The organism is Sphingobacterium hotanense, from assembly GCF_008274825.1.
Taxonomy (GTDB): domain Bacteria; phylum Bacteroidota; class Bacteroidia; order Sphingobacteriales; family Sphingobacteriaceae; genus Sphingobacterium; species Sphingobacterium hotanense.
This window is the reverse complement of the sequence record NZ_CP030848.1, coordinates 4,323,291-4,380,961: the sequence shown is the minus strand read 5'-3', so window position 1 is coordinate 4,380,961 and position 57,671 is coordinate 4,323,291. Positions and strand designations below refer to the sequence as shown.

Below are 57,671 nucleotides of genomic sequence, written 5' to 3'. Positions count from 1 at the left end.
CCAGAAGGGATTCCACATAGGTTTCTGTCCATCCGGCTACAATATCATCATAAGCTTCGTCAGGGATGTTGACATGGTTGACTTCGAAGGAAGTGCCTTTTTTATGCTCATGTAGTTTTAGGGTCACTATGGATGGCTCCTCCTGTTCTCCAAAATACCATTGCTGTACGATTTTACTGGATGGTTCTAAAGCGATGAACTTTCCTTCGATAGCGCCGTCCCATAAAGAGAATTCTCCGCCTACTGTTGGATCGATTGTGACAAGGTCTCCGGTCCATAATCGTATGGTTATTTCGGTCGTCAAGGCACGATAGATCTCCTCAGGGCTAGCCGGGATAATATAATATTTCTTAAAATCTTTCATTGTTGTTTTGAAAAAAGACAATTTCCGTAAATTTACGCAGATTTATTAGCAAAGCATGAGTAATTTCCTCCCAAATTCACTGATACAACGACTTGGGGTCAATCCGACCTTTGACAAAGACGCTTTTATTGCTGCCCACGAAGATGGAAACCAAATAACTTCCATCCGATTAAATCCATTCAAACCTACTGAATTGGATTTTTATCTTTCTGAGCAGGTCAAATGGTGTGATAGAGGATATTATTTGGCGAATAGGCCACAGTTCACTTTAGATCCGCTCTTCCATGCCGGCGCATATTATGTGCAGGAAGCTTCTTCGATGTTTATTGCACATTTTATTCAAACTTTGGGTTTAGATAAGGATGCCCTGTTTGCTGCGGATGTCTGTGCGGCCCCCGGAGGGAAGTCCACCTTGCTCAATTCTTATTTGCACCCAGATAGCTTGCTCCTATCGAACGAAATCATAAAAAGCCGATCAATTATACTGCAGGAAAATTTAACGCGCTGGGGAGCTTCAAATGTTGTTGTTAGTAATAATGATCCTGCAGCATTTAGACGTTTGCCTGGCTTTTTTGATCTCTTGCTTGTGGACGCGCCTTGTTCGGGTTCTGGCATGTTCAGAAAAGACGAGGATGCTATTGATGAATGGTCTGAAGCGAATGTCAAGCTATGTAGCGAGCGTCAGCAGCGCATTCTATCTGAAGTGCTGACAGCGCTTAAAACCAATGGCTATCTGATTTATTCTACTTGTTCCTATTCGGAAGAGGAAAATGAACATATTCTCGATTGGCTGATGGATGAATTTGAAATGGAAACGGTAGACGTGGAATTGAAAGAGGAATGGGGAATCGTAAAGTCCAACTCACCGAAGCATCAAGCTACAGGCTTTCGGTTTTACCCACATCGCGTGAAAGGAGAGGGTTTTTTTGTTGCTGTGCTGCGCATGAAGCGAGTTCAGCCTTCATTTTCCCTCAAGAAATTGAAAGTGGAGAAGTCACCTCTACCAAAAGATGCGTTAAAGGGCTGGGTAAAAGATTATGCGGGCTTCGCAACACTAGTTCATCATGATACGATCCATATATTTGCTAAGGAACATGAATTAGCCATCAAAGCTTTCCAGCAAGTTCTTTATTTAAAGAATGCCGGCACAGCGGTAGGGAAATGGTTGGGAAAAGAGTTGGTACCTAATCATGATTTAGCCTTGAGCATACATCTTGATGAGGCGATAAATTCTATCGATCTTACTTTAGATTTAGCACAGGACTATCTGAGAAAAGAAGCGATGCCTCAGGAGCTTTTTGAGGGGGTGAAGAAAGGCTGGTGCATAGTAAAGTATAAGAACTTACCGATTGGTTGGATCAAAGTCTTAGGAAATAGGGTGAATAACTACTATCCAAAGGAAGTTCGGATAGCCAATTTATAGGCGAAGGGCCTATTTGAGCTCTCGGATGACTAGGTTGCAGATATCTGTTGCAACTTCATCCTTGGATTTCAGTTCGAAACTTTCGATATCGCCATTACGGCTTATTACTGTTACTTTATTGGTGTCGTGGGCAAAACCAGCACCCTTATCTTGCATAGAATTTAATACAATAAAGTCTAGATTTTTACGCTGTAGCTTATCTTTCGCATGCTCGATTTCATTATTAGTTTCGAGTGCAAATCCGATCAGTAGTTGATTCTCTTTCTTAGAACCGCCAAGTGTGGCAAGAATATCGGTCGTTTTTGTCAATGGAATAGAGAAGTGATCCTCTTTCTTCTTGATTTTTTGCGTGGCTACTTCTTCAGGCGTGTAGTCGGCCACGGCTGCACTCATTACTGTAATATCCGCCGCAGGAAAATAGCGCTCGCAAGCGTCTAGCATTTGTTTCGCAGAGGTGACATCCACTCGTTGTACTCCCTGAGGCGTAGATAAAGCCGTAGGTCCACTTACTAATGTAACTTCGGCACCTAGCTCCTGTAGTCTTTTAGCAATCGCATAACCCATCTTACCACTAGAATGATTTCCGATAAATCGTACCGGATCTATGGCTTCATAAGTAGGACCGGCAGATACTAATGCTTTCTTCCCGGATAGCGGTTTAGGCAGTTCAAGATTTTGCTGGATAAAAAGTAAGATGTCTTCCGGTTCAGCTAAACGTCCTTCTCCAATTAGCCCACTCGCCAGTTCTCCATTTCCTGGAGGAATAATCAGATGACCATATTGTTTCAAAAGTGAAATATTTTGCTGAACAGCAGGATGCTTCCACATATCAAGATCCATCGCAGGTGCGAAATATACAGGACCCTTAGCTGATAAGTAGGTGGCAAGGAGAATATTATCGCATAACCCTAGGGCACACTTAGATAAAGTATTCGCCGAAGCTGGGGCGATTAAGATCAGGTCTGCCGACTCGGCAATATGGACATGGTTATTCCATTCCCCGCTGTTTTCGTCGTAATAGTCGACCAAAACGGGGTTATTGGATAAAGTGGAAAGCGTGAGCGGAGTAATAAATGAGGTCGCTTCTTCGGTCATCATGACTTGTACAGAAGCGTTTGCCTTGCGAAGCAATCGTACTAAAGTTGCAATCTTGTAAGCGGCAATACTGCCGCTTACACCAATTACAATATGTTTTCCTTGCAAGGACATGAGATAAACCTATTCTTGCTCTTTAGAAGGGTTTCTAAAGTATACTTTATCGTGTAAGAATTCATCAATTGCTACCAGTGTAGGCTTAGGCATACGCTCGTAGTGTTTTGAGATTTCAATTTGCTCACGGTTTTCAAATACTTCCTCCAAATTGTCATTGCTGCTAGCAAATTCTGATAGCTTTTGGTTCAATTCTTCTTTAATATCAACCGCAATTTGATTTGCACGCTTGCTGATTACCACGATTGACTCGTATAGGTTGTCAGTACCTTTATCCAAATCTCTTAAATCGCGTGTTACCGTACTATTTGGAACTGAATTTTTATTTTGGCTCATATTTAAAATGATATTATGTACAAAGATGATTAATTGTTTGCTTTACTTTCTTCAGATTCGGTTTCTCCAGTTGTAGATGTAGAAATACCTAACTCTTCCTCTTGTTGTTTTCTTAGCTTTTTATCTGCTTCAACGCGCTTAATAGCAATGGCTATCTTACGTTCTGCACTAGATCTTAAACCTTTAAGCTCGTTGCCATACTTACTCTCCGGGAAGTGCTCTGCAAATGTTTCATAATAGTCCAACATTTGGTTGAAACGTTCTTCCTGGCGATGCGGATAGCTGTTGTCGGCAAATAGATACTGCGACTTGATTAGAAGATATTCTACGTCTTCTGCATGTTTTGTATCTGGATATTGTCTCAATACGTTCTCCAAGGCGATTACAGCAGCGCGGTAATCATCAGGAAGCCCCATATTGTAATATAACTTGGCATTGTCGAATGCTTTTTTCTCGAGTTTGTCGCGCAGATTCTGGATAAGATCCGAAGCCTCTTTTGCTCGCTCTGACTCTGGATAAAGATTCACGAATAATTGTAACTCTTCGATTGCCTTACGTGTGTTCTCTTGATCTAAATTCGATCTAGGCGAGTCGAGGTAGAAACAATAAGCCGACATGAATCGACATTCTTCGGCACGCTGACTATTCGGATAATTTAATGCAAACTGTTTGAAGTGGTATCGAGCGGAGATATAATCCTTTAGTCGATAACTTGCATAGGCAGTATAGTAAGCAAGGTCTTCTGCATCAGAAGTACCTCGATAACGAGTTAACAGGTCTTCAAATAAAGTCAGCGCTTTTGAATACTTCTCATTTTCGTAGTATTTGATAGCTTCCTGATACTTCATTTGTATATTATTGCTGGCGCGTAATTTCTCGAACTTGCTTTTGCAACTACCAAAAACAAATAATAAAGAAGCACCGACAATTAGGCTAAATACATGATTCTTTAAAAACATCCCACAAAGATACGTCAATTAAAACTAATTTTCAATTATATTTCCGCGCTAAAATACTCGAATTCGGTGTAGAAGATGCTTTGTTTTCACGGTTTTAACAATCTTTAACTAAGAATATGCTTAAGTCAGTTAAATGTTGAAATCTCGTGCTTCACCGGTCTTTTGTGGAAAAAATACCTATATTTACTAATAAATTTTATTAGCTATTTAAAAATGACCTTATTAGAGAGAGTAGAGCAGGCTTTGGATTCAATCAGACCGTATTTGGAAACTGATGGAGGAAACGTTTCTATAGAGGAAATTACACCAGACAATGTAGTGAAGTTGAAGCTTCTTGGAACTTGCGCAAACTGTTCCATGAGCATCATGACCTTTAAAGCAGGGTTAGAACAAGCTATAAAGAAGGCTGTTCCTGAAATCGTATCTGTGGAGGCTATCAACCTAACAGACATTAATGATCCAAACGCCATTACTCCAAACCAATTGTAATTAAAATGATAGAAGCAGTTAACACAATTTAACAGCGTCTTTTTCTCATTTTCGTTAGTTTTGTGAGTAAATGAAAGTATATCTGAAAATTTTAAGCATATGTATTCTTCTGTGTGTTAGTCTGTCGACTTTTGCGCAGCAGAAACGTATTGTACAATTTTCAGGAATTATTACTGCCGCCAATACCGACGTCGCAGTTCCATACGTAACATTACGTAATACTTCTTATGCAAATGAAACCTTCACGGCGAACCATGAGGGGTATTTTACTTTTGTAGCCCATGTTGGCGATGAGATCGAACTCTCTTCCATTGGATATGCCAATATAAAGATTACCATTCCGCAAGTTGCTAGCGACAAATACACATTAAATATCGAGATGACCCCATTGGTGAAGGAATTGCCGGTCGTAACGATTGGTAGACCGCTGCCTTGGGCGAGTATTGAGGAGTTTAATAGAGAGTTTCTAGCGATGAATGTTGGAAATGATGATATTCTTTCGGCACAGCGGAATCTTTCTCCGCAGGCATTAGCTGCATTATCGAAAGTAGTGCCTAGAAGCGCTGAAGAGATCCAGGCTTTTAATAACTTCCAGCGACATATCAATATGTCTAATAAAGCAATCAATCAGAATTTTGCTAATCCATTGTTGAACCCATTTGCTTGGGGTCAGCTAATCAATCAAATTAAAAGGGGAGACTTTAGTCGCGAGCGCCTGAAATACTAATTTGAGTCTAATTCCTCAACTTTCTTAAATCCTTTGATACTTAATTTTGATGCCACATAGGAAACTATGATGGAAACTAATAGGACCGTTAGGAAGATGATCAAGATGTCAGAATAGCGTATATCTACGGGGTAGGCATCGAATAAGGATCCTTCGTTCGTTTGTACAAAGCCGTACTTTTCCTGCAATACGCAGAATCCCAAACCTAATGCACCGCCCACTATACTCCCGATAAGAGCAATCAATACACCCTGATAAAAGAAGATATTCTGTATAAGACTTTTGTTGGCTCCTAGGCTGTTCAATACCACCATATCCTGCTTCTTATCGATAACCAACATCGTTAGTGACCCAATGATATTGAAAATAGCGATTATCCCTATAATCGTCACGATAAAAAAGACGATCCATTTTTCAGAACGAACAGTTTTATAGAGCGTTGGATTTTGCTGCTCACGATTTTTTACAATATAGTCTGAACCCACTAATTCCTGGATTTCCTTTTGTAAGGCTGTTGAATTATCGTTCGCACCATAGAGTTCTATGGCAGAAATATGTTCGTATTCGTTCAAGAGATCCTTTGCAAAGTCAATGGGCACTAAAATAAGATCATCGAAACCTGGTTGGAACTTCAATATGGCACTGGAGGGGATATTTCTAGTGCGGATATCATCCAATGGATTAATACTGCTCGCGGAGGCATGCTTATCAGGTATATGGAGGCTTAATAGGTTGTCATATCCTTGAAGTGGCACTTGCAGATTGGCTTGCACCTGCGCTCCTAAAATAGCGTAATCGGCGCTATCAATTCTAACATCGAGTTTTCCTGCAAAGAGCATGTCTTGGGAGGCATGGCTGTGGATGCTTTCAGGCTCAATGCCTTTGATACGACCGATAAACTGCTGGTGATTATATTCTGCGAGAATTTTGTCTTCCAGTACTTCGGTATAGGAATTGATTTTCGGGTTAGTTCGTAGGGTTTTGAACGCCTCGCTTTTCGTTGAGAATACTTTGCCCTTTGCCGGTTCGATACGCAGCTCAGGAGAAAAGATACTATATTGTGAGAGGATAAACTTTTCTAATCCATTGTAGAAGGATAGCACGATAACCAACGCCGCTGTACTCACTAAAACTCCGATAACACTAATCGACGAGATAATGTTAATCGCATTAACGGATTTTTTAGAAAACAGATAACGTTTGGCGAAGAATAGTGCTAATCTCATGAATTTATCCTCTAATAAATGGATTACTTTGCTTCTCTTCCTTAATAGTCGTCGTCGGACCGTGGCCAGGATAAACTACGGTGTCTTCTGGTAGGGTATAGATATTCGTAGCGATACTGTTTAGAAGCTGTTGGTGATTTCCACCTGGTAAGTCCGTACGGCCGATACTTCCTTTAAACAATACATCGCCTCCGATTAGGAAGTTGTTGCTCTCGCTGTACAAGCAAAGATGTGCAGGGGAATGTCCTGGAGCTAATATTAGGCGTATAGTCTCGTCACCAATTGTAATCGTATCATTCTCTGTAAGAAAGGTCGCCGGAATAGGAGATGGCTCATAACGAATGCCCATCTGTGGAGCATAATTTTGAACCTGTATAACCAGAGGCAGCTCCCCTTCATGAAATTGAGGGGTTAATCCATAAGTGTCAGCAACATATTTGTTTCCTAAAACATGGTCAATATGGCCATGGGTATTGATTAAATAAATAGGTTTTAAATTGTGTTCTGCTATATAATCCGAAAACTGCTTCTCTTCAATATAATTATGCATACCTGGATCAACGATAATACAATTCTTGTTTTCATCAATGATGAGGTATGTGTTCTCCTGGTAGGGATTAAATACAAAGGTTTTGATTTGCAACATGGTCAAAAATAGAAATTATTTCCATTTTACGCTATGTATTAAATGTTTTATATCAGACTTGATGAACTCAAGAACGGGTTGAATGGAGTCTAGGTGCGGTTTTTCGTTAAAATATAATGCACCCCGAAGATAATGCTCTGTGCTATCTGAAACAAAAAATTGATAGTTAGATGCTGTGTTTCCACCTATTAAATATTGAATCCCATAAACTTCATGTTCTGGGATACTTATACGCGATTGGTCTATTGCAGTCGCTTTTGTAGTATGTTTAAATGCGAAAGTTCGCGCATCCTCCGTTAGTTGTTGAAAGCTTGTGGATTTATTTATCGGGAAATAACTGAGATGTAAAGTCGCGTTGAATTGTGGGAAATAGAGATTTTTCCAACATTCTTTGGCGTCTTCATTTGGGTCATCCAGCATTTGGGAGTATGAGGGTATTTCTAAGATAAAGGGACAACCAGTTTGTGCTTCCTGATAAGACTTAGTAGGAAAGTCAATCCGGAAAAAGCCTCGTGGCTTAGGGCTATAATCTTGCTGTTGACATCCGACGATAGCGAGAAGAAGGATTATGGCAAATACATACCTCATCGGTTCCAGATTTTCCAGTTTTCCTCAGCCTGTAGAATGAGCATTTCTAAGCCGTTTTTTATTGCGGCCCCACGTTCTCTACCTTTCTTTAGAAAAAGTGTTTCGGTAGGATTGTAAATGAGATCATATAGCAAATGGGTATTGCCAATACCTTCATAGGGAATATCCGGACACTGCTCGATATTCGGAGCAGTTCCTACCGGAGAACAGTTAATAATCAGCTTATGAGCCCGAATCAGATCAGTGTTTAAGTCTTCGTATGTGATATTCTTTTCCGACTTTGAACGGCTAACAATTTGATAAGCGATGCCCAGTTTCTCCAATGCATAGCATACAGCCTTTGTTGCCCCTCCATTTCCGAGGATTAAAGCATGTTTGTGATCTTCAGTCAGCAATGGCGCTAAGGAGTTCATGAATCCAATAACGTCTGTATTATGACCGATCAAATAAGGCGCTTCACCTGGCGTTTGAATAATCTGAATACAATTTACAGCTCCGATTGCCTTTGCTTCTGGAGAGAGCTCATCCAAATAAGGTATAACGGCCTGTTTATAGGGAATCGTAACATTGACACCATAAAACGCGGAGTCAGTAGTATATAATTCAGGGAATTCTTCAATAGTAGAAATAGGGTATAGATCGTAATCTATACCCTGTATATTTTCATTCTTGAATTTTTCTAAATAATATTTCTTGGAAAAGGAATGTCCGAGTGGATATCCTATTAATCCTAGTTTCTTCATTATTTTTCAGTGAATTTCTTAATGATATCTAAGATTACTTTATTTCCTTGCAGCTGCGGAAGATACTCGAACAAGATATGATGTTTATCCGGATTGCTGTCTAAGGCTAGCTCTAGAAAATTTAAAGCTTCGTTGTATTGTCCCGCCGCAAATAGATAGGCAACAAGTCGATAATACAATAATGCTTCATCGGGGTTGCATTTAATAGCTTCGGAAATGACCTCGATGGCTTCATTTAGCTTTGACTGCTCATACAAAAGCGACGAGTAATCCAACCAAGCCTCGATGTCAGTGCTATTCAACTCCACAACTTTAGAATAAGCCTCTATCGATTCATCAAACTGCTTTAATTTATAGCGCGCATCTGCGATCGCAAACCAATAATCAGGATTCTCATCATCGATTTCTAAAGCTTTCTTATAGAAATGCAAAGATTCAAAGTATCGCTCTTCAAAATCTAAAGTAACTCCAATTCCAAACCATGCATCGCTTTGATTCGCATCTAGCTTTACGGCCTTTTTGTAATATTGGCGTGCTTCATCCATACGTTCAAGCTTTTCGTAGCATTCTCCGATTGCACAATAAGTGTCTGCGGTAGGAGGTTCATACTCAAAAGTTTGCTTGTACACATCGATTGCTTCATGATATCGATCCAAATTTACTAGGGCATTCCCTTTATTAAAATAGGCTGATGAGAAATTATCCTTAATCAAAATAGAATAATCGTATGCATCGATAGCTGCATCGAATTGCTCTAACTTGTGGTAAGCATTTCCCAAGTTATACCACGCTGTAAATGAATAGGGATCTGAGTCGATGTACTTGTTGTAAAACGCAACGCTCTCTTCCTGTTTCTCTAAGACATCATAACAAAATGCGATTTCGTATAATGCATCTTGGTTTTCATGATTTAATGCTAGACATTTTTGAAGGTAATCAATAGCCTTTTGGTAAGACCCTTGCATTTGGTATAAACCAGCAATTTGATAATAGATCTCATCAGGACTATCGCTTAATTCTAGCGCTTTAAAAAAATTCTCTTCAGCAAGACTATGATCTTGTAAAGATGACAGAATCGTGCCTCTAATTAAATAGATGTCTGATTCTGATGGTTCCAACAATTCTGCCTTTGATAGTGCTTCCAATGCCGGTTCGAACTGCATCGTACTGGCAAGAAGTTGCGCCTTTTTCAATAAGAACATCGTTTCGAATGGATGTTGTGCAGCGGCAAATTCTACTACCTGTAGGGCTTTTATTGGATCATTTTTAGTGATATAATAGTCGATGATGCTTTCAAATGCTTTTGCGTCGAAAAAATATTGGTCCTCATTCCGCAGCATTTCTTCATAACGATCAACAGAGATCTTTTGTTCTTCTGGTGATCCAAATTCAAAATCTTCTTCCATTATACTCCTCTCTTTATATTATTCAACCAATTACCACTAATCTATGATGAAAATAATGTTTTTTAACATCAATGGTTTAAATTATTTTCAACATATCCACACACATTGGACCTAATTAGCTAGCAAAGGTAATCTTATAATTGTTAAATGTGTGTAAAATAGAAAAGCCGATCCAAAAGGATCGGCTTTCTTTATCGTCTAATAACTGTTATTAACAATTATTTTTTGATCTCAACACGACGGTTTTGAACACGACCTTCTTCAGTATCATTTGATGCTACTGGGTTAGACTCGCCATTACCGTTAGCTGTGATGCTTGATGCAGATACTCCAGCGTTAACTAAGTATTGTTTTACTGCATTAGCACGGTCTTTAGATAAATTTAAGTTGTAAGCTTCAGTACCTTCTGCAGACGCATAACCGTCTAAAGTTACAGATGCGTTGTTGTCACGCAATTCTTTAGCTAATTTATCTAAAGTTGAGTAAGATTCAGTTTTCAATACTGAGCTATCAAATTCGAATTGAATTGGAGCGTAGTAACCTGAACCAGTCTCAGTTAATTGTTGTGCTTCTGGGAATTTGATTGGACATCCTGAACCGTCAACTACAGTACCTGCAGGAGTTCCTGGACATTTGTCAAATTTATCAGATACACCGTCACCATCAGAGTCTTTGCTTAATTGATCAACAGTACCTTCTAAAGTAGATACGCGTTGTTTCAATGCTTCAACTTCGTTACGTAATGAAGGATCTTTTAACTCATCATATAAAGTAGCAACTGGGTTTGTGAAAGTTAAGCTTTCTTTATCACGTGAACCTAGAGTGAACTCTAAACCACCGTATACGTTAGAGAATTTTTGTTTTCCGTCGTAACGAACTGGACCGTATAATAAGTTATCGTCAGTGAAGTTCATTGTGTAACCTAAGTTCAAGGCAACAACTTCAGATAATTTAAATTTAACACCTACACCAACTGGAATAAATCCTGTTAAGCGGTTGTCACGGTCACCTGTAGCCTCGCGATCTCCGAAAACTTCTTCACCCCAATTTCCTTTGTTGTTGTAAACTTCGTTACCTGTGAAGTCGTTGTTAGCGAATTGAACCGGGTTGTGAGCCATAACACCTAAACCAACTTTAGCGTAGAAGTTAACAGCGTTTTCTCTTCTCATGAAGTCGATAGTACCTAATTGGAATACACCATTTAAGCTAGCAGCCCAGTTTACTGAAGTTTCAGCTGACTTAGCTCCTAATGAATTTTCAACACCACCGTTAGCAGCTAATTCATGGTTGTAAGTTTTGATACGACCACGGTTACCTTCTAATTCTAATCCGAATAAGTGAGAGAATTGTTTACGGATAGTTAAACCGTAGTACTCACCAACTTTATTTTGGAAGTAACCAACTTTTTGACCGAAACCGTTTTGTCCACCTAAGATTGTGTTAGGAGTAGTGATACCACCTTGAACACCGATTGACCAAGTTCTGTATTGTGATCTACCACCAAATACAGTTGGGGTTTGTGCTTGTGCAGTCTCTGCGAAACCTAAAGCGGCTACTAAAGAAGCTGCAACAGCTGTTTTTTTAATTGTAGAATAGTTCATACTCTTTTTTTTAAGGTTATTAAAATTTTTAATTGTTTCTAGTTGTAAAATCAATTTAACAAAACTTAACAATAACGATGCCAAAAAATGTTAACTGGTAAAACCCTGATTTTATACACTTAAAACCTCAGTTTTGACGCGTAAAAATACTTATAAACTATATAGCACGCAAATTTTTTGTTAAATCTTTATTATTTAACAATAAAACGGGTGGTGCTGTAGGTAATTTGCTACAGAATATAATGGATAACAGCTAATGTCAGGCCACCAAGCACCGCGCTGACAGGTATCGTCAAAATCCAAGCCCATAGTAAACTGATGGTTACTCCCCAACGAACAGCCGATACACGCTTCACTACACCCACCCCGATAATCGATCCTGTAATTGTGTGTGTTGTCGATGCTGGAATACCAAAATGTTCGGTGATACCCAAAGTAATCGCACCTGCAGTCTCCGCACTTACACCCTCTAAAGGCGTCACTTTCGTAATTTTAGTACCCATGGTCTTAACGATTTTCCAACCGCCGCTCATCGTACCTGCTGCAATCGCTACGTAACATGCTAGTGGAACCCATTCAGGCATCGCCTCAAAGTTCGGGATTACATTCTCTGCGATCAACGCAGTCGCGATAATACCCATTACCTTTTGCGCGTCATTACCACCATGTGCGAAACTTAATCCTGCAGAAGATATCAACTGTAAGATCTTGAACCATTTTTCAGCAATGCTTGGACGTGACTTCTTACAGATGTTGATAATAATCAACGTGATGATAATCGCGATGGTCATACCAATGATCGGCGCAAGAACGATAAAAGATAAAATCTTTAATGTCGCATTGATGTTAATTGCATCAATCGGATTTGTACCCATAAATAAAGCGTATGCCATACCGGAACCTGCGAAACCACCAATTAATGTGTGACTTGAACTAGAAGGGATACCATAATACCAGGTAAATAAATTCCAAGAAATTGCGGCGACTAACCCCGCAAAGATGACCTCGAGGGTTATGTATTCTTCAATGACCGTTTTTGCAATCGTGTTGGCGACTTTATGGTCAGTGAAAACGAAATATGCTACGAAGTTGAACAAGGCTGCCCATAAAACGGCCATAAATGGCGTTAATACTTTCGTAGATACGATTGTTGCAATTGAGTTGGCGGCATCGTGGAATCCATTGATATAATCAAAGGCAATTGCCAAAACAACAACAACAATCAATAATGTTGAAATTGAATCCATATGTTATAATATGTGTTGGAAGAATCGCGATTATGCGTTCTTAACTAATATACTTTCCAATACGTTCGCAACATCCTCACATTTGTCCGTTGCATCTTCCATGGCAGATAAAACCTCTTTGTATTTAATAAGGTTGATCGCATCCTTTTCAAACTCGAATAATTCTGCAACCGCTTTATCGAAAATATAATCAGCTTTGTTTTCTACACTATTAATCCGTACACAGGAGTCCGTAATATTACGAATGTTTTTAAGATCTTTAAGCTCGTACAATGCTTTAGCAACATGTTCCGTAGCTTCTAGAATTAAACTAGAGATCTCCTTCATAGGTTCGCTAGTTTCAATGACTTTGTACAGTTCCATACGGTTTGAAGCACCGTGGATGAAATCAGCAACATCGTCTAATGAGCTGGCTAATGCGTGAATATCCTCTCTATCAAAAGGAGTGATGAAATTTTTCCCTAGTTCTAGGTGTATTTGGTGAGTTAGGTTGTCGCCTTTATGTTCCAAATCTTCCAACAATTTTGAATTGTTCTTTCTCAATTGTAAATCAGATGTATGAACACTTTCCTTCAAGAGCTTGGCCATCTCTATTAAATTTGAGCCAGCTTGCTCAAATAAAGGAAAGAATTTTTTGTCCTTAGGGACAAAATACTGAAAAATGCTGTTCAAAGACATATACTTTTAATTTTAGTAGCGCAAAAATATGGACTTAATGTTAAGTTAATGTTAAGTTTTCTGCAGCAGCTCTTTCTTAGGCTTTCTCTAAGGTAAATGAAAACGTCGTTCCGATCCCTTCCGTGCTTCGCACATGGACGTTTTGTTGGTGGGCTTCTATAATATGTTTAACAATTGCAAGTCCTAAACCAGAACCCCCGATATCGCGTGATCGGCTTTTGTCGGTACGGAAAAACCGCTCAAATACGCGCGGAAGGTTCTTTTCTTCGATGCCTTGACCGTTATCGGTTATTTCGATAAGAATCTGGTCAATTAAAGGGATGGTGCTAATTTGTGTTTCGCCTCCTTTATTGCCATACTTTATCGAGTTATCAATTAAATTTACTAAAACTTGCTGAATTTTTTTTCGATCCGCCTTCACCAGTATCGGATTGTTGTTCTTCGGCTGGAACTTTAAGGCGATATTGTTCTCCAGCGCTTTATCCTCCAAGTAATCAATTGTTTCGCGAACCAAAGTCTGAATGTCGAACTTTTCTTTGCTTACGATCACTTGTCCAGACTCCAGTTTTGCAATTTCATCCAGATCGTGAATCAAATAGCTCAACCGATCTAAGTTCCGAGCCGCTTTGTTTAGAAAAGACACCGCCATCTCTGGATTGTCATCGATCATACCGTCTTGAAGAGTCTCAATATAGCCTTGAATAGCAAATAGGGGAGTCTTAAATTCATGGGAGATATTCGATAAAAATTCCTTCCTGAACTTTTCTTGTGCTTTAAGCTGATTGATCTCGAAAGTTTTTTGTTTCGCCCAATCGCGAACTTCCTTCTCCGCGTCCCCAATTGGGTCGTCAGATTTATGATCGCCGAGCGCATCTTTCAGCTCTTTCCCAAGTTTTAGGTTATGTATTAATTTATATACAGCTTTGATCCGCTCATATACAAATTTCTGGAATACATAGTTTAGGAGAGAAAAGGAAAGAACAAAACTGATGATAGCGATAAAGGCGAACGTTGGTAAATGACGTTCATAATAATAATTCATCCCTGCTAACAATAGCGAGAATATTAAACTTATAATCAGTATCAGGGTGCGGAAATTCATAAGGAGCGCACGAATAAATGTTGAATGCTTATTTTAAATTTTTGCAAGAACCGACTTGCCGGAAATTACTTGGTCGCCTTTCTTTGCCATTAACAGCGCCGAAGCAGGTAAAATTACATCCACGCGACAACCGAACTTAACAGAGCCAAGTTCTTGACCTTGTTGGATTTCTTCCTTCTCCCCTTTATCATAAAAAACTGGGCCAGCGAAAATTCCACCATGTTGCCACAGCGTAACTTCAGCCCCTTCTTTGTTTTGGATGGATAGGCCGTTTCCCTGCTGACCAATTCCATGAGAAGAAGATGTCGTCTGACTCGCATTGATTAATCTTCCTTTTCCGGATATCGGAGCTTTAGTCGATCGGATATTTAAAGGAGATACAGTTATGGACAATTTAACTCTTCTTTCTTCGCCGGATCCCATTTGATTTGTTTCTTCAATCTGATTAATCGTCCCATCAACCGGTGAGTAGACTTGAGAGCTGTCGGGCGTTATTACGCGAGAGGGGCTACGAAAGAAAAACAGTACAAATAATAGTAATAAGCCAGATACACAATAGATCAAGCCTTTAACAAAAGCACTTGCATCATAATAGTGTGCAAAGGCACTCAAAACGAAAAAGAACAAAACGACTATTGCTAAACTCGTATACCCTTCTTTATGAAATCTCATATATATGTATTTACGCAAATATATAATCTGGAAATCAAGTCTCCTAAACTCAATCAGATTAATTCTATTTCTTTAACTCATTCTCTCGATCAATGGTCAGCGAATGAAATCCAAGCGTTTTATCTTCAGCAATCGCGATTTTACCATTTATCGTTAATTTATCGGCAATATATTCACCATCCTTAAAAGATGCCGGATAATATGCTAAAGAAGAAACGACTTCTTCAAAAGCTTTGGCCATTTCCGTATTCGAAAGGAATGGATTCTCGATAACCAAGCTCTTCTTCTTCACACCATCATGCGTCAAATCGACCTCGTAGCTAAAATTCAATTCTTCTGACGCCGAAAATTGAATATTAGCAAATGAGTTATTGAAATAATCAATAAGATAAATAAGGAAACCAGAGAAATCATCATAATTACATTGCTTGGAAACGATGGCTTCCGCTCGCGTGAATTGTACGATTGGAATAATAGGAAACCGTTGAACAGCATAACGTTCGCCGGTAAAATAATCTTCAGCACGCACCAGTCGATTGTTGTGATATTCTTCAACTGCCGCTAACTCGCTATTCTTCTCGTTTTCATAAATAATGCTCCACAATCCATTCGGAATACCTGCTTTAAATTTCCCTTTAAAACGAATGAACGGGAAACCGTAGGGGTTGTATCCAGGATAGGGGACACGAAAGTTATAACTTCCATCACCGTCTTTCACACGCTGCACACCCCGCTGGTCATAGTAATGAACCATTTTTGAGCCGGCGCTGCTATAATTAACAGTCATCAAAGGCTTGCCATCAGGATAATAATATTCCCAATCCCCTTGAGGCGTATTATTAACAAAGGTCGCACGCCACTTAATCTGCATATTCGGATGATACGCTGTAAACACGCCCTCTTTGCTACCATCTTGATAGGAACCCTCCAACATACGATGGCCATTAGGATAGTAATCTACAAACTTACCGACGAATTTACTTGTTCGCGCATCAAATGCCGCAACACGTTCGATGCTCTTAAATTCACAATTCTTATCAACAAGATAATAGTTCATATCGTAGTAAAAACGAATCAGACTATCATTACTGCGTTCAAAATATACGGGCTTAGTGTCTGTCTCTTGCGCAGCGACCAGTAAGCCCTGAATTGTAAAGAATAAAACAAGCAAATACCTCATGAATATCAATTAGTGCGCTTCTAGCCAGTTATTTCCCTGACCAATTTCAATTTCAATAGGAACGTTTAATTTCATTGCATTTTTCATTCTATTAGCAATAATTTCTTTAAACTGTCCAACCTCATGCTCAGGAACGTCAAAAACAAGCTCATCATGAACCTGCATGATCATCTTTCCTTCTAAGTCTTGCGCTTCTATATCCTTCTGGATATTGATCATCGCAATCTTGATCAAATCAGCGGCAGAACCCTGTATTGGCGCATTAATCGCATTTCGCTCCGCAAATCCTCGAACGGTCATATTCGCTGAATTGATATCTCGTAAGTAACGTCGGCGTTTCAATAAAGTTTCCACATAGCCACGCTCCTTGGCAAAATCAATAATGTCGCCCATATACTTACGGATTCCCGTGTACTGCGCAAAATATTGATCGATAATAGCTGCAGCCTCTTTTCGAGGGATTCCTAAACTTTGAGAAAGACCAAATGCCGATTGACCATAGATAATCCCAAAATTAACAGCCTTCGCATTTCTACGCATATCTGATGTGACTTCTTCGAGTTCCACGCCATAAACTCTTGCTGCTGTAGCGCGGTGAATATCTAAACCCTTTTGGAAAGCATCCAACATGTTCTCATCCTGACTTAACTCGGCAATCAAACGTAATTCGATCTGGGAATAATCGGCAGATAGTAAGGTCCATCCCGCTTGGCGCGGAATAAAGGCCTTGCGCACCTCGCGGCCTCGCTCTGTACGAATAGGAATGTTCTGCAAGTTCGGATTCGTCGAACTCAGACGACCCGTTGCTGCAACAGCCTGATTATAGGATGTGTGGATTAATCCTGTAGCAGGATTTACCAAGCTCGGAAGTGCATCGACATAGGTCGATTTCAACTTCTGCAACTGTCTGTAATCTAAAATATCTTTAACGATATCTGATTTATTAGCCAATGCCAACAAAACATCCTCGCCGGTCTTATATTGACCCGTTTTTGTCTTTTTCGCTTTAGGATCTAATTGCAGTTTATCAAAAAGAACTTCCCCCAGTTGTTTTGGCGAGGCGATATTGAACACTACACCTGCTTTTTCATAAATCGTCGACTCCAGCTTCGAAACCTCCGCTTCAATATCAACAGAAAACTGTCGCAAAGTCTGTTCATCAATCTTTACCCCATTCTTCTCAATCTCTGCCAATACATAAACTAACGGAAATTCTACCTCTTCAGCAAGCTTTAAAGTCTCCGTAGAACTTAATAAAGGCTGAAAAACTTGTTTCAGTTGTAAGGTAATATCCGCGTCTTCACCCGCATACTCCTTTATTTTCTCCAACTCCACATCACGCATATTTCCTTGGTTCTTACCCTTGGCGCCAATCAGCTCCGTGATAGAAACGGGTGTATATTTTAAATAGGTCTCCGCAAGGATATCCATATTATGACGTGTATCAGGATCAATCAGATAATGCGCAAGCATCGTATCGAACAAGGGGCCTGCAACCTTAACCCCATAACGCGCTAAGATCAATAAATCGTACTTCAGATTCTGCCCAATCTTTTGCACAGAAGTGTTTTCTAATGCCGGCTTAAACAGATCGACTGTAACTTGGGCCTCCTCGCGAATGGCTGAAACAGGGACATAGTAAGCTTCAAAGGGGCTAATAGAAAAGGACAAACCCACTAATTCGGCAGTCATGGCATCTAATCCTGTAGATTCGGTGTCAAAACAAAAAGACTCGGCTTGATTGAGTTTCTCAACCAGTTGTTTTTGTTGTTCAATCTGATCGACTAATATATATTGATGCTGAACGGTAGAAATCGTATTCAATGTCGTTGGAACTTCCTCAACCGTAGCCTGCCCTGGAGAAAGCTCATTCTCCGGAAGTGGGGCAAATAAATCCATCTGTGCTGATTTGGATACCGGCGATTCACCAATTGAGAAATCATCGCCAAATACACGCTTGCCTAGTGTTCTAAACTCCAATTCGGCAAATAAAGATTCCAAAATCTCACGGTTCGGATCTTCTAGCTCTAGCGCCTTCTCGTCTAAATCAACTGGCACATCCAATAAAATCGTTGCAAGCTTCTTAGAGATTAAGCCCTGCTCGGCAAAATTCTCCACGTTTTCTTTTAGCTTCCCTTTGAGTTTGTCGGTGCTCTGGATTAGATTTTCTATGGAACCAAATTCCTGGACAAGTTTCTTCGCTGTCTTTTCACCAACACCAGGGATACCAGGGATATTATCCACCGCGTCGCCCCAAAGGCCTAAAATGTCGATAACCTCATGCACATTGTTGATTTCCCATTTTTCTAGAATCTCCGGGACACCTAAGACCTCCGCACCGTTGCCCATGCGCGCAGGTTTGTATATGAAGATATTATCCGATACTAATTGTCCGAAATCCTTGTCTGGGGTCATGCAATAGACTGTGAAGCCCTCTTTCTCTCCTTTTTTTGCAAGGGTACCGATGATGTCGTCGGCCTCAAATCCATCCATCGTGATGATGGGAATGTTGAACCCTTCGATCAGTCGATTGATATAGGGGATGGAAGCGGCTAAGTCTTCAGGCATCTGCTCCCGCTGTGCCTTATAGCTCTCAAATTCTAAATGTCGGTTGGTGGGAGCTGCTGTATCAAAAACAACAGCGATATGCGTGGGCTTTTGGTTTTTTAAAACATCCAATAAGGTATTCGTAAATCCCATTATAGCACCTGTATTCAATCCATATGACGTTAATCGCGGTGTTTTGCTCAACGCAAAATACGCACGGTATATTAATGCCATTCCATCTAAAAGGAATAATTTCTTCAAAATCGTTTTTTATTTATGCTCTAACAACAAAGTTAACAAATTCAAATAGACGTAAAGATTAATAAATTTTTTCCATTTTTGCGTAGAATAATGACAGATTTAATAGGAAAGAGGGATTTTGTATGCGCGGTTTAGTAACTAAATCTACAGGCAGTTGGTATCAGGTTCTAGGACCCGATAATGTACGTTATGAATGTAGAATTAAAGGTAAGTTTAGAACACATGGTATAAAAAGTACCAATCCTGTTGCCGTGGGCGATTGGGTAGAATTTGAATTGGAACCTGGACAACAAAACGGCGTAATCAACGAATTAGAACCGCGAAAAAATTATATCATTCGAAAATCTGTCAATTTATCCAAACAGACACAAATAATCGGTGCAAACCTTGATCAGGCAATTCTCGTTGTTACATTGGCCTCGCCAGCAACCTCGACAGGATTTATTGATCGCTTCTTGGTTACTGCGGAAGCTTATAGCATCCCGGCTGTTCTGATATTTAATAAACTCGATCTATTTAGTGAGGAAGGATTAGAGCTGCTGGCCGAATTTATGGCACTCTATAAAGACCTTGGATATCCTTGTTATGCCGTTTCGGCTCTAGAGGGCGAACATATTGAGGAAGTAAGAGCCTTATTAAAAGATAAGACAACCTTAGTTTCCGGCCACTCGGGTGTAGGAAAATCAACTTTAGTGAATGCTGTAGTTCCTGATGCAGATTTGAAAACGGGAGAAATATCAGACTGGTCAGACAAAGGCAAACATACCACGACCTTTGCCGAAATGATCGATCTTCCTTTCGGAGGCAAGTTGATTGATACCCCTGGTATACGAGAACTTGGAATAGTCGATATAGAACCCCAGGAATTGTCGCATTTCTTCCCCGAAATGCGCGCCCTTTTGAATCAGTGTAAGTTCCACAACTGTAGACATATAAACGAACCTGGATGTGCCGTGCTGCAGGCCGTGGAAGAGGGAGAAATTGAACCATCGCGTTACGATAGCTATATCAGTATCTATAACAACGAAAATAATCGCAATTAACTAAACATATTTACTATATTATTGTTTCTGCTTAAGGATATTATGGCAAAAACCGTATAGAGAAATATGAAACCTGTTTGGAAATGGATTATTGGAGTGTTGCTTGCGCTGATACTGATAGTATTGGGCGTGGCTTGGTATTATAGCAGAAATTGGAAACCTATCGTTGAAACTAAACTCAAGGAAACTGTAAAAAATGCGACAAATGGTTTGTATTCATTACGGTACGATGACTTGGACTTGAATGTCGCGTTAGGAAATGTAACGCTCAAAAATGCGGAACTGATCCCCGATTCCGGTGTCTATAGGCAGATGGTTGCCAATAAACTCGCACCCAATAGTCGCTACCATATCAAGCTGGCCGCTTTAAAAGTTAGAAGCTTCAACCTTTGGGATGTCATAAAAAATAGAACCCTCTTTATCAAGACCATCAACTTTGAGTCGCCGGATATTCATATGATCCAGGAATATCACGCTTACAATGATACCATTGTCGACCAAAAATCAAAAACATTATACGATAATATTAAAGATGTTTTTAGCGCTGTCAATGTAAGAGATATTAAGATCGAAAACGTCAAGTTTAAATTTTCTAAAATCGAAGAAGGAAAATCAAGTGACATCGTACTGGATAGTATCGGTATTAATGTTCATGACGTATTAGTCGATGAAACCTCCATCGATGACTCTACGCGCTTGTTCTATACCAAAATGGTGGAAATTGATGTACCTGGATTTACCTACGATTTGTCGAACGGAATCTACAAAGCGAAGTTCGATCGGTTAAAGATCAATACGCGGGAAGAGAATGTCCTCTTGACGAAAGTGGAATATTCTCCAAAGATGAGCAAAGCAGCATATTTTAAAACAAGGGGGCAAAATGTGACCATGGCAGTCATGAAATTTGATACGCTTCGTTTTGAAAAGCTCAATTTCAAACAGCTCATTGATGATCAGCAGACCATCGCCGAGCATGTGCAGATCAAAAACGGATCCGTATCCCTGTATAATGATAAGCGATATCCGAAGAAGACCGTATCCAAGGTCGGAAGCTCGCCCCATCAGCAACTGATGAAAGTGCAAAAGCTCATTCGTATTGATACGGTATTTGTTGATAATATCGACGTCCTTTACGGTGAACATAGTGCAAAATTTAATAGAGAAGGGGTGATTACGTTCAACAACGCTAAAGGTACGATCACCAACTTGACCAATGACAGCTTACATTTACAGCAACAAAAGCAAATGAAGGCGAATCTTTCGGCGAAAATCATGAATGCCGGTAATCTGAATGTACAATTTGGGTTTGATATGCTAAGCAAGGATGGTGCGCATACTTACAAAGGGACATTAGGACCTATGCAAGCCACTTCTTTCAATAAAATTTTAAAACCACTATTAAATGTGGAAATCGCTTCGGGCAATATCCGGAAGGTTAGCTTCAATATGTCGGCAAATGATCACCGTAACTGGGGTGATTTTAGATTCGATTACGACCATCTAAAAATTAGCCTGCTCAATGCGCCGGGTTCGGATAACGAGAAAAAAGGTATCGCGTCATTCTTAGTCAACCAAATTCTGATCAACGACAGTAATCCGGATGCCAACGAAAAGTATCATATAGGAAAAATAAACTACCGTCGTGTACCTGAGCATACTTTCTTTAAAACACTTTGGCAGAGTTTGCTAGAAGGTATAAAACAGTGTGCCGGAATTAGCAAAGAAAGAGAAGCCAAATTGATGGGGACAGCCGAGGGAGCGAAGAATATCGTGGATGAATCCAAAAACGTCATTAAGAAAACAGGAAATTTCTTTAAGAGTATCTTCAAGAAAAAAGATAAGGACGAGAAAAAAGAGAAGTAGTTTCACGTGAAAAGGAAGCGTGTATTTCAATGCTTATTCCTAAGTTTGTAGCGAATGGATTCTATTTTTAGTTTTCTTAGATTCGTATTTAGGTACCACAACAAAGCGGTAGATCAAGTCTTGTTCTACGTGAGTTTGATCTGCGCTATTACTATGGTGGTTCACGTAGGATACATAACCGATCCTGCGATCGCGGAAATCACCAAAGAGGTTGTCGTATTCATGTATTATGGTCTGTTTCTATTCGAAACCATTCGAACCGTATCTTCCATATTGGTAACGCGTAAGATCAATGTTTCCCATTATTCCGGCGTTGTCATCACGGCCTATTTTCTTGTCGTCACCATTTCCCGGCACTCAGGAGGCCTGATTAGCACCTTCGCTAAAGACGAATGGCTATATATGGGTATTGCTATCATGTTTCTTTCGGAACTCTCCAGAAGTAGCCTCTTCTTCGATAATTTCTACTTCAACCCAACAATTCTATTCGTTGTCAGTTTCTTAGGCCTTATTATTCTAGGAGCCGTATTGCTGATGCTGCCGCGAACAACAATCGAAGCGCCATTGAGCTTTATCGACGCTTTCTTTATGGCGACAAGCGCTGTCTGTATTACCGGGCTATCCGTGACAGATATTTCTACTAATTTCTCGCTATTTGGACAGGGCGTTATTCTAGCACTGATCCAGGTCGGTGGACTGGGGATTATGACCTTTACCGGCTTCTTCGGATACTTTTTCTCCGGTGGTTTTTCCTTTAAAAACCAATTGATGTTCGGTGAAATACTGGGTGAAAACAAGTTGAATTCGGTTATATCGACGTTGATTACCATTATTCTTATTACATTCCTCTTCGAGTTTATTGGGGGGCTACTCATCTTCTTCTCCCTAGATCCAAAACTCTTCGAAAGCTTCGGAGAACGCGTTTTCTTTGCCGCTTTCCATGCGATATCCGGGTTTTGTAACTCTGGCTTCACCATTATCAAGGAAGGAGTAAACAATGAGAACTATCGTTTCAACTATAACTTCCAGCTCGCGGTATCATCCATGTTTATCATCGGAAGCCTTGGTTTCGGAACAATATTCAACTTCTATACGCTGATCAAAACGCGCATAGATGCGCTGATCTGCAAATATATCCTACAAAGAAACTACAGGCATAAACCTCAAGTGTTCTCTTTCAACTCACGGTTTATCGTTCTCTGTAACCTTGTCGTTATCGTGCTTGGAACAGTATCTTATTTTTTATTGGAAAAAAACCACAGCCTTATAGATGATAAAACAGTCTATGGAGATTGGGTCACTTCGCTCTTTATGGCGAATTCAGCGAGATCTGCCGGCTTCAATAGCGTCGATCTAAACTTTATCAATATCCCAACGCTCATTATGATCGTTACATTAATGTGGATAGGGGTGTCCCCAGGATCCACAGGGGGAGGTGTGAAAGTAACGACGGTCGCTATTGCACTGATGAATATCGTTGCCCTCGCTAGAGGAAAAGAATCTATCGAAATTTTTAAAAGAAAGATTGCTTCCGAGTCGGTCAGTAAGTCCTTCGCAATTATCTTACTATCGGTATTAACGATCATGCTGAGCTTTGTTTTGCTGAACTTCTCCGATCCAAATCAGCAGATGGTACCGCTTTTGTTCGAAACCATATCAGCCTATACAACTTGTGGTCTATCATTGGGAATTACAGCTTCCTTATCATCAACAAGTAAGATTATCCTCATGCTGACCATGTTTGTTGGACGCGTGGGGATGTTAACTTTGCTAGTGGCCTTCATTAAGAATACAAAGAACAAGAGTTATATTTATCCAACTGAAAAAATTCTGTTTTAATCATGAAATACATCGTACTGGGACTTGGACATTTTGGAAGATCATTGGCTATTCACCTCACCGAATTAGGCCATGAAGTGATTGCTGCAGACAAGAATTTAAGTATTGTAGAGCAAACAAAAGACAAGATAACCCATACGGTCTGTTTAGATTCAACCGATAAAGAAGCCGTTAGCTCGCTGCCATTGCGCGATAGCAATGCTGTTATTGTGGCCATCGGCGAGGAAGAAGGAGCCAGTTTACTGACGGTCGCACTATTGAAGCAACTCAAAGTAAAGCGTATCATCGGGCGTGTAGTCTCTGACTTGCAGAAAACGGTATTGGAGGCCATGAATATCGATGAATACATCATGCCCGAGGAAGAAGCCGCAGAGCGTTTAGCGATGCGCTTAGACAATATTGACATTGTCGACTCTTTCAAGATTTCCGATAAATATTCCATTATCGAAACAAAAGTTCCCGCAAAATATGTCGGTATGACCCTAAAAGATGCCGATCTGACCAATAAATATAAAGTTATCGTACTAACGACCGTTCAGGTCGAAACCGGTACCACCGCCGAAGGCTCCACAAAACTATTAAAGGAAGCATCCGGAATCGCAAAATCCGATACCGTACTGCGCGAAAACGACCTACTAGTCCTCTTCGGCGAACTTTCCAATATTAAGAATTTGATACAAAAGGGTTAGTCCTGGGATTGGACCTTAGATAAAAGATACCGGTGTTTTGTCTGCTATCACCCATCTATTCTTAACGTTTGACGTACATCGTGAGTTTACCTACAAGAGTTTCTGGTAAACTTCCTGCTTACTTAACAAATGTAAAGCGGGATAATCGCGCTACGGTATGGCCCACTGTCTATCCTATAAAACCTAATGCAATCTTATACCAAAATTAGTTCTCAATAATTGAAATCAATTCTATATTTTTGGGGCTATATCAATAATCCTATACATTAAATGAAAAATTGGTTTAAGGAAAACGCGAATCACCTATCTGTCATAGGGATCTTCCTTCTGTTGGTTGTATTCTACTTTACACCGGTGTGGCAAGGGAAAACGTTGTTGCAGCATGATGTGATGCAAGCTAGAGGCAGCCAGAAAGAAATCTTCGATTACAAAGAAAAGGATGGGAAGACACCGTTGTGGACGAATTCTATGTTCGGCGGTATGCCGACTTACCAGATATGGTATGATCATGCGAATAACCTGACAACCCATATCGGACCGGCTATTCGTGCGGTTTTTCCTCCTCCATCGGATGTGTTATTGCTCTTTTTACTGGGGGGATATTTCCTATTTAGTGTTTTGAAGATACGGCCTTGGCTCGCCGCCTTAGGTGCCATAGCCATTGCCTTTTCGTCTTATAATATTATTTATGTCGAAGCGGGGCACCTCAGTAGGGCCTATGCTATCGCTTATATGGCGCCTATCATAGCGTCCGTAATTTTATGTTACCGCGGGAGCCGCTTTTGGGGACCATCGCTCTTAGCCTTATTCTTGGCATTGGAGCTTCGCGCTAATCACGTGCAAATTACATACTACCTGTTCCTTTGTATTTTAGTGTTAGTAGGCTTTGAGCTGTACTATGCTATTCGCGATAAGAAATTGAACAAATTTGTACAGGCATCGGTATTGCAGTTGATCGGTGTTGTGCTGGCGGTATTGGTTAATGCGTCGGTATTATTTCCGACATACGAGTATGCGAAAGAAACCATCCGTGGTAAATCGAACTTAACGAAAACCGATGATTCAGGAAATGCTGGATCCGGATTAGATAAAGAATACGCTTATGCGTGGAGTCAGGGAATCGGAGAGAACATCACTTTCCTAATCCCGAATGCCTATGGCGGTCGTTCATCTGGTGTATTGGATGAGAAATCAAATGTGGTTAAAGCGTTGACGAAAGTTGGCGCGCCACAAGCGGAAGCCGTTCAGATGGCAAGAAGTTATTTCCCGACCTATTGGGGCGAAAAATCCTTTACCTCAGGACCTTGGTATTTCGGTGCAGGTATTGTATTCCTAGCAATCTTAGGTTTGTTTATCGTTAAAAACCGCTTAAAATGGTGGATATTAACAGCTACAGTTTTAGCGATATTACTATCCTTTGGTAGACATTTCCCATTGATCTCCGACTTGTTTTTCGATTATTTCCCGATGTACAATAAGTTTAGAGCAGTAGAATCGATCTTGGTGATCCCAGCAGTGTTGATTCCGATACTAGCAGTATTGACAATCAACGAACTGATTGTTCGTGGAAATGAGATCCCGAAACTAGATAAAACTATTCTTTACACTGGTGGGGCTGTTGCTGCGGTTTGTTTAATCGTGGCGTTGATGCCTAGTATCCTAGATTTACGTACATCGCAGCATCAGCAATACGTTGCGCAACTGCAGCAGATGGTGCAAGACCAAAATATTGCAAACGAATTGTCGAATGCCTTATTGAAAGACCGTGCGGACTTAGCGTCGAAAGATGCTTGGCGTTCACTCCTAATCGTTGCTTTAACGATTGGTTTAGTTTGGGCATTCGTGAAGAAAAAACTTTCAGCAAGCATCTTAATTGCGGCAATCACAGTTATTACCTTGGTTGACTTATGGACGGTAGATAAGCGTTATTTAAATAACGATGCTTTTGTTGACAAGAGCATTTACGACAAGCCTATTCCAGAGCGTGAAGTAGATCAATTGATCCACATGGATAAGGATTTGTCATACCGTGTATTCGATTTGACGACTAGCCCATTTCAGGATGCGAGTGCGTCTTACTTCCATAAAAGTATTGGTGGATACCATGCAGCGAAATTGATGCGTTTCCAAGAATTGATTGAAAATCAATTTAATAATACGCTCAACGAGGATGTTTTGGATATGTTGAACGTTCGTTATGTAATTACAAAAGACCCTTCTAATAATTCAGATCGTATTCAACGCCGTAGTTCTGCGTTAGGCAATGCTTGGTTCGTAGATAAGGTAACTTTCGTGAAGAGCAATAATGAGGAAATGAGCACTTTAGGAAACATCGATCCTCGTAAAGAGGCGGTGGTGAATGAAGGATTCAAAAACCAGTTTAATGACAAGGGAATTGCGAATTCGCCAAATGCGCAAATCAACTTGGTGTCCTACCATCCGGATACGTTGAAATATGAGTACAGTACACCTACAGAAGGATTCGCGGTATTTTCGGAAATCTTCTATGATAAAGGTTGGAAAGCTTATATCGATGGAGAAGAAGCTCCTATCATTCGTGCGGATTATGTTTTACGCGGATTAAAACTTCCGGGCGGAAATCATAAAGTAGAATTTGTATTTGCGCCGGAATCTATGCGTATCTCGAACATCATCTCTTTAATCGCGTCGATTATTTTGGTGATCGGTTTAGGATTTGCGGCATGGATGGGCTATAATCACAACAAAAAGAAGCCTGCCGTTAAAGCAAGCTAAGTAATATCAAAAGATTTTTCATTAAACCTTCAGAATAAGGCCAATTGCGGATCCGAAACTCTGAAGGTTTTTCTATGGTGTGGAGTTAACCCTAGGCGAATTACTGCTTCTCGATGCTTCACGGTTGGATATCCTTTGTTCTGCAGCCAATCGTAGTCCGGGAAATCATTGGCTAGATTTTCCATGTATTCATCGCGGTAGGTTTTCGCTAATATAGAAGCAGCGGCAATAGAAAGGTATTTTCCATCACCCTTGACGATACAGCTGTGTGGAAGTTTAGGGTATGGAATAAACTTATTCCCATCGATGATCAGGTATTGGGGTTTTAACGTTAATAAGTCTATCGCTTTATGCATTGCTAAGTAGGATGCTTTGTGGATATTGATCTTGTCAATCTCCGCCGCCGATACCGAAGCAACCGCGAAGGCAAGCGCCTCCTGCTCTATAATAGGCCGCAAGGCCATGCGCTTCTTCTCTGATAATTTCTTCGAATCGTTTAATACCGCATTGTGATAATCCGGCGGAAAGATCACCGCCGCCGCAAATACTGGACCGGCAAGACATCCTCGTCCAGCCTCATCGCATCCAGCCTCAATGAAATCCCGCTGAAAGGTCGACAATAAGCATGAAGCATTTTCCATGGGGTAAAGATAATCATATTCCATTGAGATATTTCGCTAGTAAATTCGGATTGAACGGTTAAAGTCTCAGTCTGAGTGATGATACTGCACTCAGAAGGCCGCGGGCGATAGATTTGCGCGCGGAGCACTTATCTTTTCATAGCTCTTCAGGGAGATATTCTGGTCCCCCAAAAAGTTTCGTATATTTGTATTTATAATAGTGTGATCCCCAAACCCAAGGGGAAAGTGTAACTGCCAGCCTCCTTATAGGCTGGCACTTGCTTTTAATCATGGACGTTGTGCGCTTCATCTATCGCGTTGATTTGCAAAGCCTGCGAATGTAACTTCTCTGTTATCCTTGGCTGTTTACATTTATTTACATTTCTTATATTTTTCTTTGCATTGAGATATAGGTAGAGTAAACTATTTTGAGTATTCTAATGTCAAAAAGCTTACAAAATAGACTCATGAAAAGAACGATTATTTGTACCCTGTTAGTTTTCTTAAGTGCGAGCGTTTTTGCCCAGAAGAAGAAAAATGATGAATACCGCTTAGTGCCTACATTTCCGGTCACCGTAGATGCTGATTTGCTGGAATGGGCTGATAAATTGGCACCGATGGATCAAGACTCTAGTTGGAGCTTTGCGGTCAGTAATGATACAGATTTTATTTATGCGGCGATCAAGGTGAAAAACGAGATGCTGCAATATGAGGCCGTACGGAACGGCTTTATTATCAATATTAATAAGAACGGGAAGAAGAAAGACGGAGCGGCGTTAATTTTTCCGATACCTGATAGTGAATCTCGTCGCGCGATGCGTCAAGATGACAATTTTGAAAATATGAATGTCCGCGAGGAATTGATCAAACGTAGCCGTGGCTACGGGGTCAAGGGATTTCAACGTATCGTTGATGGTCTTTTGTCTTTCGAGAACACGTACGGCGTGCAGGCAATTGCGAAATTGACCGCGGAAAATGAACTGATTTATGAGGCGAAGATACCTATTGATGCGATTGGCTTGAAAGATCCGAAGCAGACCGTAGCGATTCAAGTGCAGCTGAATAATCAATATGCCATATTGCAGAGGGCATTGCGCAATAGACCCCAACAGAATCGGGGTATCTATGGTGCACCTTCAACACCAACGGTTCGAATTCCTTATTCCGCAAAAACGGAGATTTGGATTGTCGGACCACTAAATTAGAATTAGAAAAACAACATATATGTATAGAATTGTAAGGGTATTGTTATCTGTTTGTTTGCTTGTTGTGGGCGCCACAGGCTATGCGCAAACGAAAAGGGTTGTTCAGGGAATGTTGCTCGACACCGAGTCGAGACCTATTTCCGGTGCATCAGTAAGATTGATCGCAGATGGTGATTCAATGGGGACGAGTTCCTCTCAGGCGGGGTTTTATACCTTCGAAAATGTTAAAGCGCAAAAATTTAAGATACGCGTAAGCAGTCTTGGATTTGATGTTTCCGAGAAAGAGGTGGACTTCCCGGAAGGACAGACTGAGGTTCGCGTTCCGACCTTCATGTTGAAAGTGAATTCGAATATGATTGAGGAAGTTGTTGTACAAGGTGTGTTGACCGTGCAAGTAAAGGGAGATACAGTAGAGTACTCTACAAAAGATTTAAAACTTCGCGAGGGATCTGTTGCGGAAGATGCTTTGAAGAAATTACAAGGAGTAGAGGTTGATAAAGATGGAAACGTAACGGCTCAGGGCGAGCAGGTGACGAAAGTTCGTATCAATGGAAAAGACTTTTTTGGAGGGGATGTAAAAACTGCAACGCAGAATCTTCCAGCCAATATTATTGAGAAAATCCAAGTGGTAGACGATTATGGTGATATGGCAAATATCACGGGTAATAAATCGGGTGATTCGGAGAAGATTATCAATATTCAAATTGACCCTAAATATAATAAAGGTTATATGACGACTCTACGCGCAGGTTATGGTACGGAAGATCGTTATCAGGCTACCGGAATGTGGATGGGCATGACCGACAAGTCACAGGTTTCTGTTTTAGGGAACTTAAATAATATCAATGCACCACTATTTGATTTCAACACCATGGGTGGCGGTGCTCGCCGTCGTATGGGCGGTGGGGGTGGCCGCGGTGGCGGGATGTTTGGTGGCGCTTCGGGACTTACCAATGCAGGGTCCATTGGGGTCAACATTCGTCACGACTTCTCGGATAAGCTGAAAGTATATGGTAGCTACTCATACGGTCGCGATGATAACGACCTTTTGACAAATAGCTTGACGCAATATTTTGTAGAAAACGGAACGCAGGATCAATATTCTGATTCTACGGCGAACAACATTCTTTCGAGCCATCGTTTCGAAGGTAACTTGGAATGGAATATCTCGGACAAGGATTATGTGAAGATTACACCACAATTCGGGTTTAACGGCACAGATGCCAACTCTTCTTCTTTTGGTAGATTTTTCGATGAAAATAGCGTTTTGGATAACTCTGATACGCGCACGGAAGGCTCGCTCAGCGATGCACCGCGCTTTGGTATCAGTGGATTGTACAATCGTAAATTAAGCGATAAAGGGCGCAACTTGTTCATGAACTTTAACTACGATAATGCATCGACGACGAAAGACTATCAAGGTATACTTGAGCGTTTGATCAACGATCCGAATGAACAGGGCTCGACACTTGGCGAGATCTATGAGCGCACGGTTCAGGAATTGAAAAACAAAAGCTGGAATGCTGGGGCTAGTCTATCTTACCTAGAGCCCGTTTCGGAGCATGGTAAAATCGAGCTTTCTTACGATTTTAACAAGAACAATTACGATAATAAACAATATCAAGATGCTTTTGATGCGGCTGACAATGTATTGCCAAACACGGCGGAGCGCATGTTGAACTATCACTACGATCAGGATTACTCCTTTACAACCCACCGTTTTGGCGCAAGCTATGCCTACGAGAATGATAAGATCAAATATTCCGTGGGTGCTGCAGTCCAGCCTTCCAAAATGTTGGGCGATGCTTCCAGTGATGATGCTAATGCTGTAATCGATCGTACCAACTTGAATTGGATGCCGATTGCGAGATTCGAATATAAATTCTCCCGTCAAAAAAATATCAGCATCAATTATTCAGGACAATCAAATGAGCCTACTTTAAACCAAATTCTACCGTATGCTGTTGGGAATAGCTCCACGAATATTACCTATGGTAATCCGAACTTGAATCCGGAGTTCAGACACCGTGTCATGATGCGATACCGTTCTGGCGACTTCCAAAAAGGGAATACCTTCTTTGCCATGATGAATGGTAATTTGACGACAGATCGTATCGTCTCTTATGTGAAAAGGCAACGTGTTGAAAATGTGGGTATGGTTTCACAGACGCAGTATTTGAATGAATCAGATCCTGTTTACAACCTGAGTTCCTTCTACCACTATGGAAAATCCTTGAAAGAAAAGACCTATAACATTATGTTGATGGGGGGTGTTTCGTATAATAAGAACATCTCTTATATCTCGCAGGATTTGGAGGAAACTACAGGAATGAAAAATGTCGCCAATAACTGGGTGTTTAATCAAGGTTTGATGTTCCGTTATAACCCTTCTGAAAATCTGGAGATTAATCCTGGAGTTCGTTATGCCTTCAACCATACTAGAAATAGCATGGGTACTAATAACAGTAATGTATCTACCTGGACGCCTACCCTTATCGGATCGGTTAATCTTACGCCGACGACGATTTTCGGAGCAGACTTTTCGAAGTCTTTCAACTCGGGCTATGGTCCACTAACAAGTGCAAATCCTTTCATCATCAATACGTATATCGAGCAGAAGTTATTGAAAGGGCAACGCGGAACGGTTCGCTTGCAAGCATTTGACTTATTAAATGAGCAAACAAACCTATCAAGAACTGTTCAAGAGAGCATGTTATTGGATAGACAAACGAACCGCTTAGGTCGCTACTTTATGCTGACCTTCACCTTTAAATTGCAGAAGTTCTCGGGAGTAGCACCAGTCGAAGACAATATGGGTCACGGTGGTATGCGTAGACCTAGAATGTAAAAATATCAATCACCTATGATAGCATGCGGCTTCCCGAGTAAATTGGGGGCCGTTTTTTTAGTTGGAATCGTCCTACTCGAAGCGTCAAGTTATTCTGCCTTCCCCGAGTCTTACCATCCGTTCGGCATCAATCCTCTTATACCTCGAATATAAGGTGTAATTCCTACCTTTGCACTAACTATGGATCATAAAATTTTCCAGCTTGATAATGGTTTGCGGATACTACTTCATCCGCAAGTTTCAACAATTACGCATGCATGTCTGATTGTGGATGTCGGGTCTAGGCATGAGCAGATAGGGAAGTTCGGTACCGCCCATTTTATTGAACACCTTTTATTTAAGCGGACGGAACGTCGTTCGACAAGTCAGATATTAAATCGTTTGGAGGCAGTTGGGGGGGACCTGAACGCTTACACGACGAAAGAATATACTTGTATTCAGGCGTCCTTTTTGAATCCGTATTTGGATAGGGCCTTAGATTTATTTGAGGATATTATTTTTCATTCGCTTTTCCCGGAGGAAGAGATGGAGAAGGAGAAAGGGGTGATCTTGGATGAGATGGCTTCTTATCTGGATAGTCCGGAGGAATCGATTATGGATGATTTCGAAGACCAGATTTTTAAGGGGTCTGGCTTAGGACATAATATTTTGGGGGTTGAGGAAGATCTGAAGGGTATTGTACAGGATGATATCAAGACCTTTATCGCGCAGCATTATGCGACTTCGAAAATGGTTATCGCCATTGCGGGGGATTATGATGAAAAGAAGGTTTTAAAGTTGGCGAACAAGCTTTTTGGTCAAGTGCAGGTATATGAGTGGGATCATGCCAGGGAGGATCTTTCTTTTGCCAAAGCGACGAAAGTAGAGTTGGCAAGGCCGATCAACCAAGTGCACTGTGTTTTGGGGAGCACTGCTTACAGCATATACGATAATCGGAAGACGGGTCTCCTTTTACTAAATAGTCTCTTAGGTGGCTTTGGAATGACGTCTATCCTGAACCTTAATATTCGTGAGAAGTACGGTATCGCTTATACTATTGAGTCAAACTATAGCTTATACAGTGATACGGGCCTTTTTAGTATTTATTTCGGGACGGACGAGGAAAAGGCAGAGCGAGCATTGAAGTTGGTTCACAAAGAATTGAATACACTTAGAGAGCAGCCTTTGAGCGCCAGTTTCCTCGATCGGGCTAAGACAAAATTCAAAGGACAAATTGCCTTGGCGGAAGAGAATAGAATGAGCATGATTATCGCTGAAGCGAAAAATCTCTTGGATTACGATCGTGTTATCTCGCTTCAAGAGGTATTTGCTAAGATTGATGCGGTCACTGTGGAAGAGATTCATGGCATTTCGCAAGACCTATTGGCGGAAGATAAATTATCCTCCTTGACTTTTGTGCCCGAAGATTAACTTATTTTTATATTTGCTAAATAAAGAATTCCATATGAAGACAGCTTATATTTTCCCAGGACAGGGAGCTCAGTTTGTTGGCATGGGCCAGGACTTGTACAATTTAAATGAAGAAACGAAAGCCTTGTTCGAAAGAGCTAATGATATTTTAGGTTTCCGCATTACGGATATCATGTTCAATGGAACAGAAGAAGACCTTAAACAAACCAAAGTGACGCAACCTGCTATTTTCTTGCACTCGGTTATCTTAGCAAAAGCATTGGGTGCAGATTTTCAACCAGCCATGGTAGCTGGACACTCCTTAGGAGAGTTTTCGGCGTTGGTTGCTGCTGGTGCGTTAACTTTTGAGGATGGCCTGCGTTTGGTTGCAAAGCGTGCTAATGCGATGCAAAAGGCTACGGAAGCTGAGCCCGGCACGATGGCAGCGATCTTAGGGTTAGAAGATATTATCGTTGAGGAAAAATGTGCAGAGGTCGACGATATCGTAGTTCCTGCTAATTATAACTGCCCAGGCCAATTGGTGATCTCGGGTTCTGTATCCGGTGTTGATAAGGCTTGCGAACTGCTATTGGAGGCAGGTGCGAAACGCGCGCTTAAGTTGAATGTAGGTGGAGCATTCCACTCTCCATTGATGGAATTAGCGAAAAAAGAATTACAGGATGCTATTCTTGACGTTGAGATTCAAGTTCCGGTTTGTCCGATCTATCAAAATGTGGATGCGCTTCCATATCAAGATCCGGTTGCTATTAAAGAAAACTTAATTGCACAATTGACAGGCGCAGTACGTTGGACTCAAACTATTCAGACGATGCTGGCCGATGGTGCCGAAAGCTTTGTAGAAGTTGGACCTGGTGCTGTTTTACAGGGTTTAGTAAAGAAAGTTGATCGCCAGATTCCTACAGCGTCAGCGAAGATTGGAGAATAGAAATTTCTATATAAATAAGAAAGGCTGCATACATGTGCAGCCTTTCTTATTTATTGTTGAGCTTCTTTTAGATGCCAAAAGCTGCTTTTACTTTATCAACATAATCTAACTTCTCCCAAGTGAACAACTCAACTTCCATCGTTTTGGATTCACCACTGGAGTTTTCGAAAGTTTTCGTTACGGTTTTTGGAGTTCTTCCCATATGTCCATAAGCAGCCGTTTCCGCGTAGATAGGGTTTCTTAATCCTAATCTCGTTTCAATGCCGTATGGTGTCATGTCAAATAACTGAGCGATTACCTCCGCAATTTCGCCATCCGTTTTGTTTATTTTAGATGTACCATATGTATTGACATAAATACCCATTGGGTCTTTCACGCCAATCGCGTAGGAAATCTGCACTAATATTTCATCTGCAACACCGGCAGCCACTAAGTTCTTAGCGATATGACGGGTAGCATAAGCTGCGGAGCGGTCTACTTTTGAAGGGTCTTTTCCGGAGAATGCTCCACCACCGTGCGCACCTTTACCACCGTAGGTATCAACGATGATTTTTCTACCAGTCAAACCTGTATCGCCATGGGGACCACCGATTACAAACTTGCCCGTTGGGTTGATATGGTATTTGATCTCTGCATTGAATAAAGCTTGAAGTTCTGGTTTCAATTGTGCTTTAACACGTGGGATCAAGATATTAATGATATCTGTTTTGATTTTTTCCTGCATTTCCGATTCCGAAGCGAAGTCATCATGTTGTGTAGAGATAACAATCGTGTCGATTCGGATAGGTTGGTGGTTGTCATCGTATTCCAAAGTAACTTGAGACTTCGCATCGGGACGTAAGTAGGTAATTTCTCTGTTTTCACGACGTAGCGCTGCAAGTTCGTACAACAGTCGGTGCGAGATATCTAATGCTAAAGGCATATAATTCTCTGTTTCATTGTTCGCATAACCGAACATGATACCTTGGTCGCCTGCGCCTTGCTCTTGTTTACTGATGCGGTCTACTCCTTGGTTAATATCTGCCGATTGCTCATGAATCGCTGACAGCACGCCGCAGGAGTTCGCTTCGAACATATATTCTGACTTGGTATAGCCGATCTTTTCGATGACTTGTCTCGTGATCTTTTGTACATCTAAATAGATTTTTGATTTTACCTCACCAGCTAAAACTACCTGTCCCGTAGTTACAAGGGTTTCAATTGCTACACGAGAATCTTCATCCCATGCTAAAAAGTTGTCGATTAGAGCGTCCGAAATTTGGTCTGCGATTTTATCTGGATGTCCTTCAGATACAGATTCGGAAGTAAATAAATATGCCATAAATATTCAAACGAATTGGGGGAAAAAGACTTTACAGCGAGTGGAAAAACACGGATTAAAATAGTTTTAGCACTTTTTTACTGTGGTTGCAATCTCCCATTTACATTATAATAATGCAAAATGCAAATCAGTCCACATTTTGTGTGGCACAAAGCTACGATACTTTGCAATATTTAAAAAGTATTTCGTTCAAATTATTATCTTTAGCGGAATTTAGATATTGAAATGACAAAAAAACGCATTCTGTTTGTAGTGAACCCAGTATCAGGAGGTAAGAAGAAAACAGCGTTCAATAAACAGGTTTTAGAGGTGCTAGATCTCTCCCGATTCGAGCCTACTTTTAAAACCACCAATCATGTAAATCACGCCTATGAACTAGCTATTCAAGCCATAGAAGAAAAGTACGATGCAGTGATTGCGGTGGGAGGAGACGGAACGATAAACGAGATAGGTTCTGCCTTGGCTGGCACAGCCACGCCACTGGGGATTATTCCGGAGGGATCGGGAAATGGATTGGCTTTGTATTTAGGTATTCCTATGAATGAATCGGCTGCATTACGTCGTTTGAATCGCTTTGATTCGGTTGCGGTTGATTGCGCGAAAGTGGGGGATGATCGTTTTTTCAATATCGCTGGTTTAGGATTTGATGCTTCTGTCAGCGATAAATTTGCGAATGAGACCTTCCGTGGACCGGTTGGTTACTTAAGAACGGCAATCAATGTGTTAAGTAATTATAAACCGAAAAAATATAAACTGAAGATTGATGGCAAAGAATATGAGCGCGAAGCGTTTATGATTTCAGTTGCCAATTCGCCGCAATATGGCAATAACGCGTATATCGCGCCTAACGCTTCGATTACCGATGGTTTGTTGGATGTCTGTATTGTGCATAAGTTTCCACTCTATACTTTGCCGATGATGATTTTTCATCTTTTCAATAAAACTGCAGACCAGTCGGAATATGTGGAAATCATACCCGGGAAGCATATTATTATCGAGCAGGAGGGTAAAGATCCGGTGCATTTAGATGGAGAGCCAAAAGAATTAGGGCAGCGGATTGAAATAGAAGTGATGGAACGAGCGTTAAATATAATATGTTAAGAGATGAGTAAGCAGAAAAAGCAGCGTTTTGAGGGAATAGTATATTCTACATCGGATGATTTCTCCTACGTCGAGTCGGATAATCAAGAGGAGGGGGAGACTTTGCCGAATGGGAAGCAAAAATTGAAGGTGGGCTTAGATCGTAAAGCGCGTAAGGGAAAAGTCGTTACTTTAATTACGGGATTTATCGGTACGCAGGATGATTTAGACGTTTTAGCGAAGGTTTTGAAGCAGAAATGTGGCGTTGGGGGTAGTTCGAAAGACGGTGAGATATTGATACAAGGTGAATTTAAGGATAAAATAATCCAATATTTGCAGGCGGAGGGATATCAAGTAAAGGGTTTTGGTGGCTAAGGGAATGAATCTGCGCTAAATGACTAAAAAACAAAGAAATAGTTTTCATTTCTGTCGTGATGACAATGATTTGACACTGGCTCTTTGTGAGTGAATGCTCACTTAATTTTAACATTTAACGATTTGATAATTTGCATATCAAAAAAAAAATGGTTTTCATTGTAAAAAATATGACAGGAATATTCAACCGTTATGTAATACAAAAGAGTAGGCATTGATTGGAGACTGCTGAAGCATATCAATGAAAACATAACAGACCCCAAAAAGGTGTACAATCAGATATCTTCAAATTAATTTTGTTTTTAACATAAAATGCTATATTTGTTTTGAATTAATGTAATATAACGGCATTTGGATTGCATTAAATTGAATTTAACTTAATAATTAAACAACAGTAAAAAATCTAAAAATTAGTAAAAATGGCAAACGCACCAAAAACTACAACAGCCCCAGCTAAACAAGACAGTGGCAATGCGGGTAATTTATTTGCGAGTTTAGCAATTATCATTTGTTTAATCATTGGTTTCTTGGTTTACAAGTTTGTAATGGGTGATCCTAACAACTTTATCGACAACAACCCAGAGAACCAACCAAAACCAGGTAACTATTTCGGTATGGTTTACCACGCTGGATACGTAGTACCAGTGCTTCTTGGATTATTCTTAATGGTATGGGTGTTTTCAATCGAGCGCTTCATCGTTATCGGTAAAGCTTCTGGAACTGGAAATGTAGGAAACTTTGTAAGAAAAGTACAAGGTTTATTAAGAGCTGGTAACATTGATACAGCTATTCAAGAGTGTGACAAACAAAAAGGTTCTGTTGCAAACGTAATCAAAGCTGGTTTATTAAAATACAAAGATGTTGAAGCACATCCAGGATTAGATACTGAAAAATCAGTATTAGCAATCCAAAAAGAAATCGAAGAGGCTACAACATTAGAGATGCCTATGTTAGAGAAAAACTTAACAGTTATCGCAACATTAGTATCTATCGGTACATTAACAGGTCTATTAGGAACAGTAACAGGTATGATCAAGGCCTTCTCGGCATTGGCAACAGGTGGTGCTCCAGATTCAGCTAAATTAGCAAACGGTATCTCTGAGGCCCTAATCAATACGGCAACAGGTATCGGTACATCAACTATCGCTATTATTTTCTACAACATCTTAACTTCTAAGATCGATACATTAACTTACTCTATCGACGAGGCTGGTTTCTCAATCGTACAAACATACGCTGCGAACCACAAATAAGATGATTTAAAAAAGTTGAAAATTTTTTATGGAATGTTCAACTTCTAATCATCATTATAATAGAACGAAATAGAGTATTCATTTAAAGAAGTAAAGAAATGGGAAAAGCAAAAGTAAAAAGAGCCAGTACCACCATCGACATGACGGCGATGTGTGACGTGTCTTTCTTACTTCTTACTTTCTTCGTATTGACTGCAACTGCGCGTCAGCCAGAAGTAATGCCAGTAGATACGCCCGCGTCGACTACACTGGACAAATTACCAGATGATAACTTGTCGGTAATTACAGTGGGTAACAAAGGAAAAGTGTTCTTTGGGGTGAAGAACCCAGAAGTTAGAAAAATAACTTTGAAGAACATGTCTGCGAAATATGGCATCGGTTTCTCGGAAGAAGATTATGAGAAGTTTAAAGGATTAGACGAGTTCGGTGTTCCTATCAAGAATTTGCGTGCCCTACTTTCGCTAGAGAATGACAAACGTACGGAAGATATCCAACCAGGTATTCCTGTGGATAGTACAGAAGCGAATTCAAACGAGTTGTACCAATGGGTACAGCAAGCTCGGCTAGCAACAGTAGAATTCAATCGTGACCAAGAGTCTAAGGTTAAAAACTGGACGGATCCGGGACCGATGAAAGTCGCAATCAAGGCAGACGCTGAGGAGAAGTATTCAATAATGAATTTGATCATTGAAACCCTGAGAAATCAAAAGCAGAACAAATTTAGTTTTGTTACCGGTTTACGTCAGGAAAATTAATAAGGTAAAATGGCAGAATTAAATCAAGACTCCGGTGGTGGCAAAAAAGGTGGTAAGGTAAGGTCGAAGAAAAACGGAGGCCGTGTAGATTTAACCGCGATGGTGGATCTAGCGTTCCTTCTAATTACCTTCTTCATGCTTACAACATCTTTGAATAAGCCACAAGCAATGGACGTTGCGATGCCTGATAAGAACAAAGACTGGAATGAAAAACAACCAGAGATTGACATCGCGGATAACCGCTCAATCACTTTGCTATTAGGCTCAGATAACAAAATTGCCTGGTATTATGGTCAATTGGAAAAACCGATTACCCCTCCAACTGTAGTTGATTACAGTAAAGAAGGAATTCGTAAGATTCTTTTAGAGAAGAAAGCACAAGTTCCAAAGGTAGCGCAGGGTAAGGACTTAATCGTCGTTATTCGTCCAAGTGATCAATCAGTTCAACGTAACCTCGTTGATATATTAGATGAAATGAAAATCACGGATATTAAACGTTATATGATTTCTAAAATCAAGCCTGAGGAGGTTGAAGTTTTAAAATCTAATGGAATCTATAACGACTAATATTCAGGATAAAAAAATTGGAAAAACATGATAGGTTCAAAATTAGATTTATTTAAGAAAGAATGGCTAGATGTCGTTTTCGAGAATAGAAATAAAGAATATGGAGCTTATGCATTACGTAAGTATGCACCAGTTGCAACAAATATCGCTTTATTCTCCGTTTCGGCAGTTGTTCTTTTATTCGTAGCCGTAAAGGCTTTCGATATCAAGATTTTTCCTGAGAAACAAGTTGAGGAAGCTCCTGTAGTTACTGAGGTAACCTTGGAAGACTTAGAGATTCCTGAGCCTGAGGAAGAGGAAGAGCCAATTCCTGAAGAAGAAACACCTCCTCAACGTATTGCTGAAGAGCCACCTGCGGAAGACTTAATCCGTTTCCCAGAGCCAAAGGTTGTTGATGCCAGACAAGTAAAAGAGGAAGTTGTATCTCAGGAAGAGATCAAAGAGAAAAACGCTACTCCTGCGCGTATCACGTTGAAAGGTACACCTGGCGCTGCTGGGGTTCCTACAGGTGAGTTCGGCCCGAAAAAAGTTGAAGGTGCGATTACAGGTAGTACAAAAGGTGTAGAAGGTGGTGATGCGAATCGTGTATATGATTTCGAAGCTATCGAAGTACAACCAGAATATCCAGGAGGTGTTAATGCCTTCCGTTCATGGGTTCAAAACAATTACTCTTATCCACAAGCTGCGATTGATGCTGGGGTAAAAGGAACAGTTGAAGCATCCTTTGTAATCGATAAGTCTGGTAATGTAACAGACATCAAAATTAACAGAGATTTATCTTACGGTACTGGTCAAGCGTTGATCAATACACTTAAGAAATCTAAAAAATGGAGCCCAGGTATTCAGAACGGTCGTCCAGTTCCTGTACGCTATTCAATTCCTTTGCGCTTAGACTTATCACAAATGTAATTCGATATGTCGAATCATTCAACAAGAAATAATTTTAGACAGAAATCGCCCACACAGCGATTTCTGTCCATTTTAGGACTAGTCATGTTCGCCTTTTATTTCGTATTGGGCATCCTGATTATTTTCTGGGACAACTTCCCGATTCCAATCGACCCTACGTATAAAACGCTATTTGGCGTGCTCCTAATTGTTTATTCATTTATGCGTTTTGCTCGTCTGTGGCAAAATAACTTTAGGAATTAATTAATCCTTAGCGCATTTTTTCAATCTAATTGTTATATGAGAAAGCATAGCATATATCGTATTATTATGCTTTTCTTAGGACTAGCTTTGGTTGTATCCTGTTCGCAGAAAAAGTCGAACGAAGGGGGAGACGAGGCTACTAAGGAAGCACCTGTAGCGAAAGATGATATCTTGACGGGTGAAATGTCTGTAATTGTCGATGAAGCGATTTATCCGATTATGCTGGAGCAGGTGGAGGTGTTTAAAGATAGCTACGTCAATGCGAAAATTAATTTGATACCCTTGCCGGAGCGCGAAGCGATCAATGCCTTATTAAAAGGTGATGCGTCGTTGGCCGTATTGGCTCGACAGTTGACCAAGGAAGAAGGAGCGGGGTTTGACCAACGATCGATTAAGCCGAGAATTTATCCGGTGTTCTACGATGGCGTAGTTTTTGTAAATAATATTGCAGAGGCCGATACTTCAATGGACATAAAAACGTTGTCTTCATTGTTGACAGGTGAGTTAAAGTCAAAGACATTAGTTTTTGACAATGTAAATTCAAGCACATTGAGACGTGTGAAAGAATTAACAAACATTGATAAGGTTTCTGGTGTTTCAGTAAAGGGGCTAAAGAATACAGAAGAAGTTTTCGAATACCTATTGACGAATAGCAATGCGATAGGGGCGATGTCTTATGGTCAATATTTAGATTACCGTAGGAAGTTTGGAGAAGAAAATAAAATTCGTATCTTAAGCCTTCAAAACGACGAAAAGCAGGGTGTAAGTGGTTATTTCAAGCCATCGCAGACAACATTTGCCACGGATGAGTACCCACTTAAGTCGGAGTTTTACGTTCTGAATTATCAGCCCAATTTGGGATTAGGAATAGGGTTTTCGGCATTCTTAACAGGTGATCGTGGGCAACGTATCGTGTTAAAGTCGGGGTTACTGCCCGCGACTATGCCAGGTAGAGAAATTATTATTAGGGATAATATAAATTAGTTTATAACAAAGAGTAAATAATAGATTATGACAAACAGCAAATTATTTTTAAGTCTTTTGTTAGCGGGTGCTGTAGGTACAGTGAGTGCGCAAAGTTTAAAAGACGCAAAAGCTGCTATCGAAGCGGAGCAATATGATAAAGCCAAGGGCATGCTTCAGCAACTAGTAGAGAAAAAAGCAAAAGATGGTGAAAACTATTTTTATTTGGGTCAGATTCACCTAGTGAATGATAAAGTTGATTCGGCTGCTTATGTTTTTCAACAAGGTGTAACAAACGCTCCAAAAGAGAAATTAAACGTTGTCGGATTGGGTATTGTTGAGTTGGAGAAAGGTAATGTTAGTGGCGCTGAGTCAAAGTTTACTGAAGCTACAACTGGTCTTCGTAAGAAGGATTATTTACCCTTGTATTACATCGGTAGAGCGTATATTGATGCGCCAAAACCGGACTACAAAAAAGCAGTTGAATATTTAACCAAAGCTAAAGAAGGCGGTCCTAAAGACGCGTTAATTCCGACAGCTCTAGGAGATGCATATGCAGGTTTGCGTGAGAGTAGCCCCGCGTATGTAGCGTACCGTGATGCTTTGACTTTAAATGATAAGTTATTGGCGCCTAAAATTGGTCAGGCTATCATCTCTCGTCGTGCACAAGCTTATGACGTGGTGTTGGAGCAATTGACTACATTGGCATCAGAAAACCCTGAGTATGGTCCAATCTACCGTGAGTTGGCCGAGACATATTACTTATCGTCTAAAAAAGCTCCAGAAGAGCAATATCGTGAGATCAACCAAAAGGCAGTGGAAAACTATAAAAAGTACTTGTCGTTAACAGGGGATGCATCTCTTGACGCGAAAGTACGTTATGCTGACTTCTTGGTTTATTCGGGTAACTACGATGAATTGAAAACCGTTTCCGAAGAATTATCGAATCAAGCAGGTGTTGATGCGAAAGTATTCCGTTATTTAGGATATATTTCATTCTTACAGGATAAAGATTACGCAAAATCTCTAGAGTACATGAATCAGTTATTCTCTAAAGTAGATACTAGCCGTTTAATCGCGCGTGACTATTTGATCAAAGGGATGGGCGAAATCATCGCTGGGAATGAGGCTCAAGGAAATGCAGATCTAAAGATCGCTATCGCGAAACAAAGTGAAGATGAGGACTTAGATGAAGAAGTAGCAGAAACTGCATTCGCTAAATTACAAGATGGTGAAGAAGAAGTTGCTAGGAAGTTATTTGCTTTCCCAGCTTCTAACCCAGAGTCTGATTACTACTACGATTCTAACTATTACCTGGGTACTGGTGAGTACGGTGTAGGATCGAAATTAGTTTCTGTTCCAGAAGGTGAAGCTACTCCAGAAGTAGTTGCGGCTAAATTCCAAGAAGCAAAACCTCACTTAGAGTCGGCTGTTAAATCGTTGGATTTAGTAGCTAAAGCAACAAAGCAAGAGGTGATTGACAAGTATAGAGTGAATGCATTATACTTCAAAGGTTTATCTGAGTTAGCTTTAGACAACGTGATTCACGATGCGGAGAACGCTAAAGGATTGTTCGTTGGTTCTTTCACTGAGTTATTAGCGGCTATTGCTTCGAGCACAAACTTGACAGATGCCCAAAAAGCATACGCAGGCGACGCTCATAACTACTTAGGTTATTATGCATATTTGAAAGGTGATACAGCTAAAGCGAAGACTCACTTTGCTGAATCATTGAAAATCAATGCAGAAGATCCATTCGCAAAACAAATGGTTGATGTACTAAATCAATAGTAATTTATAATCATTCAAAATAAGAAAAAAGGGGCTTTTGGTGACAAGAGTCCCTTTTTTTTATGACTTATTTTTCTATTTTTGTTAGACTACTAATAAACTTTAAACTGAATGTATGAATGAGCTAGCAGGTCAGAGTACACCAATTGATTATCTACCCATATTAATTCAATTAATTGTAGCAGTGGGCTTTGGGGTTACCACGATCATCGGAACGCACCTTATTGGTCCGAAGGTTAGAACTGAAAATAAACTCGGCTCATTTGAGTCGGGCGTAGAGGTTGTTGGGAATGCCAGACAACCGTTTTCCATTAAATACTTCTTGGTCGCAATTCTATTCGTGATTTTTGATATCGAGGTTATATTCATGTATCCTTGGGCTGTGAACTTCAGAGAGTTCGGATGGCAAGGTCTTGTGGAAATGTTTGTTTTCATGGGCTTGCTGTTATTAGGGTTTATTTATATCATCAAGAAGAAAGCCTTGGATTGGGATTAATCCAAACTTTCCTTAAAAAAAAACTGAAATGAGCAATATTACCTTATCAGATGCGCCTCCGGGTGTTGAAGGTGCGGGATTTTTCGCAACGACCTTGGATAAAGCCATTGGATTAGCACGTGCTAATTCGCTTTGGCCACTTCCTTTTGCAACTTCCTGCTGTGGGATCGAGTTTATGGCTACGATGGGTTCTACATACGATTTAGCGAGATTTGGAGCAGAAAGGCCAAGTTTCTCTCCACGCCAGGCGGATATGCTTTTGGTGATGGGTACGATCGCAAAGAAAATGGCACCGGTATTAAAGCAGGTATATACGCAGATGGCAGAACCTCGTTGGGTTATTGCTGTCGGAGCATGTGCATCGAGCGGCGGTATCTTTGATACCTACTCTGTATTACAAGGAATTGACGAGATTATTCCTGTCGATGTATATGTCCCGGGCTGTCCTCCGCGTCCTGAAGCAATCTTAGACGGCGTGTTGCGCCTTCAGGATATCGTGAAAAATGAATCGTTAAACAGAAGGAATACTCCAGAGTACAAAGCGCTCTTGGAGAAATACGGAATTGCAACAGACAATGGATAAGTTGACCAATCAGCAAGTATTAGAAAAGCTACAGGCACAGTTCGGTGATAAGATTCTGCATGTAGCAGAGCCGAAAGGGTTACTAACCATAGTAACAGATAAAACAAGTATCATTGATGTCCTTCGTTTATTGAAGGAAGATAATGCCCTGCAATTTATCTATCTGACCGATATCACGGCTGTGCATTATCCAGAATTGGAAAAGGCATTTGCTGTTGTTTATCATGTTCATAGTTTGATATTCAATGTCAGAATTCGTATTAAAGTGTTTTTAGATAAGCAAAGTCTAAGCATTCCTTCGGCAACTATATTGTGGAATGGTGCCAATTGGATGGAGCGTGAGACATACGATTTCTTTGGGATTGACTTTGAAGGTCATCCGGATTTAAGAAGAATATTGAATATGGATGATTTAGGTGTTTTTCCTATGCGTAAGGAATATCCGCTAGAGGATCCGAACCGTGTAGATAAGAAAGACTTTTATTTTGGACGTTAAGTGAATTCGCTATCATGAGTAAACCAATAACCCGTATTTCAACAAACAGCCCTGTCTTTGAAGATAATGATCCTCAAGATGAGTTGATAACCCTGAATATCGGTCCTACGCACCCTGCAACACATGGGGTGTTTCAAAACGTCGTCCAGATCGACGGAGAGCGAATTGTTAGTGGTGTGTCGACCATTGGATATATACATCGTGCATTCGAGAAAATTGCGGAGCATAGACCATTTTATCAGATTACACCTTTAACGGACCGTCTGAACTACTGTTCCTCGCCCATCAACAATATGGGCTGGCACATGACGGTTGAGAAACTGTTAGATATTGAGATTCCAAAACGAGTGCAATATATGCGCGTTATCGTGATGGAACTTGCCCGTATTGCCGATCATATCATCTGTAATGGTATTTTGGGGGTTGATACAGGTGCTTTCTCGGGCTTCTTGTATGTGATGCAAGAACGCGAGTTTATTTATGAAATATATGAGGAAATCTGTGGAGCTCGTTTAACGACCAACATTGGTCGTATCGGCGGTTTTGAGCGGGATTTCAATGATGTAGCATTTGCGAAGATCAGAGAATTCCTAAAGCGCTTCCCTCCGGTACTAAAAGAGTTCCAAGAGCTTTTTGATAGAAATAGAATTTTCGTAGAACGTACTTCTAATGTAGCCGCTGTTACTCCGGAAGAGGCGTTGAGCTATAGCTGGTCTGGTCCTATTTTAAGAGCCACCGGCGTGGATTATGATGTGAGAGCACATTCGCCATATTGCTCTTATGAGGAGTTTGATTTTGATGTTCCTGTAGGAACCAACGGAGATGTGTATGATCGCTACATGGTTCGTAATGAAGAGATGTGGCAATCAATGCGGATTATCGAACAAGCTTTAGAAAAAATCGAAAAAGAACCGAAGGGAGTATTTCATGCGGATGTGCCAGATTTTTATCTGCCACCAAAAGAGCAGGTGTACACCAATATGGAAGCATTGATCTATCACTTTAAGATTGTGATGGGTGAGTGGGATGCTCCAAAGGATGAGGTTTATCAGGCTGTAGAAGGCGCAAATGGTGAACTTGGATTTTATCTGGTTCATGATGGTGGTAGAACACCCTATCGCTTGCACTTTAGAAGACCATCTTTTATCAATTACCAAATGTTTGCTCCAATGAGCAGCGGGATGTTGATTTCGGATGCGATTATTAATATGAGTAGTTTAAATGTTATAGCAGGAGAATTAGATGCTTAGTGTTAAAGAAAACCTTATTGTCGAGTTTTCGGCAGAACTATTGAACAAGTTTTCAGATGTAGTGAGCCGATATCCAGCAGATAAACAAAAGTCTGCTCTTCTGCCTATACTTCATTTAGTTCAGGAAGAATACGGATGGTTGAGTGTGGATGCTATGGATAAAGTAGCGTTATTTTTAAATATTCAACCGATTGAAGTTTACGAAGTAGCGACTTTCTATACCATGTTCTTGCTTCAGCCCCAAGGGAAATACTTATTAGAAATATGCCGTACGGGACCTTGTTGTCTAGTCGGAGCAGAAAGAATAATGGGACATCTCGAAAAGACCTTGGGTGTTAAAGAAGGAGAGATCACTCCGGACGGCCTTTTCTCCTGGAGAGGAGTAGAATGTTTGGCAGCGTGTGGTTTCGGGCCCGTATTACAAATCGGCCCTTCTTACACATTCTATGAAAACCTGACGGAGGAAAGTGTAGATAAGCTTATTAACGAATTAAAAGAAAAAGCGAAAAGCGAGGCTTAACAATATGGGACGTAAATTATTATTAGAACATATTCAGGTACCAGGTATCAACACCCTTTCCGTTTATCGGGAAAAGGGTGGATATCGTGCTGTTGAGAAGGCTTTGAAAACGATGTCTCCAGAAGATGTTGTAGAAGAAGTAAAGAAATCAGGGCTTCGTGGACGTGGTGGCGCAGGATTCCCAACCGGGATGAAATGGAGCTTTTTGGCAAAACCAGTGGGTGTTCCACGTTATTTGGTGTGTAATGGTGATGAGTCTGAACCAGGTACTTTTAAGGACAGATTCTTAATGACACATATTCCTCACGCCTTGCTTGAGGGGATGATTGTTTCCAGTTATGCATTAGGCGCGAATATATCATATATCTATATCCGTGGTGAGATGATGCCGCAGATTCGCATTATGGAAAAGGCGATTCAAGAGGCAAAACAGGCGGGTTGGTTAGGAAAGAATATCCTTGGGACGGGCTATGACTTAGAAATCTATGTTCAACCTGGAGGAGGTGCTTATATATGCGGTGAAGAGACCGCTTTATTAGAGTCATTAGAGGGAAAACGTGGTAATCCACGGATTAAGCCTCCTTTTCCAGCGGTAGCAGGTTTATATGGATGTCCAACAGTAGTAAATAACGTAGAGTCTATCGCTGCGACCGTGCCTATCGTTAATGATGGCGGCGAGGAGTATGCGAAAATAGGTATTGAAAGAAGTACCGGAACCAAATTAATATCGGCGTCTGGAAACTTGGTAAAGCCTGGTGTGTATGAAATCGAGATGGGACTTCCTGTTGAAGAGTTTATCTTCTCGGATGAGTATTGTGGAGGGATTGCAAACGGCAAGCGCTTAAAGGCGGTTGTTGCGGGAGGATCTTCCGTGCCTATTTTGCCAGCAAATCTAATAACCAAGACTATCAATGGTAATCCTCGTTTGATGACTTATGAATCCCTTGCCGATGGAGGTTTCGTTAGTGGAACAGCCATGGGATCCGGTGGATTTATTGCATTCGATGAAGATCAATGTATTGTAAGAAATACTTGGAATTATACACGATTCTATAGACATGAAAGTTGTGGACAGTGTTCACCATGTCGCGAGGGAACAGGTTGGATGGAGAAACTGCTTTACAAGATTGAATCGGGTAACGGTAGTTTAGAGGATATTGATCTATTGTGGGATATTCAACGTAGAATCGAAGGTAATACCATTTGTCCATTGGGTGATGCAGCAGCGTGGCCTGTGGCGGCTGCAATTCGTCACTTTAGAGACGAATTTGAATGGCATATCCTTAATCCTGGGGAGTCTCAGCAAAGAAACTATGGTTTAGCACATTATGCTGACCCATTGGAACCGGTGACTCAGTAGCAGCTATTTTAAAGATCGAGACGATGGCAGAAGAAATTCAAAAATTTAAAGTTAGTATCGATGGAATCACTATTGAAGTGGATCCCGGAACGACTATATTGAATGCAGCACGTCAAATTGGTGGGGATATTGTGCCACCAGCGATGTGTTACTATTCAAAATTGGAAGGTAGTGGCGGTAAATGCCGCACATGCCTGGTAAAAGTAAGTAAAGGTTCAGAGAAAGACCCTCGCCCTATGCCTAAGCTTGTTGCTTCTTGTAGAACAACGGTGATGGACGGAATGGAAGTACAGAACATTACGTCTCCAGACGTGGTAGAGGCGAGAAAGGCAGTGGTTGAGATGCTTTTGATCAATCATCCGTTAGATTGTCCGGTTTGTGATCAGGCTGGAGAATGTAAGTTACAGGATTTAGGTTATGAGCATGGTTCGGTTAATACGCGTTATGAATTCGAAAGAAGAACATTCGATCGTGTAGACTTAGGCGATAAGATCCAACTTCACATGAATAGATGTATCTTATGCTACCGTTGTGTATACACTGCCAACCAATTAACTGGTAAACGTGAGCATGGTGTCATCTACCGTGGCGACCACGCTGAAATCTCTACTTTTATTGAGAATGCTTTAGACCATGACTTTATTGGGAATGTAATTGACGTGTGTCCTGTTGGCGCATTGACGGATAAAACCTTCCGTTTCAAAAACAGAGTATGGTTCACCAAACCCGTAGATGCACATCGCGACTGTCCGACCTGTTCTGGAAAAGTAACGCTTTGGTACAAAGGAACCGATGTAATCCGGGTGACGGGCAGAAAAGATGAATATGATGAAGTAGATGAGTTCATCTGTAATACATGCCGCTTTGAGAAGAAACATACAGATGATTGGGTTTTAGAGCATCCAACAGATGTGAGCGATCAGTCCGTAATTGCTTCTAACCATTATTATGCATTTAATCCACCAGCTGTAATCAAGGACAATCCTCAATTGAAGGAAGCCAATGTGGAACAGCTAGCGAGGTCTGAAAAATTAAAGTAATAGGAAGGGAAGATGGAAACAGCCTTTATTTTAGAAAAATTAATTTTAGTGGTTATTATTTTCGTAATCACTTTGGTCATTGCCATGTACTCTACCTTAGCCGAACGGAAGATCGCGGGCTTTATGCAGGACCGTTACGGACCGGATCGAGCGGGTATTGGTGGTATTCTACAACCATTATGTGATGGCGGTAAATTCTTCTTTAAAGAAGAGATTATTCCTGCCGGTGCTCATAAAGCATTATTTATATTAGGGCCAACCCTGGCCATTATAACAGCCTGTATTAGTTCGGCAGTAATTCCATGGGGACAAAATCTAACCATCGGTGATAATACAATCACGCTTCAAGTGGCGGATGTCAATATCGGGATATTATATATCTTCGGTGTAATTGCATTGGGTGTTTATGGCATTATGTTGGGTGGTTGGGCATCGAACAATAAGTTCTCGCTGATGGGAGCAATTCGTGCAGCATCGCAGAGTATCTCCTACGAGATTGCTATGGGACTTTCGATCATTGCTCTTTTAATGGTCACTCAGACCTTGTCGATAGGGGAGATTGTCGCTCAACAGTCGGGTTTTGTTAATTGGAATATTTGGGCTCAACCGTTAGGATTTCTGATCTTTATGGTCTGTGCGTTTGCTGAGTGTAATCGCGTGCCTTTTGACCTTCCTGAGTGTGAAACGGAGCTTGTTGGTGGTTATCATACGGAGTATTCGTCGATGAAACTAGGTTTATATATGTTCTCGGAATATATTAATATGTTCGTGTCTTCTTCATTGATGGCAGCATTATACTTCGGAGGCTATAACTTCCCATTCATGTATGACTTGGGACTTTCTGAAAACTGGATTACCATTATCGGTGTTTTGGTATTCTTTTTAAAGATTTTCGGATTTATCTTCTTCTTTATGTGGATTAGATGGACCTTGCCAAGGTTCAGATATGACCAATTAATGAATTTAGGATGGAAAATGTTAATACCTCTTGCGATCGCGAATATCGTATTGACAGGGGTAGTGACAATTGTTGTTGATGAATATTTTAAATAATTTGGTATGCAATCCTTATCGAATAGAAAGAAAGTATTAGAACAAAAGCCGATGAGCTTTTGGGAAAGAATATATTTGCCGGCGATCGCGAAGGGTTTGTCGATTACGATAAAGCACTTTTTCAAAAAGATCCCGACAATTAAGTACCCTGAAGAGATTCGACCGTATTCCAAGAACTTCCGCGGACAGCATTCGTTGAAGCGCGATGAGCTTGGGAGAGAACGTTGTACAGCTTGCGGATTATGTGCATTATCATGTCCAGCAGAAGCCATCACTATGACAGCAGGGGAGCGTAAGAAAGGTGAAGAGCTTATGTACCGCGAGGAAAAGTACGCTGTAGTATATGAGATCAATATGTTGCGCTGTATTTTCTGCGGATTATGTGAAGAAGCTTGTCCTAAGGAAGCTATTTATTTAGATGGAAAGCATGTAACAGCGGACTACCTACGTAAAGACTTTATTTATGGAAAAGATAAGTTGTTGGAACCAAAGTTCGATATCACGAAATTAAATCAACAACCAATTACTAACTAAGAGATGACGATATTTTATTTTGTAGCATTCCTGTCCATATTCTTTGCGTTGATGACCATCTTCACAAAGAATCCGGTACACAGCGTTTTGTACTTGGTGATAACCTTTGCGACTTTTACCGTTCATTACATATTACTTAATGCACAATTCCTTGCCGCTGTAAACTTCATAGTGTACATGGGTGCCATCATGGTATTATTCCTTTTTGTGCTCATGCTGTTGAATTTAAACAAGGATACCGAGCCGATGCGAACTAATCTGGTAAAGATTATGGGAGTAATCGCAGGAATGTGTCTTATCGTAACATTCCTAGGCGCTTTTCGTCTGTTGGAATCCAACAATGAGATGGTACAGGGACATGAGAACATCGGTTTAGTGAAGAACTTAGGGAAAGTTCTTTTTAGAGATTTCCTATTACCATTTGAGATTTCCTCGATCCTGCTATTGACAGCGATGGTAGGGGCCGTATTATTAGCGAAAAAAGAAACACGAGTTAAACAAAATGGATAGTCTTATTCAAAATATGCAGGGGATACCCCTAAATCATTATTTGATTTTCTGCAGTATTATTTTTGCGATTGGAGTAACCGGGGTACTCATTCGTCGTAACGTCATCATCATCATGATGTCGATTGAGCTCATGTTGAACTCGGTGAACCTATTATTAGCTGCTTTTTCTGCTTATCGCGGAGATCCCAGCGGACAAGTATTCGTATTCTTTATTATGGCATTGGCGGCAGCAGAAGTAGCCGTAGGGCTTGCCATCATCATCATGGTATATAGAAATACGAAATCGGTGGATATAGAATCCTTAAGTAAAATAAGGTGGTAATTAGAAAAGCATTTAGATAGAAACTAGATATGATAGAATTAATTTGGGCCATACCATTAATTCCCTTTTTAGGATTCGTGATTGTGGGATTGTTGCGAAATACTTTCCCAAAACCATTGATTTCAATAATTGGTTGCGGCGTTATATTAACGTCTTTCTTGCTAAGCTGTGGTGTATTTAAAGAAGTATACGAAGCGAGGCAGTTAGGGGAGGACGGCATTTTTGTAAAAGAGATTTTCAACTGGTTTACCGTTGGAAACTTTAGTGTAGACATTAAATTTTTGGTGGATCCCCTGAGTGCGATCATGTTATTGATCATCACCGGTGTAGGGTTTCTGATTCACTTATATTCTGCTTGTTATATGGATGGTGATCCAGGCTTTGGCAAGTACTTCTCGTATTTAAATCTCTTCGTATTCTTCATGTTGCTTTTGGTCTTAGGATCCAATTACCTCGTGATGTTTATTGGATGGGAGGGCGTAGGGCTTTGCTCTTACCTATTGATTGGGTTCTGGTATAAGAACAGTTCTTATGCTAAAGCTGCGAAGAAGGCCTTTGTGATGAACCGTATCGGCGACTTAGGGTTTCTGATCGCTATGTTCTTTATCATCTTCAACTTTGGGTCTTTGGAATACGGAGCCGTGTTTACAGAGGCAGGCAAATTACCGATGGGCGATATTACCTTACTGACTATCACTTTATTGTTATTTGTTGCTGCTACAGGTAAATCAGCTCAGATTCCATTGTTCACCTGGTTGCCGGATGCGATGGCCGGACCAACACCGGTATCTGCCCTTATCCACGCTGCGACGATGGTGACAGCGGGTATTTATATGATTGCACGTTCGAACATCATGTTTACTCTTTCTCCAGTAACCATGCAGATTATTGCAATTATTGGTATTGCCACAGCATTAATTGCTGCCTTTATTGCAATTACACAAAACGATATCAAGAAGGTATTAGCTTATTCAACAGTATCCCAATTAGGATATATGTTCTTAGGCTTAGGAGTAGGAGCTTTTACAGGAGCATTCTTCCACGTATTAACGCACGCATTCTTTAAAGCACTATTATTCTTGGGTGCAGGATCGGTAATCCATGCGATGAGCAATGACCAGGATATGCGCTCCATGGGAGGGCTGAAAAAAGCAATGCCGATTACTTACGTAACGATGTTACTAGGAACAATCGCTATTGCGGGAATTCCTCCATTATCAGGTTTCTTTTCTAAGGATGAAATTTTAGCAAACGCCTTTGTCGCGAACCCTATTTTTTGGGTGTTAGGATTCTTAGGTGCGTTGTGTACCGCATTTTATATGTTCCGCTTATTGTATCTAACGTTCTTCGGCGAATTTAGAGGAACAGCCAATCAAAAGAATCATTTACACGAGTCGCCATGGCAGATGACTGTACCATTGATCGTATTGGCTATATTATCCGTAATCGGCGGTTTATTGAATATTCCAGAAGCATTAGGCGGTGGACATTGGTTAGCCAATTTCCTAAGCCCGGTATTTCAACAAACCAACGCGATCGTTGAGCCATTCCACATGGAACATTCCACAGAATTTATCCTGATGGGAGCTTCTGCAGGTGGAGCTATCGTGATGGCATTCTTGGCATATAATAAATATGTGAAGAAAAATGATATCCCAGCAGCCGATGCCGAAGCACCTACAACAGGCTTATATAACCTTTCCTACCAGAAACTATACATCGATCAGATTTATAATAGTTTGTTTGTTCGCCCTTTGAATGGCCTGTCGAAGTTCTTACACCGTATCGTCGAGCTATCAGGTATTGACAGTCTAGTGAATGGAATAGGAGAATTGTTTGTCTCTTCTGGAAAAGGAATCAGGCAACTACAAAGTGGTCATGTTGGGTTTTATATTTTCATGATGGTAATAGGCGTTATTGCAATCATGTTGTATGGATTATTTACCGTCTAGTAAAAGAATTTAGGAATCAATGGATAACCTTTTTATACTGCTGCTATTACCTGTTATAAGTGCTATAATCCTAGCATTTATCAAGTCCTCGTCTGCAAGATGGGCAGCATTGCTTTTGTCTTTATTACAACTGGGATTAACTATCCCATTCATATGCAATTTCATCCCGGATGCCAGCATTCAATTTGCACAATCTTTTTCTTGGATTGAAAGTCTTGGGATAAACTTTCAAATCGGACTCGACGGAATTAGCCTACCGATGGTCATCTTAACCAATGGTTTGATTCCATTGATCATATTAGCGAGTTTTGCACATAGCAAATCAGGGAATTTCTATGCCCTGATATCCTTCATGCAGGCCGGATTGGTGTTGGTATTTGTTTCATTGGATGCTTTCTCTTTCTATGTGGGATGGGAAGCAGCGCTTATTCCAATTTATTTTATTTGTGCTTTATGGGGTGATGGCGATCGCATTCGCGTCAATCTAAAGTTCTTCATCTACACATTCTTCGGAAGTTTATTGATGTTGATCGCGATTATTTATTTATATCAACAGACAGGAACGAACGATCTTTCATGGGCAACACTTACGAACCTAACACTAACAGAAGGTTCTCAAACATGGGTGTTCTGGGCATTCTTTATTGCATTTGCAATCAAGATTCCTTTGTTCCCGGTTCATACTTGGCAACCCGATACTTATACGCATGCGCCTGCAGCAGGGACGATGCTTCTTTCAGGTATCATGTTGAAAATGGGACTCTTCGGACTGCTCAGATGGTTACTTCCGCTTGCACCGCAGGCAGTAGCACAATACGGCACATTTGCTATGATATTAAGTATCATTGGCGTGGTATACGGTTCATTGATTGCCTTTAAGTTGAATGATGCAAAGCGTTTAATTGCCTATTCATCTATTGCGCACGTAGGATTGATCTCCGCGGGGATTTTCTCCTTGACACAAGAGGGATTGCAGGGGGCAATCATTCAAATGATAAACCACGGTATATCCGTTGTCGGACTATTCTTCGTCATTGATATTATTCAACAACGTACCGGATCAAGAAACTTTGCCGATTTAGGCGGTCTTGCATCGCGTATGCCGATTCTAGCAGCATGCTTTCTTATCATCATTATGGGGGCAATCGGTTTACCATTGACAAATGGATTCATCGGCGAATTCCTATTATTAAAAGGGATCTTCAGTTATACCGACCATGGAGTTTGGTTTGCTGTATTTGGTGGGACGACACTCATTTTAGGAGCGGTTTATATGTTGCGCCTATTTCAAAAAACAATGTTGGGGAATATCTCCGAAACCAACATGGTCGTAACCGATATTAAAGGAGTAGAAGTATTAGTATTAGTACTAATCGTTGCATTGGTTATTCTTATCGGTATATTGCCGAATATGTTACTGAATATTTCCGAAGCATCGGTGAATCAATTATTACAACAGATTAAATAGAACAAGTTAACAATATATTATGGGTGCGATTATTACGCTTTCTTTATTAGGTATTCTTATTTTGTATTTGGGCTTGTTCAAAGCAAAGAATGCATTGTTGCCTGTAAGCATCTTAGGATTACTGGGAGCATTGGCGTTTGAGGTGTATTATTGGAATGTTGAGGCAGTTACTTTGTATAAAGGAATGGTTTTGTTTGACCATTTTGCGCTATCCTTCTCCATCGTGTGTATCTCATTGACCATATTGATCTTATTTCTTTCCAAGGATTATTTCAATAGTTTCTCGGATAACATAGCTGAATACTATACACTTATCATTTTCTCTTTAACAGGAGCATTGTTGGTCAGTGCATACCATAATTTCGCTATGTTGTTCATCGGCTTAGAAATCATGTCTGTGGCACTATACATCCTTGTAGGTATTCGTCGAAAAGATAAAGCATCTAACGAGGCTTCTTTGAAGTACTTCTTAATGGGAGCTTTCTCTACGGGCTTCTTGTTATTCGGAATAACCCTGATGTATGGAGCAACAGGAACGTTCGATCTAACAGCCTTAAAAGAGTATATTATCACCAATCCGACGGGCATATCACCACTGTTTTACGGAGGTATCCTTTTGATGTTGGTGGGACTATGCTTCAAAGTAGGTGTTGCGCCTTTCCACTTTTGGACACCGGATGTATATGATGGGGCACCAATCCTGATCACCAGTTTCATGAGTACGGTTGTTAAGATAGCGTCCTTCGCAGGATTCCTTCGCTTGTTCAGCACTGTGCTAATCCCATTAAATGAATTCTGGACGCCGATTTTATTGACGATTGTAATTATTACGCTTTTCGTAGGGAATATCACAGCATTGATGCAGACCAGCTTTAAACGTATGATGGCATACTCGAGTATCTCTCATGCTGGGTATATGTTGTTTGCTATCCTTTCGATTGGAGCGACTTCTGCATCGGGAATTTTAACCTATGCGGTCGCATACGGACTTTCTTCCATCATCGCGTTTGGAGCCTTGATTCTAGTGAAACGCCATATTGGTTCTGATCAATTTGAATCCTTTAACGGTTTAGGAAAGAAAAATCCAGGTCTAGCATTTGCGATTACCATTGCCATGCTATCTCTGGCTGGTATTCCTTTAACTGCAGGATTTATCGGTAAGTTCATGATGTTTAGTACCGTGATGAACGACTATCACACCGTATTATTGATCTTAGCAGCAATCAACGCTGCAATTGGTGTCTTCTATTACTTCCGCATTATCGTGCATATGTACTTTATGAAGTCTGAAGAAGAGACCAAGCTACAGCTTCCGATAAACTTTCAGGTCGTATTCGGATTAGCTGTCATCTTAACCATTTTAATTGGTATTTATCCTGATCTGATTATTCGATTGATCTAAAAATCATATTAAATATTTAGCCCCGACAGTTTATCTATCGGGGCTTTTTTTTGAAAAGTATTTATACGGGGCGGTATGGGTAAAATACCCCTTATCATCATTTTATCAACAAAAGCGCAATAAACCTGTTTTCCCAGCAAGACAATCATTACAAAACAAGCATGAAAGCATTTTCGATATCATTAATAGCACTAGCGATCTTTTCTTTATCTGCCTGCCAAGAGAAAAAGGTAGAAACTGGTTCTACGACTGCTCAAGATTCCGTGACTTTGGATCCGAACTTAGCACCAACTGACACATTATCAAGCGATAGCAGCGACATCATTCTGCCAACTGAACCGGCCCAATAAAAAGAATAACAACTTCCTAACAATACAATCCCAACGGCTGCGGTAAACTTGTGGGCGGTAATCGGCAATAATCTTACATTATTGTACCGACAGGCTATATAATTTCCGCTACTTTTCTCGTTAAATAATTTGAACTTTCACAACAAATTGTATCTTTATAAACATTCAATGTTGATTATGCGGATTGTTAAATTAGTATGTTTATTGTTCTTCGGATTCCTTTATGCCCTAAGTAACAATACCGTATTATATGCACAATCCCCAATTCGAGGAAAGGTCATCGACCGAGAAACGAAGAAGGCACTGTCCGGTGCGACTATACTCTGTTTAAAAGACCAGCAAGCTACATCTTCAGACTCATTGGGTAACTTCGCGCTGCAACTAAAACCTGGCGAATATCAGATTGAGGTTAGAGCAATGGGCTATAAGATTCTCCATAAAAAAATAACGACACAGGATACATCCATTCTGCTAGCAT

General features: G+C 40.6%; 54 protein-coding genes (2 of these 54 cut by a window edge). 36 read left to right on the top strand and 18 right to left on the bottom strand.

What is annotated here, in order from left to right:
• Positions 1-364: the 5' portion of an SRPBCC domain-containing protein gene (locus DSM08_RS18470; RefSeq protein WP_149527519.1), read on the bottom strand. Its footprint begins 32 nt before the window's first position; the window shows 364 of its 396 coding nt (coding positions 1-364); the start codon lies at positions 362-364; its stop codon lies off the left edge, out of view.
• Positions 365-419: 55 nt separating this feature from the next.
• On the opposite strand from DSM08_RS18470, the gene DSM08_RS18465 reads away from it, so the two are divergent.
• Complete coding sequence (locus tag DSM08_RS18465) at positions 420-1,787, top strand: methyltransferase RsmF C-terminal domain-like protein (protein ID WP_149527518.1); 1,368 nt, start codon at positions 420-422, stop codon at positions 1,785-1,787.
• Positions 1,788-1,796: 9 nt separating this feature from the next.
• Here the strand turns inward: DSM08_RS18465 and coaBC are convergent, their stop codons facing one another.
• Genes coaBC through DSM08_RS18450 form a run of 3 tightly spaced genes read right to left on the bottom strand, consistent with a single transcriptional unit; the run spans position 1,797 to position 4,291 of the window.
• Positions 1,797-2,996, bottom strand: a complete 1,200-nt coding sequence (gene coaBC / locus DSM08_RS18460) for a bifunctional phosphopantothenoylcysteine decarboxylase/phosphopantothenate--cysteine ligase CoaBC (RefSeq protein ID WP_149527517.1) — start codon at positions 2,994-2,996, stop codon at positions 1,797-1,799.
• Positions 2,997-3,005: 9 nt separating this feature from the next.
• Positions 3,006-3,332, bottom strand: coding sequence for a DNA-directed RNA polymerase subunit omega (locus tag DSM08_RS18455; protein WP_149527516.1), 327 nt, complete (start codon positions 3,330-3,332; stop codon positions 3,006-3,008).
• 29 nt (positions 3,333-3,361) lie between these two features.
• On the bottom strand, positions 3,362-4,291 hold the full coding sequence (locus DSM08_RS18450) for an outer membrane protein assembly factor BamD (protein WP_149527515.1): 930 nt from the start codon (positions 4,289-4,291) through the stop codon (positions 3,362-3,364).
• A gap of 213 nt (positions 4,292-4,504) precedes the next feature.
• On the opposite strand from DSM08_RS18450, the gene DSM08_RS18445 reads away from it, so the two are divergent.
• Entirely contained in the window at positions 4,505-4,780 is a 276-nt protein-coding gene (locus DSM08_RS18445; protein WP_149527514.1) for a NifU family protein, read from the top strand.
• Positions 4,781-4,850: 70 nt separating this feature from the next.
• Positions 4,851-5,507, top strand: coding sequence for a carboxypeptidase-like regulatory domain-containing protein (locus DSM08_RS18440; RefSeq protein ID WP_149527513.1), 657 nt, complete (start codon positions 4,851-4,853; stop codon positions 5,505-5,507).
• Here DSM08_RS18440 and DSM08_RS18435 read toward each other — a convergent pair.
• The 12 genes from DSM08_RS18435 to polA form a co-directional block, all read right to left on the bottom strand.
• Entirely contained in the window at positions 5,504-6,733 is a 1,230-nt protein-coding gene (locus DSM08_RS18435) for an FtsX-like permease family protein (protein ID WP_149527512.1), read from the bottom strand. The genes DSM08_RS18440 and DSM08_RS18435 overlap by 4 nt on opposite strands.
• Positions 6,734-6,737: 4 nt before the next feature.
• Positions 6,738-7,379 (bottom strand): MBL fold metallo-hydrolase, encoded by a 642-nt coding sequence (locus DSM08_RS18430; protein WP_149527511.1) that lies wholly within the window; start codon positions 7,377-7,379, stop codon positions 6,738-6,740.
• Between the two features lie 15 nt (positions 7,380-7,394).
• Positions 7,395-7,967, bottom strand: coding sequence for a gliding motility lipoprotein GldD (gene gldD, locus DSM08_RS18425; RefSeq protein WP_149527510.1), 573 nt, complete (start codon positions 7,965-7,967; stop codon positions 7,395-7,397).
• Positions 7,964-8,710 (bottom strand): shikimate dehydrogenase family protein, encoded by a 747-nt coding sequence (locus DSM08_RS18420; protein ID WP_149527509.1) that lies wholly within the window; start codon positions 8,708-8,710, stop codon positions 7,964-7,966. Before DSM08_RS18420 ends, gldD begins: the two co-directional genes overlap by 4 nt.
• Positions 8,710-10,116 carry a tetratricopeptide repeat protein gene (locus DSM08_RS18415; protein WP_149527508.1) on the bottom strand — a complete coding sequence of 469 codons (1,407 nt, stop codon included), beginning with the start codon at positions 10,114-10,116 and terminating at the stop codon, positions 8,710-8,712. The genes DSM08_RS18420 and DSM08_RS18415 overlap by 1 nt, the downstream gene beginning before the upstream one ends.
• Positions 10,117-10,334: 218 nt before the next feature.
• Positions 10,335-11,717: an OmpA family protein gene (locus tag DSM08_RS18410; RefSeq protein WP_149527789.1), complete on the bottom strand. Its 1,383-nt coding sequence runs from the start codon at positions 11,715-11,717 to the stop codon at positions 10,335-10,337.
• A gap of 230 nt (positions 11,718-11,947) precedes the next feature.
• Positions 11,948-12,964, bottom strand: coding sequence for an inorganic phosphate transporter (locus DSM08_RS18405; RefSeq protein WP_149527507.1), 1,017 nt, complete (start codon positions 12,962-12,964; stop codon positions 11,948-11,950).
• 30 nt (positions 12,965-12,994) lie between these two features.
• On the bottom strand, positions 12,995-13,642 hold the full coding sequence (locus DSM08_RS18400; protein ID WP_149527506.1) for a DUF47 domain-containing protein: 648 nt from the start codon (positions 13,640-13,642) through the stop codon (positions 12,995-12,997).
• Between the two features lie 76 nt (positions 13,643-13,718).
• Entirely contained in the window at positions 13,719-14,744 is a 1,026-nt protein-coding gene (locus tag DSM08_RS18395) for a sensor histidine kinase (RefSeq protein WP_149527505.1), read from the bottom strand.
• Positions 14,745-14,777: 33 nt separating this feature from the next.
• Positions 14,778-15,416: a phosphatidylserine decarboxylase gene (locus DSM08_RS18390; protein ID WP_149527504.1), complete on the bottom strand. Its 639-nt coding sequence runs from the start codon at positions 15,414-15,416 to the stop codon at positions 14,778-14,780.
• Between the two features lie 64 nt (positions 15,417-15,480).
• Complete coding sequence (locus DSM08_RS18385; protein ID WP_149527503.1) at positions 15,481-16,596, bottom strand: toxin-antitoxin system YwqK family antitoxin; 1,116 nt, start codon at positions 16,594-16,596, stop codon at positions 15,481-15,483.
• Positions 16,597-16,605: 9 nt separating this feature from the next.
• Positions 16,606-19,404 carry a DNA polymerase I gene (gene polA / locus DSM08_RS18380; RefSeq protein WP_149527502.1) on the bottom strand — a complete coding sequence of 933 codons (2,799 nt, stop codon included), beginning with the start codon at positions 19,402-19,404 and terminating at the stop codon, positions 16,606-16,608.
• Between the two features lie 122 nt (positions 19,405-19,526).
• Between polA and rsgA the strand changes: the two genes are divergently transcribed.
• From rsgA to DSM08_RS18355, 5 genes are all read left to right on the top strand, one after another.
• The gene (gene rsgA, locus DSM08_RS18375) at positions 19,527-20,447 is read left to right on the top strand and encodes a ribosome small subunit-dependent GTPase A (protein ID WP_149527501.1); all 921 of its coding nucleotides are present in this window, start codon (positions 19,527-19,529) and stop codon (positions 20,445-20,447) included.
• A 66-nt stretch (positions 20,448-20,513) separates the two neighbouring features.
• On the top strand, positions 20,514-22,310 hold the full coding sequence (locus DSM08_RS18370; RefSeq protein WP_149527500.1) for a hypothetical protein: 1,797 nt from the start codon (positions 20,514-20,516) through the stop codon (positions 22,308-22,310).
• A gap of 153 nt (positions 22,311-22,463) precedes the next feature.
• Positions 22,464-24,149: a TrkH family potassium uptake protein gene (locus tag DSM08_RS18365; protein ID WP_246172358.1), complete on the top strand. Its 1,686-nt coding sequence runs from the start codon at positions 22,464-22,466 to the stop codon at positions 24,147-24,149.
• Positions 24,150-24,151: 2 nt separating this feature from the next.
• Entirely contained in the window at positions 24,152-24,838 is a 687-nt protein-coding gene (locus DSM08_RS18360) for a potassium channel family protein (RefSeq protein ID WP_149527499.1), read from the top strand.
• 270 nt (positions 24,839-25,108) lie between these two features.
• Entirely contained in the window at positions 25,109-27,592 is a 2,484-nt protein-coding gene (locus tag DSM08_RS18355) for a YfhO family protein (RefSeq protein ID WP_149527498.1), read from the top strand.
• A 29-nt stretch (positions 27,593-27,621) separates the two neighbouring features.
• On the opposite strand, the gene DSM08_RS18350 is transcribed toward DSM08_RS18355, so the two are convergent.
• Complete coding sequence (locus tag DSM08_RS18350) at positions 27,622-28,233, bottom strand: ribonuclease HII (RefSeq protein WP_149527787.1); 612 nt, start codon at positions 28,231-28,233, stop codon at positions 27,622-27,624.
• A gap of 446 nt (positions 28,234-28,679) precedes the next feature.
• Here DSM08_RS18350 and DSM08_RS18345 point away from each other — a divergent pair, with 446 nt between their 5' ends.
• The 4 genes from DSM08_RS18345 to fabD all read left to right on the top strand — a co-directional run bounded on the left by DSM08_RS18345 (position 28,680) and on the right by fabD (position 34,600).
• Positions 28,680-29,417 (top strand): hypothetical protein, encoded by a 738-nt coding sequence (locus DSM08_RS18345; RefSeq protein ID WP_149527497.1) that lies wholly within the window; start codon positions 28,680-28,682, stop codon positions 29,415-29,417.
• A gap of 19 nt (positions 29,418-29,436) precedes the next feature.
• Entirely contained in the window at positions 29,437-32,265 is a 2,829-nt protein-coding gene (locus DSM08_RS18340) for an outer membrane beta-barrel protein (protein ID WP_149527496.1), read from the top strand.
• A 180-nt stretch (positions 32,266-32,445) separates the two neighbouring features.
• Positions 32,446-33,675 carry a M16 family metallopeptidase gene (locus DSM08_RS18335; protein ID WP_149527495.1) on the top strand — a complete coding sequence of 410 codons (1,230 nt, stop codon included), beginning with the start codon at positions 32,446-32,448 and terminating at the stop codon, positions 33,673-33,675.
• A 34-nt stretch (positions 33,676-33,709) separates the two neighbouring features.
• Positions 33,710-34,600 (top strand): ACP S-malonyltransferase, encoded by an 891-nt coding sequence (gene fabD / locus DSM08_RS18330; RefSeq protein ID WP_149527494.1) that lies wholly within the window; start codon positions 33,710-33,712, stop codon positions 34,598-34,600.
• A gap of 67 nt (positions 34,601-34,667) precedes the next feature.
• On the opposite strand, the gene metK is transcribed toward fabD, so the two are convergent.
• Positions 34,668-35,921, bottom strand: a complete 1,254-nt coding sequence (gene metK / locus DSM08_RS18325) for a methionine adenosyltransferase (RefSeq protein ID WP_149527493.1) — start codon at positions 35,919-35,921, stop codon at positions 34,668-34,670.
• A gap of 225 nt (positions 35,922-36,146) precedes the next feature.
• On the opposite strand from metK, the gene DSM08_RS18320 reads away from it, so the two are divergent.
• The 24 genes from DSM08_RS18320 to DSM08_RS18200 form a co-directional block, all read left to right on the top strand.
• Positions 36,147-37,022: a diacylglycerol/lipid kinase family protein gene (locus DSM08_RS18320; RefSeq protein WP_149527492.1), complete on the top strand. Its 876-nt coding sequence runs from the start codon at positions 36,147-36,149 to the stop codon at positions 37,020-37,022.
• A gap of 3 nt (positions 37,023-37,025) precedes the next feature.
• Positions 37,026-37,376, top strand: a complete 351-nt coding sequence (locus tag DSM08_RS18315; protein WP_149527491.1) for a translation initiation factor — start codon at positions 37,026-37,028, stop codon at positions 37,374-37,376.
• Positions 37,377-37,795: 419 nt separating this feature from the next.
• Positions 37,796-38,629, top strand: a complete 834-nt coding sequence (locus tag DSM08_RS18310) for a MotA/TolQ/ExbB proton channel family protein (protein ID WP_149527490.1) — start codon at positions 37,796-37,798, stop codon at positions 38,627-38,629.
• Between the two features lie 98 nt (positions 38,630-38,727).
• Positions 38,728-39,384 carry an ExbD/TolR family protein gene (locus tag DSM08_RS18305; protein ID WP_149527489.1) on the top strand — a complete coding sequence of 219 codons (657 nt, stop codon included), beginning with the start codon at positions 38,728-38,730 and terminating at the stop codon, positions 39,382-39,384.
• 9 nt (positions 39,385-39,393) lie between these two features.
• Positions 39,394-39,951: an ExbD/TolR family protein gene (locus DSM08_RS18300; RefSeq protein WP_149527488.1), complete on the top strand. Its 558-nt coding sequence runs from the start codon at positions 39,394-39,396 to the stop codon at positions 39,949-39,951.
• Positions 39,952-39,978: 27 nt separating this feature from the next.
• Positions 39,979-40,860, top strand: coding sequence for an energy transducer TonB (locus tag DSM08_RS18295; RefSeq protein WP_149527487.1), 882 nt, complete (start codon positions 39,979-39,981; stop codon positions 40,858-40,860).
• 279 nt (positions 40,861-41,139) lie between these two features.
• On the top strand, positions 41,140-42,087 hold the full coding sequence (locus DSM08_RS18285; protein WP_149527485.1) for a PstS family phosphate ABC transporter substrate-binding protein: 948 nt from the start codon (positions 41,140-41,142) through the stop codon (positions 42,085-42,087).
• Between the two features lie 27 nt (positions 42,088-42,114).
• Complete coding sequence (locus tag DSM08_RS18280; RefSeq protein WP_149527484.1) at positions 42,115-43,857, top strand: tetratricopeptide repeat protein; 1,743 nt, start codon at positions 42,115-42,117, stop codon at positions 43,855-43,857.
• Positions 43,858-43,972: 115 nt separating this feature from the next.
• Complete coding sequence (locus DSM08_RS18275; protein WP_149527483.1) at positions 43,973-44,353, top strand: NADH-quinone oxidoreductase subunit A; 381 nt, start codon at positions 43,973-43,975, stop codon at positions 44,351-44,353.
• 28 nt (positions 44,354-44,381) lie between these two features.
• Positions 44,382-44,936, top strand: coding sequence for an NADH-quinone oxidoreductase subunit B (locus tag DSM08_RS18270; protein WP_149527482.1), 555 nt, complete (start codon positions 44,382-44,384; stop codon positions 44,934-44,936).
• Positions 44,929-45,432, top strand: coding sequence for an NADH-quinone oxidoreductase subunit C (locus DSM08_RS18265; RefSeq protein WP_149527481.1), 504 nt, complete (start codon positions 44,929-44,931; stop codon positions 45,430-45,432). The genes DSM08_RS18270 and DSM08_RS18265 overlap by 8 nt, the downstream gene beginning before the upstream one ends.
• Before the next feature lie 14 nt (positions 45,433-45,446).
• Entirely contained in the window at positions 45,447-46,682 is a 1,236-nt protein-coding gene (locus DSM08_RS18260) for an NADH-quinone oxidoreductase subunit D (protein ID WP_187773915.1), read from the top strand.
• Positions 46,675-47,202 carry an NADH-quinone oxidoreductase subunit NuoE family protein gene (locus tag DSM08_RS18255; RefSeq protein WP_149527480.1) on the top strand — a complete coding sequence of 176 codons (528 nt, stop codon included), beginning with the start codon at positions 46,675-46,677 and terminating at the stop codon, positions 47,200-47,202. Before DSM08_RS18260 ends, DSM08_RS18255 begins: the two co-directional genes overlap by 8 nt.
• A gap of 4 nt (positions 47,203-47,206) precedes the next feature.
• Entirely contained in the window at positions 47,207-48,562 is a 1,356-nt protein-coding gene (nuoF, locus tag DSM08_RS18250) for an NADH-quinone oxidoreductase subunit NuoF (protein WP_149527479.1), read from the top strand.
• A 23-nt stretch (positions 48,563-48,585) separates the two neighbouring features.
• Entirely contained in the window at positions 48,586-49,602 is a 1,017-nt protein-coding gene (locus DSM08_RS18245; protein ID WP_149527478.1) for a 2Fe-2S iron-sulfur cluster-binding protein, read from the top strand.
• Between the two features lie 12 nt (positions 49,603-49,614).
• Positions 49,615-50,655, top strand: a complete 1,041-nt coding sequence (gene nuoH / locus DSM08_RS18240; protein ID WP_149527477.1) for an NADH-quinone oxidoreductase subunit NuoH — start codon at positions 49,615-49,617, stop codon at positions 50,653-50,655.
• A 6-nt stretch (positions 50,656-50,661) separates the two neighbouring features.
• Positions 50,662-51,189, top strand: coding sequence for a NuoI/complex I 23 kDa subunit family protein (locus DSM08_RS18235; protein WP_149527476.1), 528 nt, complete (start codon positions 50,662-50,664; stop codon positions 51,187-51,189).
• Between the two features lie 3 nt (positions 51,190-51,192).
• Positions 51,193-51,699, top strand: coding sequence for an NADH-quinone oxidoreductase subunit J family protein (locus DSM08_RS18230; RefSeq protein ID WP_149527475.1), 507 nt, complete (start codon positions 51,193-51,195; stop codon positions 51,697-51,699).
• The gene (gene nuoK, locus DSM08_RS18225) at positions 51,692-52,021 is read left to right on the top strand and encodes an NADH-quinone oxidoreductase subunit NuoK (protein ID WP_149527474.1); all 330 of its coding nucleotides are present in this window, start codon (positions 51,692-51,694) and stop codon (positions 52,019-52,021) included. The genes DSM08_RS18230 and nuoK overlap by 8 nt, the downstream gene beginning before the upstream one ends.
• A gap of 29 nt (positions 52,022-52,050) precedes the next feature.
• Entirely contained in the window at positions 52,051-53,973 is a 1,923-nt protein-coding gene (gene nuoL / locus DSM08_RS18220; RefSeq protein ID WP_149527473.1) for an NADH-quinone oxidoreductase subunit L, read from the top strand.
• A gap of 19 nt (positions 53,974-53,992) precedes the next feature.
• Entirely contained in the window at positions 53,993-55,441 is a 1,449-nt protein-coding gene (locus DSM08_RS18215; RefSeq protein ID WP_149527472.1) for a complex I subunit 4 family protein, read from the top strand.
• 19 nt (positions 55,442-55,460) lie between these two features.
• Complete coding sequence (locus DSM08_RS18210) at positions 55,461-56,843, top strand: NADH-quinone oxidoreductase subunit N (protein ID WP_149527471.1); 1,383 nt, start codon at positions 55,461-55,463, stop codon at positions 56,841-56,843.
• A gap of 161 nt (positions 56,844-57,004) precedes the next feature.
• The gene (locus DSM08_RS18205; protein WP_149527470.1) at positions 57,005-57,193 is read left to right on the top strand and encodes a hypothetical protein; all 189 of its coding nucleotides are present in this window, start codon (positions 57,005-57,007) and stop codon (positions 57,191-57,193) included.
• A 177-nt stretch (positions 57,194-57,370) separates the two neighbouring features.
• A protein-coding gene (locus DSM08_RS18200) for a DUF5686 and carboxypeptidase-like regulatory domain-containing protein (RefSeq protein WP_187773914.1) crosses the window boundary here: on the top strand, positions 57,371-57,671 show its 5' end (the start). Its footprint extends 2,219 nt past the window's final position; only the first 301 of its 2,520 coding nucleotides appear in the window; its start codon is at positions 57,371-57,373; its stop codon lies off the right edge, out of view.

Excerpts from the sequence above, each read along its gene's own strand:
- DSM08_RS18355 (WP_149527498.1), top strand. The coding sequence starts at position 25,109 with ATGAAAAATTGGTTTAAGGAAAACGCGAATCACCTATCTGTCATAGGG.
- DSM08_RS18400 (WP_149527506.1), bottom strand. The coding sequence starts at position 13,642 with ATGTCTTTGAACAGCATTTTTCAGTATTTTGTCCCTAAGGACAAAAAA.
- DSM08_RS18350 (WP_149527787.1), bottom strand. The coding sequence starts at position 28,233 with ATGGAAAATGCTTCATGCTTATTGTCGACCTTTCAGCGGGATTTCATT.
- DSM08_RS18345 (WP_149527497.1), top strand. The coding sequence starts at position 28,680 with ATGAAAAGAACGATTATTTGTACCCTGTTAGTTTTCTTAAGTGCGAGC.
- DSM08_RS18395 (WP_149527505.1), bottom strand. The coding sequence starts at position 14,744 with ATGAATTTCCGCACCCTGATACTGATTATAAGTTTAATATTCTCGCTA.
- DSM08_RS18455 (WP_149527516.1), bottom strand. The coding sequence starts at position 3,332 with ATGAGCCAAAATAAAAATTCAGTTCCAAATAGTACGGTAACACGCGAT.
- DSM08_RS18415 (WP_149527508.1), bottom strand. The coding sequence starts at position 10,116 with ATGGAAGAAGATTTTGAATTTGGATCACCAGAAGAACAAAAGATCTCT.
- DSM08_RS18305 (WP_149527489.1), top strand. The coding sequence starts at position 38,728 with ATGGGAAAAGCAAAAGTAAAAAGAGCCAGTACCACCATCGACATGACG.
- DSM08_RS18440 (WP_149527513.1), top strand. The coding sequence starts at position 4,851 with ATGAAAGTATATCTGAAAATTTTAAGCATATGTATTCTTCTGTGTGTT.
- DSM08_RS18445 (WP_149527514.1), top strand. The coding sequence starts at position 4,505 with ATGACCTTATTAGAGAGAGTAGAGCAGGCTTTGGATTCAATCAGACCG.
- DSM08_RS18385 (WP_149527503.1), bottom strand. The coding sequence starts at position 16,596 with ATGAGGTATTTGCTTGTTTTATTCTTTACAATTCAGGGCTTACTGGTC.
- coaBC (WP_149527517.1), bottom strand. The coding sequence starts at position 2,996 with ATGTCCTTGCAAGGAAAACATATTGTAATTGGTGTAAGCGGCAGTATT.
- DSM08_RS18360 (WP_149527499.1), top strand. The coding sequence starts at position 24,152 with ATGAAATACATCGTACTGGGACTTGGACATTTTGGAAGATCATTGGCT.
- rsgA (WP_149527501.1), top strand. The coding sequence starts at position 19,527 with ATGCGCGGTTTAGTAACTAAATCTACAGGCAGTTGGTATCAGGTTCTA.
- DSM08_RS18315 (WP_149527491.1), top strand. The coding sequence starts at position 37,026 with ATGAGTAAGCAGAAAAAGCAGCGTTTTGAGGGAATAGTATATTCTACA.
- DSM08_RS18365 (WP_246172358.1), top strand. The coding sequence starts at position 22,464 with ATGGTGGTTCACGTAGGATACATAACCGATCCTGCGATCGCGGAAATC.
- nuoL (WP_149527473.1), top strand. The coding sequence starts at position 52,051 with ATGATAGAATTAATTTGGGCCATACCATTAATTCCCTTTTTAGGATTC.
- DSM08_RS18285 (WP_149527485.1), top strand. The coding sequence starts at position 41,140 with ATGAGAAAGCATAGCATATATCGTATTATTATGCTTTTCTTAGGACTA.
- DSM08_RS18280 (WP_149527484.1), top strand. The coding sequence starts at position 42,115 with ATGACAAACAGCAAATTATTTTTAAGTCTTTTGTTAGCGGGTGCTGTA.
- DSM08_RS18275 (WP_149527483.1), top strand. The coding sequence starts at position 43,973 with ATGAATGAGCTAGCAGGTCAGAGTACACCAATTGATTATCTACCCATA.
- fabD (WP_149527494.1), top strand. The coding sequence starts at position 33,710 with ATGAAGACAGCTTATATTTTCCCAGGACAGGGAGCTCAGTTTGTTGGC.
- DSM08_RS18270 (WP_149527482.1), top strand. The coding sequence starts at position 44,382 with ATGAGCAATATTACCTTATCAGATGCGCCTCCGGGTGTTGAAGGTGCG.
- DSM08_RS18370 (WP_149527500.1), top strand. The coding sequence starts at position 20,514 with ATGAAACCTGTTTGGAAATGGATTATTGGAGTGTTGCTTGCGCTGATA.
- DSM08_RS18260 (WP_187773915.1), top strand. The coding sequence starts at position 45,447 with ATGAGTAAACCAATAACCCGTATTTCAACAAACAGCCCTGTCTTTGAA.
- metK (WP_149527493.1), bottom strand. The coding sequence starts at position 35,921 with ATGGCATATTTATTTACTTCCGAATCTGTATCTGAAGGACATCCAGAT.
- DSM08_RS18265 (WP_149527481.1), top strand. The coding sequence starts at position 44,929 with ATGGATAAGTTGACCAATCAGCAAGTATTAGAAAAGCTACAGGCACAG.
- gldD (WP_149527510.1), bottom strand. The coding sequence starts at position 7,967 with ATGAGGTATGTATTTGCCATAATCCTTCTTCTCGCTATCGTCGGATGT.
- DSM08_RS18335 (WP_149527495.1), top strand. The coding sequence starts at position 32,446 with ATGGATCATAAAATTTTCCAGCTTGATAATGGTTTGCGGATACTACTT.
- DSM08_RS18295 (WP_149527487.1), top strand. The coding sequence starts at position 39,979 with ATGATAGGTTCAAAATTAGATTTATTTAAGAAAGAATGGCTAGATGTC.
- DSM08_RS18205 (WP_149527470.1), top strand. The coding sequence starts at position 57,005 with ATGAAAGCATTTTCGATATCATTAATAGCACTAGCGATCTTTTCTTTA.
- DSM08_RS18215 (WP_149527472.1), top strand. The coding sequence starts at position 53,993 with ATGGATAACCTTTTTATACTGCTGCTATTACCTGTTATAAGTGCTATA.
- DSM08_RS18310 (WP_149527490.1), top strand. The coding sequence starts at position 37,796 with ATGGCAAACGCACCAAAAACTACAACAGCCCCAGCTAAACAAGACAGT.
- nuoK (WP_149527474.1), top strand. The coding sequence starts at position 51,692 with ATGGATAGTCTTATTCAAAATATGCAGGGGATACCCCTAAATCATTAT.
- DSM08_RS18300 (WP_149527488.1), top strand. The coding sequence starts at position 39,394 with ATGGCAGAATTAAATCAAGACTCCGGTGGTGGCAAAAAAGGTGGTAAG.
- DSM08_RS18465 (WP_149527518.1), top strand. The coding sequence starts at position 420 with ATGAGTAATTTCCTCCCAAATTCACTGATACAACGACTTGGGGTCAAT.
- DSM08_RS18430 (WP_149527511.1), bottom strand. The coding sequence starts at position 7,379 with ATGTTGCAAATCAAAACCTTTGTATTTAATCCCTACCAGGAGAACACA.
- DSM08_RS18420 (WP_149527509.1), bottom strand. The coding sequence starts at position 8,710 with ATGAAGAAACTAGGATTAATAGGATATCCACTCGGACATTCCTTTTCC.
- DSM08_RS18435 (WP_149527512.1), bottom strand. The coding sequence starts at position 6,733 with ATGAGATTAGCACTATTCTTCGCCAAACGTTATCTGTTTTCTAAAAAA.
- nuoF (WP_149527479.1), top strand. The coding sequence starts at position 47,207 with ATGGGACGTAAATTATTATTAGAACATATTCAGGTACCAGGTATCAAC.
- DSM08_RS18405 (WP_149527507.1), bottom strand. The coding sequence starts at position 12,964 with ATGGATTCAATTTCAACATTATTGATTGTTGTTGTTGTTTTGGCAATT.
- DSM08_RS18245 (WP_149527478.1), top strand. The coding sequence starts at position 48,586 with ATGGCAGAAGAAATTCAAAAATTTAAAGTTAGTATCGATGGAATCACT.
- DSM08_RS18210 (WP_149527471.1), top strand. The coding sequence starts at position 55,461 with ATGGGTGCGATTATTACGCTTTCTTTATTAGGTATTCTTATTTTGTAT.
- DSM08_RS18390 (WP_149527504.1), bottom strand. The coding sequence starts at position 15,416 with ATGAGATTTCATAAAGAAGGGTATACGAGTTTAGCAATAGTCGTTTTG.
- DSM08_RS18230 (WP_149527475.1), top strand. The coding sequence starts at position 51,193 with ATGACGATATTTTATTTTGTAGCATTCCTGTCCATATTCTTTGCGTTG.
- DSM08_RS18340 (WP_149527496.1), top strand. The coding sequence starts at position 29,437 with ATGTATAGAATTGTAAGGGTATTGTTATCTGTTTGTTTGCTTGTTGTG.
- nuoH (WP_149527477.1), top strand. The coding sequence starts at position 49,615 with ATGGAAACAGCCTTTATTTTAGAAAAATTAATTTTAGTGGTTATTATT.
- DSM08_RS18410 (WP_149527789.1), bottom strand. The coding sequence starts at position 11,717 with ATGAACTATTCTACAATTAAAAAAACAGCTGTTGCAGCTTCTTTAGTA.
- DSM08_RS18450 (WP_149527515.1), bottom strand. The coding sequence starts at position 4,291 with ATGTTTTTAAAGAATCATGTATTTAGCCTAATTGTCGGTGCTTCTTTA.
- DSM08_RS18255 (WP_149527480.1), top strand. The coding sequence starts at position 46,675 with ATGCTTAGTGTTAAAGAAAACCTTATTGTCGAGTTTTCGGCAGAACTA.
- DSM08_RS18235 (WP_149527476.1), top strand. The coding sequence starts at position 50,662 with ATGCAATCCTTATCGAATAGAAAGAAAGTATTAGAACAAAAGCCGATG.
- DSM08_RS18320 (WP_149527492.1), top strand. The coding sequence starts at position 36,147 with ATGACAAAAAAACGCATTCTGTTTGTAGTGAACCCAGTATCAGGAGGT.